Here is a 57,671-nt window from a genome sequence, read left to right as displayed (position 1 = left end):
GCCGGCCTCTGGCTCAATGCGCGCCTGCGCGGCCAGGGGTTTTCCACGGTACTGGTGGAAAGCGCCACCCTGGGCGGCGGGCAAAGCCTGAAGTCCCAGGGCATCATCCACGGCGGTGCGAAATACGCCCTGCATGGCGCCCTCACCGGCGCCTCCGAAGCCATTGCCGATATGCCGCGCCGCTGGCGTGAAGCCCTGGCCGGCAACGGCGAGCTGGACCTGTCCGGTGTGCGCGTGCTGTCCCAGGCACATTACTTGTGGTCGCCCGGGACGATTGCCGGCAACCTCACCAGCTTTTTCGCCAGCAAGGCCGTGCGTGGCCGCGTCGATCAGGTCAAGGGCGACGAACTGCCCCTGGCGCTGCAAGACCGTCGCTTCAAAGGCAAGGTCTACCGCCTGGCCGAGCTGGTGGTGGACGTGCCCAGCCTGATCAATCGCTTGGCGCAACTGGCCGGTGACGGTCTGCTCGCAGGTGTGCACATCGAACCGTTGCTGGAGGGCGACACCCTGGTGGGCTTGAAAGTCGATGGCCGTGAGATCCGCGCCCAGCGCATAGTCCTGAGCGCTGGCGGCGGCACGGCAGACTTGCTCGCCGCCCTGGGCCATAGCCAGCCGGCCATGCAAAAACGCCCGCTGCACATGATCATCGCCAAAGGCCCCGGCCTCAAGCCGCTGTACGCCCACTGCCTGGGCGGCGGCACCAAGCCCCGGATTACCGTGACCACCCACCCGGCCGCGGATGGCAACTGGGTGTGGTACATGGGCGGTGATATCGCCGAGGCTGACGGTGTGGCGCGTACGCCGCAAGAACAGATCGCCACCGCGCAGAAAGAGCTGGCGCAACTGCTGCCCTGGATCGACATGAGCCAGACCCAGTGGGCCACCCTGCGGGTGGATCGCGCCGAGCCGCTGCAATCGGGGCTGAGCCGTCCCGATAACGCGTTCCTTGCCGAAGACGGCCGCCTGCTGGTCGGCTGGCCCACCAAACTGGCCCTGGCGCCGGACTTCGCCGACCGCGTACTCCACGCTCTGGAGCGCGACGGCATCCGCCCAGGCGCCAATACCCCGCTGCCCGAGCTGCCAGCACCGGCAATCGGCCAACCCGTCTGGGAGCACCTGTTGCCATGAGCCTGCCAACCCTGCACGACCTGCATCGCCCCCTGGGCAGCACCGGCCTGCTGGTGTCGCCCCTGGGCCTGGGCACCGTCAAGTTGGGCCGCGACCAAGGGGTGAAATACCCCAACGGCTTTCAGATCCCTGGCGACGACGAGGCCCGCATGCTGTTGCGCCAGGCCCGCGAACTGGGCATCAACCTGATCGACACCGCACCGGCCTATGGCATGAGCGAAGAGCGCCTGGGGCCGCTGCTGCGTGACCAGCGCAAGGACTGGGTCATCGTCAGCAAGGTTGGCGAAGAGTTTGCCAATGGCGTGTCCCATCACGATTTCAGCGCGGCCCATACGCGGATGTCGATCGAACGCAGTCTGAAACGACTTGAAACGGATTTTATCGACCTGGTGCTGGTGCACTCCGACGGCAACGACTTGCATATCCTCAACGATTGCGAGGTTTACCAGACCCTGGCGCAGTTGAAGAAAGACGGCAAGATTCGCGGTTTCGGCTTCTCCGGCAAAACCGTCGAGGGCGGCGTGAAAGCGCTGGAACAGGGCGACTGCGCGATGGTCACCTACAACCTCAACGAACAGGCTGAGAAGGCCGTGATCGACTATGCGGCCGCCCACGGCAAGGGCATCCTGGTGAAAAAGGCGCTGGCCAGCGGCCACGTATGCCTGGAACCGGGAATGGATCCAATTCAGGCCAGTTTCACCTTGTTGTTCGCGCAAACGGGCGTCGCCAGTGCTATTGTCGGGACCATTAATCCGCTGCACCTGGCCCATAACGTAGCAACTGCTGCCCGGGTCATTCGTCAACTCTGATGCCGCCCACGCGGCCGACCCCGTCGCAAGAAGGAGCCGACATGCCGCGTACGCTCATAAGAAAGAACCCCAGCAACTTCAAGACACTGCCGCTGCACGTCGAAGCCACCCCCGAAGGCCTGAGCTACCAGAGCGTCGGCATGCCGCTCAACTTCGCCCAGACCCTGCAACGGCGCAAGCCGGTCGAGGTACCAGATGCCGAACGCTTCGCCCTGGAACTGGCGAACCTCGGCGTCTCGGTACGCCTGACCCTGCACTGGCAAAACAAGGACTACTGGGTGCTGGTGCGCCAACGCCGCCAGGACCGTGGCGACGTGGTGCTCAAGCTGATCTCCGGCTACGTCCCGGCCCATGAACTGAACCTGCCGCTGCACACCGCCATCCAGGAAATTGCCGAAGAGTGCCTGCTCGAAACACCCGAAGGCTGGCTCGGCGGGCGCTTCAACGACACCTGGCTGCCGGCGCCCTACTCCGCCGCCCTGCATTACCGCGAAGCCCTACCGTTTCGGCTCAGCCCCTTGTCCGGCGCCGCACGCCCGGTACGCTGCGCCACCATGCAACTGATCGAGCGCCCACGGGCCTACGTGCACCTGCCGACCGCCTCGCTGCAATTGATTTATGACCTGCGCCTGGAAGTGCCGAAGGAAGCCAAGTCCCTCAGTTTGTTTCATGTGGATGAGCGCTTGGAGGGCGACCAACTGGTGGCACGCCTGGATCGTCAGCGTCCGGACCTGTACTTGATGCCGCTCAAAGACGGCGAGCCGCTTGCAGAGTTGTATACCGTCAAGAAGGATCAGCTGTACCCGGCCAGCACGCGCGGCCTGTATCTGGCGGAAAGTTTTGCCCAGCAAGAAGGCTGGCTGGTGCGCGATGAGCGCATTCGCTGGAAGGACTGGCTCAGGCAGCAGGGCCTGGCAGAGCCGGAAAAAGACTCCAAGCTCAAGCGCTTGACCGGCAAGGCGCGGCAGATGCTGCGCAAGATCGTGCCGAAGAAAAGCTAGGGGCGAGCAGGCTCGCCCCACGGGGTATCACTCGTTGTTGCGGATCTTCTCGACAATCGCGGTGGTGGAGCTGTTTTCAACCAACCCCAGCACTTTGACCGTGCCACCGTAGGCACTGACGATGTCCGCACCGACCACTTGGTCGACGCTGTAGTCACCGCCCTTGACCAGCACGTCGGGCTTGACCTGGGCCAACAGGTTTTCCGGCGTGCCTTCAGAGAAGCTGATCACCCAGTCCACCGCACCCAGGCCCGCGAGTACCGCCATGCGCCGGTCAACGCTGTTGATCGGGCGGCCAGGGCCTTTCAAGCGGCTGACCGATGCGTCATCGTTGACCGCGACGATCAAACGGTCGCCTTGGGCACTCGCCTGTTCCAGGTACGTCACATGCCCGGCGTGCAGGATGTCAAAGCAACCGTTGGTGAACACAATGCTTTCGTTGTGAGCCCGGGCATCGTCAATCGCCAGCAGCAATTGCTCCAGGCCTAGCACACCGCGCTCCGAGCCTTCCGAGCGCTGAATCGCACGGCGCAACTCCGGTGCGCTGATGGCGGCGGTACCCAGCTTGCCCACCACAATGCCCGCCGCCAGGTTGGCCAGGGCCACGGCGTGGGGCAGTTCTTCACCGGCAGCAATGGAGGCTGCCAGGGTAGAAATCACGGTATCACCGGCGCCGGTGACGTCGAACACTTCACGGGCACGCGCTGGCAGGTGCATCGCCGGATGGCCCGGACGCAGCAGGGTCATGCCGTGCTCGCCACGGGTCACCAGCAAGGCGCCCAAGTCGAGATCGGCCATCAGCGCCGCGCCCTTGCTCACCAGTTCGTGCTCATCAGCGCAACCGCCGACGATGGTCTCGAACTCACTGAGGTTGGGCGTGAGCAGGCTGGCGCCTCGGTAAACCGAAAAGTCCTTGCCCTTGGGATCGGCCAGCACCGGAATGTTGCGGGCCTTGGCGGCCTGGATCAACACCTGGTGATTCTGCAAGGCGCCTTTGCCGTAGTCGGACAACACCAGCACCTTGATACCTTCGAGCAGTGCCTCGACCTGGTCGCCAAGGGCCAGGGCGTCGGTGGCGAAGGGTTCTTCAAAATCGATACGCAGCAACTGCTGATGACGGCTCATGACCCGCAGCTTGACGATGGTCGGCTGATGGGCGATGCGCTGAAACAACGCACGCACACCGGCGCCCTGCAGGCTGTTGGCCAGGCTTTCGGCCGCTTCGTCGTCGCCGGTCACCCCCACCAGGGAGGCCGGGGCGCCGAGGGCGGCAATATTGAGCGCGACGTTGGCAGCGCCACCTGGGCGGTCTTCGATTTGCTCGACCTTGACGACCGGTACCGGAGCCTCAGGGGAAATCCGTGAGGTACCACCATGCCAGTAACGGTCGAGCATGACATCGCCGACCACCAAGACAGCGGCTTGATTGAATCGCGGCATGGACAACTTCATGGAGCAACCCACATACAAAATGAACAGGGGCGCGATATTAGCACAGGGTTTGCGATGGCTTGCGACCGCCGCAGGGCAAATGTGGGAGGGGATTTGCTCTCTGTAGGAGCGAGCAAGCTCGCTCCTACATTTCATTTACCCCGTGATGCCGGGTGGATCAGGTGATATCAGCCTGCACCGGTGCATCCAGGCCCATGGCATGCAGGCGGGCGTAATAGCCGTTCTGCGCCAACAACTCGCCGTGGGTACCACGCTCGACAATCCGCCCGTCGTCCATCACCAGAATCAGGTCAGCCTTCTCGATGGTGGACAGGCGGTGTGCGATCACCAGAGTCGTGCGGCCTTGCATGACCTTATCGAGTGCCGCCTGAATATGCCGCTCGGACTCGGTGTCGAGAGCGGAGGTGGCCTCGTCGAGAATCAGCAGCGGCGCATTCTTGAGCAAGGCGCGCGCAATCGCCAGGCGCTGGCGCTGGCCGCCCGACAACAGCACACCGTTCTCACCCACCTGAGTATCGAAGCCCTTGGGCAACTGATCGATGAAGTCCTTGGCATTGGCATCCGCCGCCGCCGCTTCGACGTCGGCGCGAGGCGCACCGGCCAGGTCGCCATAGGCAATGTTGTTGGTCACGGTGTCGCTGAACAGGGTCACATGCTGGGTGACCTGGGCAATATGCTTGCGCAGGTTGAGCAGCTTGTAGTCTTCGATCTCGATGCCATCGAGCAGAATTTCACCGCTTTCATGGTGGTAGAAGCGCGGGATCAGGCTGGCCAGGGTCGACTTGCCACTGCCCGAACGCCCCACCAGCGCAATCATCTGCCCAGGCTCGGCGGTGAAGCTGATGTCCTTGAGCACATGGCGATCGGTGCCAGGGTAGGTGAAGTTCAGGTGACGCACTTCCAGACGACCGCTGACCTTGTCGCGTTCGAGAGTGCCGTGGTCGACCTCAACGTCCTCGTCCAGTTGTTCGAAGATGCTTTCGGCGCCCGCCACGCCTTTCTGGATGGTCGAGCTGACTTCCGAAAGTTGGCGGATCGGCTTGGGCAGCAAGCCCGCCAGGGTGATGTAGGCCACCATGTCACCCGCCGAGGCGTCGCCACGCAGGTACAGCACCAGGAACATCAGCACGGCCATGGCGGAGTAGATCACCAATTGCAGCGCCGGGGTGTAGATCGCCCCGGTGCGGGTCATGCGCAGTTGCTTGTTGGTGTTGCTCTGGCTGGCCTTGAAAAAGCGCTTCTGTTCGTAGACTTCGCCGCCGAAGCTGCGCACCACGCGGTAGCCCTGGATGGTCTCCGAGGCCACGTGGGTCACGTCGCCCATGGCCACCTGGATCTTCTTGCTCTGCTTGCGAAATTTCTTGCTGGCGGTACTGACCATCACGGCAATCAACGGCAGGATCGCGATCATTACCAAGGTGAGGCGCCAGTTCATGTACAGCAAGGAAGCGAACAGGAAGATCACCGTCATGCCTTCGCGAATCACCACCTTGATGGCATCGGTCGCGGCACCCGTGACCATGGTCACGTTGAAGGTAATGCGGGAAATAAGGTGCCCGGAGTTGTGGTTATCGAAGTAACGGTTGGGCAGCGTCAGCAGGTTGTTGAACAGTTGCACCCGCAGGTCGTGGACCAAACCCAGGGAGACCTTGGCCAACAGGTAGTTGCCCAGGAATGAACCCAGGCCCTGCCAGGCCGCGATCAGGATAATCAGCAGCGGCACCGCCTGCAGCAATTGCAGGTCGCGCAAAAAGGGCACGGTCGGGAACAGCACAGCTTCCGGATTGGAAAGACCGTCGACAAAGTACTTGAGGATGTAACCCAGCATCGGTTGGGTCGACGCGAAAATCAGAAATCCAAGGATACTCAACGCGAACAAGCCCATATAGGGCTTAACGTAACTGAGCAGGCGGAAGTATATTTTCAAGCTCGAAGGGCTTGCGCTCGGACTGGAGTCGGTCATATCACGCGGCGTTTTGAAAAAGGAGGCTGACTTTAGCACAGCTTCTCTGTTGTACTTGCACCCGGCGTAAGCCGCGGCCCGGTTGGATCCTACCGGCGACATTACTTAGCCACTAGCTTAAGATGGTCGGCTTTCTCTTTCTGGAATGGCTTTACTGTATGCACTCCAAGCGCCTTACCTATGGCTCAAATCGCGTTTTCGACTTCCTGGTCCTATGGATTTTGCCTGTTGGCTTGTTGCTGCTCCTGAGTGCACTGTTCTTTGTCGGCAATCGCAATGTATTGCACCGAATTGTCTACATCCTGTTCAGCGTACCGACCTTGTTTCTGTTGTGCATGCGTCCTCGGGAGTTCAAGGACCTGCTGCGCGAACCCCTGGCGATCGCGTTCCTGGCGTTCTCCGCCTGGGCGTTGACCAGTCTGCTCTGGAGCCCCGCGCCCAGTTCCGATACCGACCTGTTCAAGCGACCGCTGAATACCTTCATGCTGTTTGGTGGCTGCGGGCTGTTGCTGCATTACCGCAACGAATTGTTCAAACCGATCTTCTTCAGCGCTGCGGTGATTGCGCTGGTGGTGAGCCTGGGTAATCTGGTGGCGTTCGCCAAGGGCTATCAACCTGGCATGCGCATGATCGGTGGTCTGGGCGCCCTCGACAACCCGCTGCTCAGCTCGCACCTGTTTGGCTTTTTCACGGTGTACTGGCTATACGTCTGCATGACCACCCAGCGTCTCAACGTGTTGTGGTTCAGCGTACCGTCCCTGGCGATCATGACCGCTGCGGTGCTGGCGACCGGCTCACGCACGCCGCTGGTGGCGCTGACGCTGGCCATACTTTGGATGAGCTTTGTCAGCCGTAACCGCCGTGCGGCATTGCTACTCAGTGGGATGTTCCTAGGAGCTGTCGCGCTACTACTGTTTTACCCTGAATTGATCACCGAGCGGGGCACCTCATTTCGGCTCGAGCTGTGGAGTATTTCATTGCAGCTTATCGCCGAGCACCCCTGGATCGGACATAGCTACGACTCCGAGCTGTACCTGACCCTGGCAGAAGGCTATCAACTGCGCGAACCCCACAGCTTCGCACTCGGCGTGCTCTATTACGTCGGCATCATCGGTTTCATCCCGTGGGCCTTCATGCTCGGCTGGGGCCTATACAAAGGTTTGAAGGAGCGCGCCCAGCCGCTGTTCATACTGGCATCGTCCCTGCTGGCCTATGGCATCGGCGCAGGCCTGACCGAAGGCGGCGGCATATTGTCGCGCCCCAAGGAACACTGGTTCCTGCTGTGGATTCCCCTGGCAATTATCACTGGCCTGAGCCTCGCCCAACGCCACCGCAGCCTGCTGCGCATGAAGGTGCAGAACCTCAAGCCCGCGGCGTTTGAACAGCTGTGCAGCAACGCCCACGTGATTGAAGCCGATGGCCTTGGGCCCAAAGTCCTGCGCCTGGAGGACGGCAGTTTCCTCAAACTGTTCCGCCCACGCCGCTGGTACACCTCCGGCAGTTTCAACCCGTACTCCGAGCGCTTTGCCAGCAACAGCGAGCAACTGCGCACCCTGGGCATTCCCACGCCGCACATCCTTGGGCTCTATCGCCTCAGCGATGCCAGCAGCGCCGTGGCCTACACACCACTGCCCGGCCTGACGTTGCGCCAAGCGCTGCAAAGCCTGGACAGCAGTCTGCGCGAGTCACTGGTGGAGCGCTTTGGCCGGTTCATGGCGCAACTGCACGAGCGCGGCGTGTACTTCCGCTCGCTGCACCTGGGTAACGTGTTGTTGATGGACGACGGTGAGTTTGCCCTGATCGACGTGGCTGACCTGCGCATCTACCCGTCTTCACTGCGTCACGCCTTGCGCCAACGTAACCTGCGCCACATGCAGCGTTATCCGCAGGACCGCAGCTGGCTGTTCGAAACGCACTTCGAACAACTGCTCAAAGGTTACGCCTCGGTGGCAAGCCCAACCGCCACTGCGAAAATCCGCGAGCAGGTCCAAAGCCTGTAAACACCTGTAGGAGCGAGTTTGCTCGCTCCTACAGGGTGCGGTGCCGATTCAGCTCTTCTTGAGCGGCGCCAGATACAACCGCACCAGCCCACGCAAGGTCTTGCGCCCCCAGAACTTCAACGGGATCTGCTTGAGAATCTCCCGCGCCAACGGGCGGTCGCGGTCAGCGGTCTTGAGGAACATCGAGTTCAGGAAGTTGTAGCGAACCGCGTCATAGGCCGGGTGCTCGCTGAACTTCGCGTAGGTCTTGAGGATGTTCTGGATCATGTAGCGGTGGTTCTTGTACGTGTTGTTAGCGTGCTGGCGATACTTGGCCATCACCACGTCAAGGGCGTCGATGGTATAGCCCGCCGCCGTGATCTTCAGTTGGATCAGCAAGTCTTCCAGGGGAATCTGTGGGTCGAAACCACCGACCTCCTCCAGCACTTCGCGACGTATCAGCATGGTCGGCGCCGGTGGAAACGGTTTGCGGTCCAGGAACAGGTCGTCGAAATCCAGACAGCGAAACGGCACGTCGCGACGCTGTTTCTTCTCCGGGTGCAGGTTGCCATCCCCGTCGATCAGCTCGATATTGCCAGCACACATGCCCACCTTCGGCTTGCCGTCCATATACGCCACCTGGGTGGCAATACGGTCCGGCAACATGATGTCATCCGAGCCGAACGGTGCGATCAGGCTGCCCTTGGCGCGAGCAATCGCACCGTTCAAGGTGGCGCTGAGCCCTTGATTCTGCTGCACCTGGAAATCAAAGCCGTGCTCGGCCTGCAAGCGCTGGATGCGTTCGACGCTGTCATCCTTGGAGCCGTCGTCGACCACCAACAGCTCGATATTGGGGTAGGTCTGCCCCAGCACACTAAGAATACTTTGCTCGATGTACTGGCCATGGTTGTAGGAAGCGATGATCACCGAGACCAGGGGTTGTGGCTGATTCATGCTCTACCTACTTCACGCAAACCGGTTTCAATCAGGGTCAGGTACTTGTGCTTGAACTCGTCGAGGGTGTGGTTGGCCTCCAGATAGCGGAACACCTCCTCCCCCTTGGCGCGCAATTGTTCATCGCTCAAGGCCAGGTAAGTATCCAGGGCCGCAGCCAGTTGTTCGACATTGCCCGGGTCGTGGGACAAGCCGCCCGCGCCCTGCACCAGCGGCAGCATCGCCGGGCCGTTGGAGGCAATCACCGGCAGATGGCCGCTCATGCCTTCCAGCAAGGCCAGGCCCAGACCTTCGAACAGCGACGGCATGGCCCAGATATCGAAGCCACGCACGTACTTCATGCCGTCTTCGCGAAAACCCAGCAAGTGCGCACGGCCGGTCAGGCCCAGGCGCTCGATGTCGGCGCGCAGGTCGGCTTCGGCACGGCCGGAACCAATGATGCCCACCTGCGCCTCAGGGTATTTGTCCTTGAGCGTGGCGAAGGCTTGCAGCAGATGGGTATGACCCTTGATCGGCACGAGGCGGCCCAGGGCACCAATCATCCGTGCATCCATGGGCAGGCCCAAGGCCTTGCGTGCGTCTTCACGGGACAGCTGCAAAGCCTCTGCCTGGGGAATGTCGATCGCGTTGGTGACGTAGGTGGTGTTCTCACGGGTGAAGCCGCAGTTGAGGTCTACCAGGTAGTCCTTGACCGCTTCGGACACACCGACAAAGCGCCACGCCGGGCTGACCCAGCGCTGGGTCTGACGTCGACGGTAACCACGGGCGTACTCGCCAAAGCCGTGGGAGATGCCGATGCACAGCGGGATCTTCAACCAGCGGTTGAGCGACAGCATCATGTTCACCGACTTGAACCGGTTACAGATGACCACGTCGAACTTCTGCTCACGGCAGTATTTGTAGATCTGCCACATGGCGCCAAAGCGAATACCCTTGAGAGACTTCTCCGGCAGCTCGAAATAGTGGGAGTGCTCGGCCACGCTCAGGGGCTGGCCGGGCAGCGGGCGCCCACTGAGAAATCCGGAGGTCACCTCGAAACGCTCAGCCGGCAGGGATTTGACGATTTGCTCACCCAAGTCCGCGAAGTCATGGGTCTTGACGTTGTAGTCCGGCTGTAACTGCAAAACCTTGAAACGAGGCTTCATAACTCTCCATGCAGCGATCTGGCTACGGGCACGCAGCCCGGTAAAAAGGGCGGCAGGCGCATAACGGCCCGCCTTCAATCGGCTCTCAGTCCTGCTTCAGGACCCACAACAGCTCGTGGCGGCGCACGGCCTTGCGAAAGAATTCGTTCTCGCCATAGGGCGATGGACTACGGCCCGCCAGCAGTTGCTGCAACCACCTACGCACTCGACGCTTGAACGGCGCTGGCGGCTGCAGGTCGTGCATCATGCCCAGGGCCATGGCCTTGTCCTGCTGCTGGCTCAAGGCGAGGGCGAAACTGCACGGCACCAGCTCCACAGCGCCATCGAAACGCGGCGGCAATGCTACGCCAGCGCCGGAATCGCCCATGGGCCAACGGTCGTTATCATGCAGGTGATTGGCGTAGCCGAGCAATGTGTCGGGCTGCCACGCCAGGCCCTGCAAGGCTTCCAGCACTGCCGCATGGGCGCAGATATGGTCGGCGTGGGGGTCCAGCAACGGCGTGGGCAACACGATGACCTGGGGCCGCGCCTTGAGCAGCAGCGCCCGCAGATCGGCGATCAGGTTGTGCCAAGTCGGCGCGCCATCAGCATCGCCAGGCAGGGCAAAACCATTGAACTGGCGAAACAGCCGCGTATCGGCCAAATCGGCTTCGCGCGAGGCTTGAGGCTGATCCGGCGCGACCTGCATGGCTTGCAACTGCATGCAAAAGTAGCCCAATTGCACGCACTGCGCCTCGGGCACGCCCGCCCAGCGGGGCACGGCGACGCTGTCCCAGGCGCGCAAACGGCCCTTGAGGCGCGCAGCTTCAGCCTTGGGCAGGCCCATGTGCTGATAATGCTCGGCTTCGATTTCACCGGCGGTCAGCGTGACGATCCAGCTTTCAGTCGCCTGGCTGTAAAGGCTGAACGCAGCCAGCTCGGCATCGTCGGCATGGGGCGCGATCACCATCACACGTTGCTGGCGATAGTCGGGCTGGCGAAAGCGCCACAGCGTCGGCTGCCCCTTGATCCGGCAAAAACGCCCGCGCAAGTGGAGCTTGCCCGCCGCCAAGTCTTCGGCGGCGCCGGTCAGGTTCAGATAACGCCGCCCAGCGACGCCGCGTTCGAAGGTTTGCCGGTCCGGGCTTGCCAGGCCCAACAGGTCTACCGCAGGGTCGAAGAAACGCCCCAGCCAGGTACTTTTCAACTCAATGCCGACGATCAGGGTTTCCTCCGCCGCCAACGGCGCATCCAGCAACAGTCGGCCCGCCTCCAGGCGCAAGCCGGGTTGTTCGCTGCCGGCCGGGAACGCGTACTCATAGCTGTCTTTGGGCGAGTAAAACAGGTGATCGGCAAACCAGGCCTCATGGGCGGCCCACAACAGCACCGCAAGGATCAGCGGCAACCACCAGGCAACCAGTACGCCGGTCGCGACCAACACCAGCACGCCGATCAGCAGCGCAATACGTTTGTTACGCCGATGGCGCTTGAGCAGTTGCTGTTTGCGGCTCATACGCTGAACACCGGCACCGGGTTGCACCAGCGTTCCTTGTATTCACGGTCGGAACGCCCGAAGGAGAAGCGCAGTGACTTGTTCACCGCCCGCGCCTGTTCCCAGGCACTTTGGGTATTGAGGAAACTCAGCACACTGCCAGGGCTGAATGCACGGGTTTCAGGGTCGACGCCGCCGTTGACATACTCGGCGCTGAACCACTCGTTGGACTGCACCTGATACACCAATTGCACTGCAATCGGCGCGTCGTTCAGAAACAGCACCGAGCCGAACAGGAATTCCTTGAGCAACTCCAGCACCTCGGCCAGACGCGCCGCGCCCGCCGCCGGGAAGCCCCAACGACGCTGGAACAGGTCGCAATAAATCGCCGCCAGTTCTACGCTGGAAAACTCACTGACCGCCCGTACCACGCCGCCCGCCTCTTCCAACAGGCGCAGTTCACGCCGCTGGTTATAGCGAAACTTCTTCGACAGGTCTTCGGGCGTGCGCGCCATGGCCAATTGCTCGGCCTGAGGCTTGAGGGTGCTCACGCGCCCCTCGTTCAGCGCCGAGAGGTAGCGCGCACGGTGCCGTAACGGTACCTGCGCATCGGTGGCAATCGGCAGGATGATCTCGGCGTTGCCCAGGTCAAACAGGCCTTTCTTGCCGCTGCGCTTGAGCACGTCCTTGGACAGCGCCAGGTCGCGCCCCCAGGTGGCGATCGCCCCCTTGAACTCACCACCTTGCTCCCAGCCCAGGTAGCGCACGGGTATCTGCGCCAGGCCGGCCAGCCGCTCGATCACCTGGGGATGGGTCGCCACGCTGCCGCCGTAACGCTGCCAGGCCTGGGCGTAAACCTCGGCCTCGACAGGCGCCCAGCCACGTTCACGCCAGCCCTGGAAGCGGTTCAGCATTTAAACCACGGCGTCATAAGGGTCCACGCCGTCCTTGACCACCAGGATGTCTTCCATGATCAGGTACTGCAGGTCCGAGCCGAAGAACATGTTCAGCGCGTCGGTCGGCGAGCAGATCATCGCTTCGCCACGACGGTTGAGCGAGGTGTTCAGGGATACGCCGTTACCGGTCAGCACTTCCAGCTCTTTCATCATGTCGTAGTAGCGCGGGTTGTATTCGCGCTTGAGCACCTGGGCACGGGAAGTACCATCTTCGTGCACCACTTCCGGTACACGGGTCTTCCACTCTTCGGCGACTTCAAAGGTGAAGGTCATGAACGGCGCCGGGTGATCGACCTTGATCATCTGTGGGGCCACGGTGTCGAGCATCGACGGGCAGAAAGGCCTCCAGCGCTCGCGGAACTTGATCTGGTGGTTGATGCGATCCGCCACGCCGGTTGCACTTGGGCAACCGATGATCGAACGACCGCCCAACGCACGCGGGCCAAACTCCATGCGGCCCTGGAACCAGGCTACCGGATTGCCGTCGACCATGATCTTGGCAATGCGCTTAGGCATGTTCTCGATCTTGCGCCAGTTCGGCTTGCTCTCGTGCTTGGCGCACGCGGCAATCACGTCTTCGTTGCTGTAGGACGGGCCGAGGTAGACGTGTTCCATCTTCTCGACCGGTACACCACGAGCATGGGACACGTAGGCCGCCGCACCGACGGCGGTGCCGGCATCACCGGAAGCCGGCTGTACGAACAGCTCTTTGACGTCGTCACGGGCAATGATTTTCTGGTTCAGCTTGACGTTCAGCGCACAGCCGCCGGCGAAGGCGAGCTTGCCGGTGTCCTTGAGGATGTCGCCCAGGTAGTGGTCGATCATCTGCAAAGCCAGTTTCTCGAACAGCGCCTGCATGCTGGCCGCGTAGTGGATGTACGGCTCGTCGGCGATGTCGCCTTCGCGTTTCGGCCCCAGCCACTCGATCAGTTTTGGCGAGAAGTAGAACCCCTTGCCCTTCTCTTTGTAGCGGCGCAGGCCGATGACGTTGGCGTAGTCGGTGTTGATCACCAGTTCGCCGTTTTCAAAAGAGGCCAGGCGCGAGAAGTCGTATTTGCTGGCATCGCCGTACGGCGCCATGCCCATGACCTTGAACTCACCATCGAGCATCTCGAAACCGAGGAACTCGGTGATTGCGCCGTACAGGCCGCCGAGGGAGTCCGGATCGTAGAATTCCTTGATCTTGTGGATCTTGCCGTTTTCGCCGTAGCCAAAGAAGGTAGTGGCGTACTCGCCCTTGCCATCGATGCCCAGGATCGCGGTTTTTTCCTGGAAGCCCGAGCAGTGGTAGGCGCTGGCTGCGTGAGCCAGGTGGTGTTCAACCGGTTCGATCTTGATTTTCTTAGGATCGAAGCCCAGTTGCTCCAGGCACCAGACGATCTTGTTGCGATAGCGTTTGTAACGACGGTTGCCCATCAAGATCGCGTCGAGGGCGCGGTCCGGGGCGTACCAGTAACGCTTGGCGTAGTGCCAGCGCGCCTCGCCGAACAGGCTGATCGGGGCGAACGGGATCGCCACCACGTCAACGTCCGAAGGCTTGATGCCAGCCTGCTCCAGGCAGAACTTCGCCGACTCGTAGGGCATGCGGTTCTTTGCATGTTTGTCGCGTACGAAGCGCTCTTCTTCGGCGGCCGCAATCAGCTTGCCGTCGATATACAGGGCTGCGGAAGGATCATGGCTAAGGGCGCCGGACAGGCCAAGAATCGTCAATGCCACTGGGGTCTAGCCTCTTTTAGTCTGCATGCAGGCGCATCGCGCCTGAAAAAAGTGTGCCTCTCGCCTGGGCGAGAAACAGCTAAAGTGCGGGATTATAGCTTAAAAGCAGAGGGAAGCTGTTAGCGGCAAGCGCCGAGAGGGGCTAGCGGAAGATCTCGATGCTGCCGTCCTTGTTCTGGCGGTAGATCGTGTAAGGCAGCATCAGGGTGTCCATGACACCAGAGGCGACAAATTCAATCGCGATGATCGGGAAAGCATTGCCTTGGCGATCCAGCAGGCTTTGGTCCTTCAGGCTTTTGTCCGGTGCGGGCTCGCCATTGAGGGTACAAAAGCCGTAGATCACCCCACTGTAGATACGCGGCACGTTTTCGCAGTGACTGCGCGACTCCTTGAGATTCTGGCTGGCCACGGCATCCGGACGCAAGACGGTATTGATCGTTCCGCAACCGGAGGCCATTAACAAGGTTGAAACCAGCAGTACTTTGAAACCACGACTCACGGACTACTCCTTTCGCCCAGTAAATGGGCTGGGCAGGTGCTTTTATACCCATAGGCTTATGAACGGCCTGGACGCCAATAGATGCTGATATTACCGTCGGCCGATTGTCGATAAATCGTATAGGGCAAAACCACCGTATCGGCAACCGCGGACACCGCAATATCTACGAGCACGAAGGGTATGAGGAACCCGGTGGGGTCCGGGGCCGCGTGCAGCATGCAGAAATCAAACGCCACGCCGCTGTAAGCGCGGGGAATGGATTGGCAATAGGTTTTTACGAGCCTGAGCTCACGCGCCGTGTCGCCCTCTTTGCGCATGACGCTATTAACGGTTCCACAACCGCTTAATAACAGCGCAACGACACTTATACCCAGCGCAGCCATTCTTTTTCTTTTCATATCCGAGCCTCGCAAACGGTCAGCCACGCTAGCACCGAGAGATTGGCTCATTCATCCGAGAAGCACCGCCACATTGCGTGGGAAAAATCCGAAATGGTAAAACTTACCTGACTGTTTAAACTTGCGCACTTTTTGCGCGCCTTCACTATGCGTGCCCGAGACTCTGGCTGCCTCATGAAAAAAACGCACGCTCGCATTTCCCTCTTGCTGCCTGGCCTGCTGGCCTTGAGCACCACAGCGCAAGGCGAGGACTCGCCACTGATACTTGACCCCAGCGTGGTCACCGGTTCGCGCAGCGCCAGCCCAACGTTTGATTTGCCCTACTCCGTGGACGGCATCAGCCGCGAACAGATCAGTGACGGCCAACTCGGCATCAACGCCTCCGAAGCCCTGTCCCGCGTGCCCGGCCTGGTGGTGCAGAACCGCCAGAACTATGCGCAGGACCTGCAAATTTCTTCCCGAGGCTTCGGCGCCCGTTCAGCATTCGGCGTGCGCGGCATCAAGCTGATCGCCGACGGCATTCCCGCCAGTACCCCGGACGGTCAGGGCCAGGCCGCCACCTTCAACCTCGACACCGCCGAGCGCATCGAAGTGTTGCGCGGCCCGGCGGCGACGCTGTATGGCAGTAACGCCGGCGGTGTTATCCAGATGTTCTCCCGCGACGGCGAAGGCCCGCCGCGCATCGGCGCCGAAACCCTGGTGGGCAGCGACGGGCTGAACAAGAACCACCTGAGCGCCGAGGGCGCGGCGAATGGCGCCGGGTTTGTGCTCGACGCCTCGCGCATGGACACCAACGGCTACCGCGATCACAGCAGCGCGCGCCGCGACCAGACCTTCGCCAAGCTCAATTTCCAGCCCGATGACGACAGCAAGCTGGCGCTGATCTACAGCAGCCTGGAGCAGAACGGTACGCAGGATCCGCTGGGACAAACCTGGGCAGCGTACAAGGCCGACCCGCGTTCGGTGAGCGCCAATGCGCTGAACTACAACACGCGCAAAAGTATCGATCATCAGCAATTGGGGATGAATTACGAGCGGTATTTCGGTGGCGCCACCTTGCAGGTCAATGCCTACACTGGGCGCCGTAGTGTGATTCAGTACCTGTCGATCCCCAAGGGCACGCCCGCCAACGAACGCGGCGGAGGCGTGGTGCAATTTGATCGAAAGTTCTACGGCGGCAGCGTGCGCTGGATGCAGCCCATCGAAAGCGCGCCTGGCGAGCTGATGATCATTACCGGCCTGGACTTCGACCAAAGCGAGGACAGCCGCCATGGCTATCAGAACTACAGCGGCAATGCCCTGGGCGTGAAAGGCCAACTACGCCGCGACGAAATCGACACGGCTCGCAGCCTCGACCCGTATATCCAAGCCAACTGGGCCCTCGACCGCTGGACCCTGCAAGCCGGCGTACGCCACAGCACGATGCAGATGGACGTTGACGACCAGTTCCTCAGCAATGGCGACGCCAGCGGCAACAAGACCTACCAGAAAAACACACCGTCGATGAGCGTGATGTATGCGTTCACCCCCGACCTGCATGGCTACATCAGCGCAGGCAAAGGCTTTGAAACCCCGACCCAGGCCGAGCAGGCCTATGCACCGGGCAACGCCGAGGGCTTCAACTTCGGCTTGAAGCCGTCTGAAAGTACGCAATATGAAATGGGTGTGAAAGCGCAACTGAACAACACGCGGATCAACGCCGCCGTTTTCCAGATCACCACCGAGGACGAACTGGTGGTGCAGCAATCCATCGGCGGCCGTACCAGCTACCAGAACGCCGGTCGCACATTGCGCCGCGGCTTCGAACTGGGCGTTGAAAGCCAACTGAGCGAGCACTGGAGCACCAGCCTCGCCTACACCCGCCTGCAAGCTCAATACGACAGCGACTTCGTCAATAATGGGAAAACCATCGACAAGGGCAACTACCTCCCCGGCGTGCCACAAACTACCCTGTTCGCCGAACTGAACTGGAAACCACGGGACTGGGTCAGCACCGCCATCGAGGGCCTGTACCGCAGCAAAGTCTACGTAGAAGACACCAACCAGCAAAACGCCGCACCGGCCTACAGCGTCTTCAACTGGCGCGCACGGTTTGAGCAGAAGGTAGAGCACTGGACCTTTCACCAGACCTTGCGCCTGGATAACCTGCTGGATCGCCAGTATGTGGGGTCGGTAATTGTGGGCGACGGCAATGGTCGCTATTACGAAGCCGCGCCGGGGCGGTCGTGGTATGCGGGGGCTGGGGCGCAGTACCAGTTCTGAATGCAGCGCCTGGACGGGCGCCATCGCGGGCAAGCCCGCTCCCACATTTTGACCGCGTTCACAGATCAAGTGTGGGAGCGGGCTTGCCCGCGATAGATTTAACTGCCGACACCCGCCTCTTTGGGCAAGCGCTGGTCAATCACCTGGTACAGCGCACTGCCCTGCGGCCAGTTACGCATAAATCGCGCACGGTCTTTGGCATACGCAGGGGCGAAGCTGGACAGCGAACCGTGCTGGCACATCGCATCCAGGTCAATCATCGCCCAGCGCCCGTCGCTCCAGAACAGGTTATGGCCCTTGAAATCCCCATGGCTGATGCGCTCGCGGATCAGCTCGGCAAACAACTGGTCCAGCGCCTGCAATTCGCTCTCGGGCGCATCGCCGCTTTCAACATACGGCGCAAAGCGCTCGATGATGTCTGGCCCAGGCAGGTATTCGGTGACCAGGTAGGCACGGCTGCGCAACCACAGGAACCGTTTCTCCAGCACCGCCAGCGGCTTGGGCGTGGCGAAGCCCAGGAAGGCCAGGCGGTTGCCTTCGCGCCAGGAGTGCCAGGCGCGGCTCGGGCGCCAGAAGCGCTTGAGCCAATGGGCAAAGCCCTTGATGTTGTAGCGTTTGATAACCAGCGGCCGGCCAGCCACGTCGACCTTGGCCACGCTCGCCGCGCCACCGGTCTTGTACAGGTGACCCTGGTCGAGCAACGCATCGGCCTGCTCCAGCACCGGCACCATGGCGGCTTCTTCTTCGCGGCGGATCGCACGCAAGCCAAAAGCGCCGCGCACCACGCTGAACAGCGTGCATTCGCGGCCGGTCTTGTCCAGGTAGTCTCTCAAACGCCAGGCGCTGACTTTACGCACCTGCTTTTCCAAGGCTTGCATTGGCAAGGCGTGTTCGCCGTTGGCCAGCAAGTAATACACCAGCAACTCTTCGGTAAAGGGCTCGAGGTTCTTGGGCAGTTGGGCGAAGAACACACCGAGGTTCTCCAGCACTCGATTGCGCGACAACGGCTTGCCCGCCTCTTCGACACGAATACCGGCGCCATCGATCAAATACAGCTTGCCATCCTTGCGCAGCAGGTTGTCCAGGTGCAGGTCTTCTTGCCACAGGCCCTTGGCATGCATCTGGGCAATCGCGCCCAGCGCTTCGGCGAGCACAGCGGTTTGTTCGTCCGCCAACGGCGGCAGGTTTTCGACGGCGAGCCAAGCGTCGGACAGGCTTTGGGCCCCCTCGATAAATTCAAACAGCAGCCAACCGCCCTCGCCGTCCTGCAAGCCATCGGCCAGCAGCAACGGCGTGGTCAGGCCCTGCTCAGCCAACAGGCGCACCCCCGTAAGCTCACGCTGAAAATGCCGCGCCGCCTTGTTGCCCACCAACAACTTGGCCAACACCGGGCGACCCCGCCACACGGCGGCGCCCACATAGCGCTGCCCCGGCAACACCCGCAAAAGGCTCAGCAATTGCAATTGCCCAGGGCCGGCGGCATCCGCCAGGTCGAGGGTCAGTGGCAGGCCGGGGGTACGCCCAGCCGTTTTCAGCTCGGATAAACGCATCAGCGGTTCTCCTTATGGCTGCGGCGCGCGGTCAGGCGCTGGTGCCAAGTGGACACCAGGGCACTGTCCTCGGACTGCTCAAGGTACGCCGCCAGCAATTGGCGCACCTGCGCGTCCGACCATTGCGGCGCGCGGCGCAGCAGCGGTTCCAGGTCCTTGACCCGGTCACGCCAGCCAAACAGCAGCGGGCGGGTTTTCTCCAGGTCGATCAACTGCGCGGCATAACCCTCACCGGCAGGCTGCAGGAAAATATGCTTGGGGTAAAAACAGCCATGCACTTGCCCGACGCTGTGCAGATGACGCGCCAGCTTGCCGCACGCCAACAGGATCGCACTGTGCTGGGCTGCGCTCAATTGCGACCACTGCTCCAGCAACGAGTCCAGGTCATTCCAGCCATCCAGCGCACGGGTGAGCAGCATCGCCCGGCGCTCGCCCTTGACCTTGCGTTCACCGAAGAACGCCGCTTGCAGGGCCGGTATACCGAGCTTTCGATACAGGCTGATGTTGCGAAACTCGCGGGCAAAACTCGGCTCGCCGAACGGGCGGTGCAAGGTGCGCGTGAGGTAGTTGCTCTGGCGCTTGAGGTAGTAACCCTGCCCCTCAAGCTCCAGGCGATACACACTGCTCCAACCGTCGCCGCTGGTGTTCGGCTCGTCCACTGCATCCAGTTGCTTGGCCCACAGCGCGTCGAAGGTCGCCAGGCCGTTGCGCTCAAGCAGAGCGCGGTCTTCGGCCGCCAGGAAGTCACTCATTCGCGTCCCTCGAAAAACTTCACCACATGGCGAATTCGCTGTTTGTCCGACGCGGTCAGGTGCGCGCGCTGACGATATTGCAGGTAGAAGCGCAGGCGCTGGGTGGCCGACAAGTGATACTTGGCGACTTTGTCCAGGCAGGCCAGGTCTTTGGTGATGCGGTACTTGAGCCAGAAACCGCGCCAGAAATCACCGTTGGGGCAGTCGATCAGGTACAGGGTGCGTTGGTCGTCCACCAGCAGATTGCGCCACTTCAAGTCGTTATGGGTGAAGCGGTGATCGTGCATGGTGCGCGTGTATTCGGCGAGCTGGCGGCTGATGCCATCGACCCACCGGGGGTCTTTGAGGCGCTCATCGTGACGCTCGGCCAGCACCGACAGATCTTCGGTCTTGGGCAGTTCGCGGGTGATCATGGCGCCACGGTTATAGGCCAGGCCCTTACGGTCCAGGCCCCAGGCCACCACGTCGGCGGTAGGGATGCCCCACTTGGCGAAGCGCTTGAGGTTCTGCCATTCGGACTTCACCCGCGGCCTGCCCAAGTAACGACGCAGGCCCTTGCCGGCACCTACGTAGCGCTTGACGTAATAATTGACCCCGCCACGCTCCACCCGGATCACTTCCGACAACGGGTCGCGGGTCAGCCGCTCGCCTTGCAGGGCGAACACCGCGTCCAGGCTTCCAAAGTCATCCGCCAGGGCGGCGTAGGCAGGTTCCAGATTCCAACCCGCCATCAGATCGCATCCCCATATCGCTGTTTACGCGCATACAGCTTTGCTGCCATGCGTTCCAGCGCAGACAACAGCGCGGTTTGCTCTGCCAGGATCTGGCGCAGCGGCTGCTGGAAGTAGGCCTTGAGAAAACGCAGCTTGTCGCGCTGGGTCAAGCCGATCTCCAACGCGGAGTAATACAGGCCGGCCAGGTCTTTGTTGCGCCAACGCACGGGGATCGTCGCACGTACCTGGGCACGGTGCAGGTCGATCACCGACAGCTTGAGGTTGTCGACGCTGATAGGCCGGTCGGTGTGCAGCAGGAAATGGCACAGGTAGCAGTCACGGTGGTTGACGCCGCCGCGGTGCATCGCGCCCACGGTACGCGCCAGCTCAAGGGTCAAGGCATGCTTGATGGCCGGCACGGGCGGTTGCTTGACCCAGTCCAGGGTCAGGTCTTCCAGGCTGATGATGGGGGTCAGTTCCTGGGTGATGATGAACGAATGCTGGTCGGCCGGGTTGCTGCCTTTTTCACCGAACGCCACGGCGGTCATGGTCGGTACGCCAAGCGCCTGCAAGCGCTGGATCGCCACCCACTCCTGGCCCGCGCCCAACACCGGTAATTTGGCGGTGACCAGGTTCTTGAGGATTTCGCCCCAGCCGATCCCACGGTGGATCTTCACAAAATAAGGCTGGCCCTCGACCACCGTACGCAACGTACGGCGAGCGGCCAGCTCGCGGAACACCTGGCCTTCCAGCTTCTCGACCTCGGCGAACGCATCGCGTCCGGCCCAGAGGGTCCTGAAGGGTTCGGCTAGAATCAACTTCATCGGTTTGGCTCCGCCAGAATCAGGTCCGCAGCGTACTGCGGCATGCTAAAGAGGTCGGCCGTCTCGGCGAAGGCCAGACCATTGCGACTCCAGGTCGCACGCGCTTGTGGGTCGTCGAGCATATCGACCAAATACTGGTTGAGCTGGGTTTGCTCGAACGGCTCGTCCAACACCCGGCCGCTCTGGGCCTTGTCGATGTAGAACGCATAGCCGCACACCTGGCTCACCAGTACAGGGAGGCCGGCGACCACCGCTTCGACCAGCACCATGCCGGCCGCCTCGTTGTACGCAGGGTGAATCAACAGGTCCGCCCCCAGCAGGAAACGCGGAATATCATTGCGGCCCTTGAAGAACTGCACCTGGTCGCCCAGGCCCAGCGCCGCGCTCTGCAATTGGAATACTTTGGGGTCGTCCTGGCCGATTACAAATAGCCGGGTGCGTTTCTTCAGCCGCGAAGGCAGAGCGGCCAGCGCCTTGAGGCTGCGGTCGACGCCCTTGGTCTTGAACCCCGAACCGATCTGCACCAACAGCAGATCATCCTCGGCCAAGCCAAATTCAGCGCGGAACTCGGCGCGGATTTCGGCGGCGTTCGGCGGGGCGCGGCGGTCGCGGGCAATACCCGGTGGCAACAGGTGAAAACGCTCGGCCTGGGTGCCGTAATACTGGGTAAACAGCTGCTGCTGATGCTCAGACAACACCATGATCTGCGTCTTGGCGTTTTTATCGAACACGGCGCGCTCGTATTCGGCAAAGTGCTTGTAGCGCCCGAACCAGCGATACATCGGGTTTCGCAGGGTCTGGGCCTTGTCCTCGAACACACCGTCGGCGGCAAAGTACAGGTCCAGCCCCGGCATTTTGTTGAAGCCCACCACGCGGTCCACTGGGCGCTTGGCCAGGTCGGCCTGGATCCAGGCGTAGAGCTTTTCGTTGCGACGGTGGTTGACCAAGGCCTTGACCGGCGCCACCAGCACCTCAAAGCCTGGCGGGATATCACCTTCCCAGATCAGGGTGTACACCCGAATGCTGTGGCCGCGCTGCTGGCATTCCAGGGCGATGCGCATGAAGTCGCGCTGCAGGCCACCGAAAGGGAAGTACTTGTACAGAACAAAAGCCAGTTGCATCAGTGCTGCTCCTCGGCCAGTAACAACGTGCTCAGCCGGCTTGCAACACGCTCAGGGTTCAAGCGCGTGAAGCACAGGGGCGACTCGCGGGCGATGTCGAACCGCCGCAGGTCGTCGGCAGTGGGTTGATAAGTGCACTGTTTTTGCAGGCAAGGCGCGCACGGCCAGTCGCTGGCCAAGTGAATCTGGCCTTTGCCGTAGGCACCGGTAAGGCCTGGGTTGGTGGGGCCAAACAGGGAAATGGTCGGCACGTCCAATGCCGCCGCCAAGTGGCCAAGGCCGGTGTCGACGGCCACGCAGGCACGGGCGCTCGCCAAGACACGGGCAACGCCCGCCAGGTTGAGCTTGGGCAACACTTCGGTGTTGGGCAGGCCGAGGGCCAGGCGTTCGGCCCGCGCCTTTTCGGCGGCGTTGCCCCACGGCAGCTTTACGTCCACGCCCAGGCGGCCCATGCGTTCGGCCAGCTCGCGCCAATAGGCTTCGGGCCAGTGCTTGGTGTCCCAAGTGGTGCCATGCAACAGCAATACGAACGGTTTTTTCGGCGGCAGGCCGAGCAGCTTTTCAACGCTCAGGCCGTAGTCGCCCAGGCGTTGGGGCAGGTCGTAGCCCAGGGCCACGGCAAACAGCTGGCGCAAGCGCTCCACCGCATGCTGCCCACGGGCCACGGCCAGGCGCCGGGAATAAAAGCGCGCAGCCAGGGGTTCACGCGCAGAGTCTTTGTCGAAGCCAGCGATGGGCGCCCGCACATAGCGCGTCAGCCAGGCGCTTTTGAGCAAGCCCTGGGCGTCGATCACCAGGTCATATTTGGTCGACTGCACCGCCTGCTTGAAGCGCCGCCATTCACCGCTCTTGACGGTTTGCCAGAGGTTCTTGCGCCAGCGGCGAATCGCCACCGGAATCACCTTGTCGACCGCCGGGTGCCAGGTGGGGATTTCGGCAAAGCCTTCTTCCACCACCCAGTCGAACCGAATGCCGGGAATCGCCCGCGCTGCGTCGGTGAGGGCCGGCAAGGCATGGATCACGTCGCCCAGGGATGAGGTCTTGATTACCAGAACCCGCAACTCAATGAACCTCGACCACGTCGCCCTGCAAACGCTGCAGGGCATCGGTTACCGGCTGGGGCAGCAACTGGCGCAGGCAGTTGTAGTGGCCGAAGCGGCAAGTACGGTCAAAGCACGGGCTGCAATCCAGGCCCAGGCGCACCACTTCGACCTTGTCGGCTAACGGCGGAGTGAAGCCTGGGGATGTGGAGCCGTACACGGCCACCAGCGGACGGTTCAGCGCCGCCGCCACATGCATCAGGCCGGAGTCGTTGGACACCACCGAATCGGCGCACGACAACAGGTCGATGGCCTCGGCCAGGGACGTGTCGCCACTGAGGTTCACCGCCTCTTCACGCAGGCCGGGGATCAAGCGCTGACGAATGTCTTCACCCACCGAATGATCGTTCTTGGAGCCGAACAACCACACCTGCCAGCCTTCGCGGATCTTGGTTTCGGCGACTTTGGCGTAATGCTCCGACGGCCAACGCTTGGACTCGCCAAATTCGGCGCCCGGGCACAAGGCCAATACGGGCCGATCCAGGGTCAGGCCGAACTTGGCCAGCGCCGCGTCGCGGGTCACCGGGTCGATCTGCAAGCTGGGGCGCGGGTACGGCTTGGGCAGTTCAGTGCCCGGCTCGTAGGCCAAAGCCATAAAGCGTTCGATCATCAACGGGTAACGGGCTTTATCCAGGGTGCGCACGTCGTTGAGCAGCACATAGCGAAACTCGCCGCGCCAGCCGGTGCGCTTGGGGATACCGGCAAAGTACGGCACCAGCGCCGACTTCAGCGAGTTAGGCAGCAGGATCGCCTGGTCGTACTGGCCCGCCATGGACTTGCCGATACGTCGGCGGGTCGCCAACTCAAGGGCGCCGTGGCCGAGCGGGAAGCTCAAGGCCTTACGCACCTCTGGCATGCGCTCGAGGATCGGCCGGCTCCACTCAGGGGCGAGCACGTCGATCTGGCAGTCTGGATAGCGCAGGCGCAGGCACCGAAACAGTGTCTGTGCCATCACCATGTCACCGACCCAACTGGGCCCAACGATCAGAATATTCATGTAGTTTCCACAAACGATGCGGGGAGGCCTATGCCTCCCCGCCTCGATAATAACTGTAGATCGCGGTGCGCCAGGGAGCATCTTTATGTGGGAGCTGGCTTGCCTGCGATCGCATCACCTCGGTATCCCTGATAAACCGAGGCGCCTGCATCGCGGGCAAGCCCGGCTCCCACCTTAATCCGCATCCCATATAAAAATTGGCGTCGCCAATCAGTCGAGTTTCAATTTAAGCCCAGCGCCTGCCAGATTCGCATCACCTGTCGCCGCTCGTCGGCGAACTGGTCCCCGGCTACCGTACCGGCCTCGTTCTGCAAAGCCTGGCGGTGCGCGGCTGAGCGATAAGCCTTGTACACTTCACGCAGCAAATGGGCATCGGCGGCGGGCATCAGCCCGACCTGCTCCAGGCCCTCCAGAATGCGGATATTGTCGGTGTAGCGCAGCAACGATGGATGTTGCGCAGACCACGCCAAAGCCGCGTATTGCACCATAAATTCAATATCGACGATACCTCCGGCGTCCTGCTTGAGGTCGAACAGCGCCGTGGCCTCGAAGGCATTGGCGCCCCTGCCGGCAGTCGTGGCCTTGGTGCCCAGGTTGTCACGCATCTTGGCACGCATCTCGCTGACCTCCTGGCGCAGCTTCTCCAAGTCCCGCTCACGCCCCAACACGTTAGCCCGTACCTGCTCGAACGCCTGGCCCACATCCTGGCTGCCCACCAGTACCCGCGCACGGATCAGGGCCTGATGTTCCCAGGTCCAGGCTTCATTTTGTTGATAGCGATCAAACGCCCCCAGGGAACTCACCAACAAGCCCGATGCGCCGGAAGGTCGCAGGCGCATGTCCACTTCATACAGCTGGCCGGAGTTGGTCTGGGTGGTCAGCAGGTGAATGATGCGCTGGCCCAGGCGTGTAAAGAATTGTGCGCCATCGATCGGCTTGGCACCGTCCGTCTCGGCCTGGGGGTCGCCGTCATGGATAAACACCAGGTCCAGGTCCGAACCATGCCCCAGTTCGATGCCGCCGACTTTCCCATAACCGACAATGATGAACCCAGGATCGCACAGGGTGCCGTCCAGGCGCTGCGGCGAGCCGTGGCGGGCGACGGTCTGGCGCCAGGCCAGGGCCAGCACTTGTTCAAGAATGGCTTCGGCCAGCCAGGTGAGGTAGTCGCTGACCTTCATCAACGGCAGGCTGCCAGCGATTTCGGAAGCGGCCACCCGCAGGCGGTGCGCCAGTTTGAAATGGCGCAAGGCTTCCATCTGCTGCTCAAGGTCATCTTCGGGAATGCGCGTGAGGCGCTCGCGCAACTCAGCGGCCAGTTCCGGCGCCAGCGGCGGCTTGAACAAGCGGCCTTCGTTGAGCAATTCATCGAGCAACAGCGGGAAACGGGTGATCTGTTCGGCGATCCACGGGCTGGCTGCGCACAATGTCAGCAGGCGACGCAGGGCGTCGGGGTTCTCGGTCAGCAACACCAGGTAGGCCGAACGCCGGGCCACGGCTTCCACCAGCGGCAACACGCGCTCCAGCACCAGGTCTGGGTTGGCATGTTCAACGGCCTGGGCCAGCAGGCGTGGGATGAACGCATCCAGGCGCTCACGCCCCAGGCGCTGCATGGCGCGCAACTGCGGGCTGGCGCGCAGGTTGGCCAAGGCCTTGAGGGCCTTGGGGGCATCGGCGAAACCGCCTTCACTCAGTTGGCGGCACGCGGCATCGTCATCCTGGGATTCCTCCCACAGTGGCAACCATTCACCGCCGACCACCAATTCGCTTTCTTCGCCCTCTTCTTCATCAGGGTCGGCAATCACTTGGCGAAAGTGCCAGTCCACACGGCCACGCCAGTACATCAGGCGCTCATGGAACGCGGCCCAGTCACTAAAGCCCAGCATAAAGGCAATGCGTGCCTGGTCTTCGGGGCTGTCCGGCAGCATTTGCGTCTGGCGGTCGGCAATCGCCTGGATCGCATGTTCGGTGTAGCGCAGGAACTCGTAACCGCTGCGCAGCTCGCTGATCACCGCCGCGGGCAAATAACCCTGGCCTTCCAGCGTGCCCAGCACGTTCAACAGCGGGCGTTGCTGCAGGCTGAGGTCGCGGCCGCCATGGATCAGCTGGAATGCCTGGGCGATAAATTCCACCTCACGAATGCCGCCCGCGCCCAGCTTGATATTGTCGGCCATGCCCTTGCGCCGCACTTCCTGCTGGATCAGTTGCTTCATGGTGCGCAGCGCTTCGATGGCCGAGAAGTCCAGATAACGGCGATAGACAAACGGGCGCAGCATGTCGAGCAGTTGCGCGCCAGCCGCCTGGTCGCCGGCCACCACCCGCGCCTTGATCATGGCGTAGCGCTCCCAGTCCCGGCCCTGGTCCTGGTAGTACTGCTCCAGCGCGTTGAAGCTGAGCACCAGGGCGCCGGCCGAACCGTAGGGACGCAGGCGCATGTCGACGCGGAAGACAAAACCGTCGACGGTCATCGGGTCCAGGGCCTTGATCAGTTTTTGACCCAGGCGAATAAAGAACTCCTGATTATCCAGGGCGCGCTTCACGCCCACCGTCTCGCCGCCTTCGGGGTAGGCGAAGATCAGGTCGATATCCGACGACAGGTTCAGCTCCACCGCACCGAGCTTGCCCATGCCGAGGATGACCATGTGCTGCGCCTCGCCACTGCGTGCGCCGGTCGGCGTGCCGAACTGGGCGCAGTGGCGCTGGTACAGCCATTGATAGGCCTGGTCGATGCAGGCGTCGGCCATGTCGGACAGATCGCGACAGGTTTGCACCAGGTCGGCCTGGCGTGTGAGGTCGCGCCAGATGATGCGCACCTGCTGGCGCGTGCGTTGGCGGCGTAGCGCACGGCCCAGTTCATCTTCTGTTTCGGCCTGTTGCACGGCACCGGCTATCTGGCTGCACAGCTCGCCGGGCGCAAAGCCGCGGTCCAGCTCGCCCCAGGCCACCAGCTCCAGCAACATCAAAGGGTCACGAACACTCTGTTCAATGACGAAATCACTGGCGGCGCACACGCGGGCGAAGTCGGCCCACCGTTGCGGCGTCCACGCAGAAAGGCCATGATCGTCATCCAGCGCGGCCACCGCGTCACGAAATGACTGTTCGGCCCGGTTGGCGTAAGGCAACAGAATGGCCGGCAGTTCGGCCAGCGTTGGAAGGCTCATGGTCTATCCTTGATCGGCGTGTAAATGGCGTGTAGTTGTGAAGGCAAGAGCCATGCTCGGTGAAGGACTGTCGAACAAAGGTTAGAAATAGCTGAAATTAAATTAATCTTGGCAGGCAACATCAAAGTTTTACCTTTTCTTGTTCGCAATAGACCAACAATAACGATTATGCTCACCAGCAAGACCGAGCCATACGCTCAGTCTTGTGTAGTTTTACTACTCGTATATACATTCGAAAGGCTGAAATGGCCGACGATTTGTAGTAAAACTACAGGACGCCGAAGCAACCTTCGGCCATCCAAGAATTTATGTCGTCTGCCCACAAGGCCAGTCGCAAACTTCAGGCAACCGATTCTGGTAGCCTTTCCGCCCTGGAGCAAGCCATGCAAGACCTCGATCCCGTCGAAACCCAGGAATGGCTGGACGCCCTGGAATCGGTTCTCGACAAAGAAGGCGAAGACCGTGCTCACTACCTGATGACCCGTATGGGCGAACTCGCGACCCGCAGCGGCTCGCAACTGCCTTACGCCATCACTACGCCATACCGCAACACCATCCCCGTTACCCACGAAGCACGCATGCCTGGCGACCTGTTCATGGAACGCCGCATTCGCTCGCTGGTACGTTGGAACGCCATGGCGATGGTAATGCGCACGAACTTGAAAGATTCGGACCTGGGCGGTCACATCTCCAGCTTCGCTTCCAGCGCAACCCTGTATGACATCGGCTTCAACTACTTCTTCCAGGCCCCGACCGACGAACACGGCGGCGACCTGATCTACTTCCAGGGCCACACCTCGCCAGGCGTCTACGCCCGTGCGTTCATGGAAGGTCGCATCAGCGAAGAACAAATGAACAACTTCCGCCAGGAAGTCGACGGTCAGGGCCTGTCGTCCTACCCGCACCCTTGGCTGATGCCTGATTTCTGGCAATTCCCGACCGTTTCCATGGGTCTGGGCCCGATCCAGGCAATCTACCAGGCACGCTTCATGAAGTACCTGGAAGCCCGTGGCTTCATCCCTGAAGGCAAGCAGAAAGTCTGGTGCTTCCTCGGCGATGGCGAGTGCGACGAGCCGGAATCCCTGGGTGCCATTTCCCTGGCCGGCCGCGAGAAGCTCGACAACCTGATCTTCGTCATCAACTGCAACCTGCAGCGCCTCGACGGCCCGGTTCGCGGCAATGGCAAGATCATCCAGGAACTCGAAGGCGTGTTCCGCGGTGCTCAGTGGAACGTGACCAAAGTCATCTGGGGCCGCTTCTGGGACCCACTGCTGGCCAAGGACGTCGACGGTATCCTGCAGCGTCGCATGGACGAAGTCATCGACGGCGAGTACCAGAACTACAAAGCCAAAGACGGCGCGTTCGTTCGCGAGCATTTCTTCAACACGCCTGAACTCAAGGCGATGGTTGCCGACCTGTCCGACGACGAGATCTGGAAGCTCAACCGTGGCGGCCACGACCCGTACAAGGTCTACGCGGCGTACCACGAAGCGGTCAACCACAAAGAACAACCCACCGTCATCCTGGCCAAGACCATCAAGGGTTATGGCACCGGTGCCGGAGAAGCGAAGAACACCGCGCACAACACCAAGAAAGTCGATGTCGACAGCCTGAAGTTGTTCCGCGACCGCTTCGACATCCCGGTCAAGGACGAAGAGCTGGAGAACCTGCCGTTCTTCAAGCCAGAGCCAAACAGCGCCGAAGCCCGCTACCTGAGCGAGCGCCGCACTGCACTGGGCGGTTTCGTGCCACAGCGCCGCGCCAACAGCTTCAGCGTACCGACGCCAGACCTGAGCACCCTCAAGGCTATCCTTGACGGCTCGGGTGACCGTGAAATCTCCACCACCATGGCCTTCGTGCGTATTCTGGCGCAGTTGGTCAAGGACAAGGACATCGGCCCGCGCATCGTCCCGATCATCCCGGACGAAGCCCGTACCTTCGGTATGGAAGGCATGTTCCGTCAGTTGGGCATCTACTCCTCCGTCGGCCAGCTCTACGAGCCAGTCGATAAAGACCAGGTGATGTTCTACAAGGAAGACAAGAAGGGTCAGATCCTCGAAGAAGGCATCAACGAAGCAGGCGCCATGAGCTCCTTCATCGCTGCCGGTACTTCGTACTCCAGCCACAACCAGCCAATGCTGCCGTTCTACATCTTCTACTCGATGTTCGGCTTCCAGCGTATCGGCGACCTGGCCTGGGCCGCTGGCGACAGCCGCACCCGTGGCTTCCTGATCGGCGGTACCGCCGGCCGCACCACGCTGAACGGCGAAGGCCTGCAACACGAAGACGGTCACAGCCACATCCTGGCTGCCACCATCCCGAACTGCCGCACCTTTGATCCAACCTACGGCTATGAGCTGGCGGTGATCATCCAGGATGGCATGAAGAAGATGACCGAAGAGCAGCAGGACGTTTTCTACTACATCACCGTGATGAACGAGTCCTACCAGCAGCCAGCCATGCCGGCCGGTGTGGAAGAAGGCATCATCAAGGGCATGTACCTGCTCGAAGAAGACACCAAGGAAGCGGCGCACCACGTACAGCTGATGGGCTCCGGCACCATCCTGCGTGAAGTGCGTGAAGCGGCGAAGATCCTGCGCGACGAGTTCAACGTCGGTGCCGACGTATGGAGCGTCACCAGCTTCAACGAACTGCGCCGCGACGGCCTGGCCGTGGAGCGCAGCAACCGTCTGCACCCTGGCCAGAAGCCAGCCAAGAGCTACGTCGAAGAGTGCCTGGCCGGCCGTAAGGGTCCAGTCATTGCCTCTACCGACTACATGAAACTGTTTGCTGAACAAATTCGCCAGTGGGTCCCGTCCAAGGAATTCAAAGTCCTGGGCACCGATGGTTTCGGCCGCAGTGACAGCCGCAAGAAGCTGCGTCACTTCTTCGAAGTCGACCGTCACTTCGTGGTGTTGGCAGCCCTGGAAGCCTTGGCTGACCGTGGTGAGATCGAACCTAAGGTGGTGGCTGACGCTATCGTCAAGTTCGGGATCAACCCGGAAAAACGCAACCCACTGGACTGCTGAGGAGATTTTTTGTGAGCGAACTCATTCGCGTACCTGACATCGGCAGCGGTGAAGGTGAAGTTATCGAGCTGTTTGTGAAGGTCGGCGACACCGTCGAAGCCGACCAGAGCATCCTGACCCTGGAGTCGGACAAAGCGAGCATGGAAATCCCTGCTCCCAAGGCCGGCGTGGTCAAGAGCCTGAAAGTGAAGCTGGGCGACCGCCTGAAAGAAGGCGACGAACTGCTGGAACTGGAAATCGAAGGCGCTGCTGATGCAGCCCCTGCGGCCGCGGCTCCGGCCGCCGCTGCACCTACACCTGCTGCTGAAAAGCCTGCCGCTGCCGAGGCTGCTCCAGCCCCGGCCGCCGCACCTGCCGCCGCGACCGTCCAGGACATTCACGTCCCGGACATCGGCTCGTCGGGCAAGGCCAAGATCATCGAGCTGCTGGTCAAGGTCGGCGACACCGTCGAAGCCGACCAGTCGCTGATCACCCTGGAGTCCGACAAGGCCTCCATGGAGATCCCATCGCCGGCTGCCGGCGTAGTGGAAAGCATCGCGGTCAAGCTGGAAGACGAAGTCGGCACCGGTGACTTCATCCTCAAGCTCAAAGTACAAGGTGCTGCGCCAGCCGCCGCACCAGCACCGGCTGCTGCTCCGGCGGCCAAGGCTGAAGCGGCACCTGCCGCTGCTGCCCCTGCGCCGGCCGCAAAAGCCGAAGCTGCGCCAGCCCCTGCGGCGGCTGCACCTGCGCCAAGCGGTGCCAAGGTTCACGCCGGCCCAGCCGTGCGTCAGTTGGCCCGTGAATTCGGCGTCGAGCTGAGCGCTGTTGCAGCCAGCGGCCCGCACGGCCGTGTGCTGAAGGAAGACGTGCAGGTTTACGTCAAAACCATGATGCAAAAAGCCAAGGAAGCTCCGGCTGCCGGCGGCGCTACCGGTGGTTCGGGCATTCCGCCGATCCGCACCGTGGACTTCAGCCGCTTCGGCGAAACCGAAGAAGTGCCGATGACCCGCCTGATGCAAATCGGCGCGGCAGGCCTGCATGCCAGCTGGTTGAACATCCCGCACGTGACCCAATTCGACCAGGCCGATATCACCGACCTGGAAGCGTTCCGCGTTGCGCAGAAAGCCGTGGCCGAGAAGGCCGGCGTGAAGCTGACCGTACTGCCACTGCTGCTCAAGGCCTGTGCACACCTGCTCAAGGAACTGCCGGACTTCAACAGCTCGCTGGCGCCAAGCGGCAAGGCGATCATTCGCAAGAAGTACGTGCACATCGGCTTTGCGGTCGACACCCCGGATGGCCTGCTGGTACCGGTCATCAAGAACGTCGACCAGAAGAGCCTGCTGCAGCTCGCTGGCGAAGCGGCTGCGCTGGCTGCCAAGGCCCGCGACAAGAAGCTCACCCCGGACGACATGCAGGGCGCCTGCTTCACCATCTCCAGCCTCGGCCACATTGGCGGTACTGGCTTCACGCCAATCGTCAACGCGCCGGAAGTGGCGATCCTGGGTGTGTCCAAGGCCACCATCCAGCCTGTGTGGGACGGTAAAGCGTTCCAACCCAAGCTGATGCTGCCACTGTCGCTGTCCTACGATCACCGCGTGATCAACGGCGCCGCGGCTGCGCGCTTCACCCAGCGCCTGAGCCAGTTGCTGAACGACATCCGCACCATCCTGCTGTAAGTCGCAGGGCCTTCCTGTTACCGGGAAGGTCCTTGCCACACCGATTTCCGAGCGCCACGCTCGTACCTCAACCCCGCCACTTGGCGGGGCTTTTTTTGCCTGTGTTTTTGTAGACGCGAGCTTGCTCGCGAAGATCGTCAACGATGACGCGGGTCTTCTGGATAAACGCGGTGCCCTGGCGTTTTTCGCGAGCAAGAACTAGGCGTCCCCCTCGCTCCTACAGAGAACAGGCGTGAACCATCGATCACCCCAATTACAGAAATCCCTCGCGCGGCCGATAACAGGCTTATAGCACTTAGCCTTCATCCTCTCTTGTCACTGCGTCCTGCATGATGCAACCTTGCCGCAGTCGACAGTCAAGAGGGCGTGAGCCCAGCGCAGTGCGCATTTTCCCAAGCGAGTTTCCCCATGAAAAGCCAACCCGATGTCGCCCGTATGGCGGCCGAGGTAGTGACGCAATTACCGGTGCCTTCGCGCCTCGGTATGCTGCGTTTCGAGCGGCTTAATGAGGCAAGCTGGGCCCTGCTCTACCTCGATCCCAATTGCGAACGCCAGTTCGGCCTGCCGGCGGTTGAACTCTGCGCCTTGATCGGCACGCCCTACGCCAGCCTGATGGAACCCCAGGCGCGCTACCAGTTGCACGATGCGATCCAGCAACAACTGGCCCGCAGCCCCCATTATCTGGTGCGCTATACCCTGCACACCCATGACGGCCCGCTGAGCGTGCTGGAAATGGGCGAGGCCTACAAACAACACAACCGCCACCTGGTGCGCGGCTACCTGATGGTGGTCGAGGGGCTGTTCAGCGAGAACAGCGCACCCGCCCCGACGGTCGACCTGGAAAACCAGAACAGCCGCCTGCAAATTGCCCTGGAGCTCAATCAGCGAGCACAGCAGGAACAGTTGCAGCATCTGGAGCGAGTGCGCGCCCAGCAAGAACTGATCCTGCTGCTGGCGCGCCAACGCTACACCACGCCAAACTCCCTGCAAGAAGCCGCTGAACTGATCACGCGCAGCGCCTGCGACATTTACCAGATCGACTGCGCCAGCATCTGGAACCTCGAAGGCCATCACTTGGTACCGATCTCCGCCTATCACCGCGCCGATCAACAACACCACCTGCCTGAAGCCATCGATGCCAGCGGCTTCCCGGATTACCTGGAAGCCCTGCACTCCAGCCGCGCCATCGACGCCACCCACGCCATGCGCGACCCACGCACCCGGGAAATGGCTGAAAGCCTGCGCGCCAAGGACATCCACGCGATGCTCGACGCCAGCATCCGTGTCGACGGCCAGGTGGTCGGCGTGCTGTGCCTGGAACAAGGTGGCAGCCCGCGCGCCTGGCAGTCCGATGAAATCGCGTTCGCCGGCGAGTTGGCAGACCAGTTCGCCCAGGTCATCAACAACCACAACCGCCGCACTGCCACCAGCGCCTTGCACCTGTTCCAGCGCGCGGTAGAGCAAAGCGCCAACGCGTTCTTGCTGGTCAATTGCGACGGCGTGGTGGAGTACGTCAACCCCAGCTTCACCGCGATCACCCAGTACAGCGCCGAAGAAGTCCACGGCCATCGCCTGGCCCAACTGCCAGCCCTGGAGAACCTCAGCGAATTGCTGTTCGACGCGCCCTCGGCCCTGGCCAAAAGCAACAGCTGGCAAGGCGAGTTCAAGAGCCGCCGCAAGAACCTGGAACCCTACTGGGGCCAGCTGTCGATTTCCAAAGTGTATGGCGACAACCGCGAGTTGACCCACTACATCGGCATCTACGAAGACATCACCCAGACCAAGCTGGCGCAGCAGCGCATCGAACGCCTGGCCTACACCGACAACCTGACCAACCTGGGCAATCGCCCCGCGTTCATTCGCAACCTCGACGAGCGCTTTGCCCGCGACAGCGACAGCCCGATCAGCCTGCTGTTGGTGGACATCGACAACTTCAAGCGCATCAACGACAGCCTCGGCCACCAGACCGGCGACAAGTTGCTGATCAGCCTGGCGCGCCGCCTGCGCAACAGCTTGAGCAGCGGCGGCAGCCTGGCGCGTTTTGCCAGCAACGAATTCGCGGTGCTGTTGGACGACGCCGACCTTGAGACCGGCCAGCAGGTGGCCAGCCAGTTGCTGACCACCCTCGACAAGCCGATGTTCGTCGACAACCAATTGATCAGCGTCACCGGCTCCGTGGGCCTGGCCTGTGCGCCGCTGCATGGTCGCGACCCACAGACCTTGATGCGCAACGCCGGCCTGGCCCTGCACAAGGCCAAGGCCAACGGTAAACACCAGGTGCAGGTGTTCACCGAAGCCCTGAATGCCGAGGCCAGCTACAAGCTGTTCGTGGAAAACAATCTGCGCCGTGCCCTGACCCAGAACGAGCTGGACGTGTTCTACCAGCCCAAGCTATGCCTGCGCAGCGGTCGCCTGCTGGGCATGGAAGCACTGTTGCGCTGGAACCACCCGGAAAAAGGCATGATCCGCCCCGACCAGTTCATCAGCGTGGCTGAAGAAACCGGGCTGATCATCCCCATCGGTAAATGGATCGCGCGCCAGGCCTGCCGCATGAGCCGCCAATTGACGGCCGCAGGCCTGGGCAACTTGCAGGTGGCCATCAACCTGTCGCCCAAGCAATTCTCCGACCCGGACCTGGTGGCCTCGATTGCCACCATCCTCAAGGAGGAACAGCTGCCGGCCAACCTGCTGGAACTGGAACTGACCGAAGGCTTGCTGCTGGAAGCCACCGAAGATACGCGCCTGCAACTGGACCAGCTCAAGAGCTTTGGCCTGACCCTCGCGATGGACGACTTCGGTACCGGTTACTCGTCGCTGAGCTACTTGAAAAAATTCCCCATCGACATCATTAAGATTGATCGCAGCTTTATCCATGAAATCCCGGACAACCAGGACGACATGGAAATCACCTCGGCGGTGATCGCCATGGCCCACAACCTCAAACTCAAGGTCGTGGCCGAAGGCATCGAAACCGCTGAGCAGTTGGCGTTCCTGCGCCGGCACCGTTGCGACGTGGGCCAGGGCTACCTGTTCGACCGCCCGATCCCGGGTGCCGAGCTGATGCAGAGGCTTAAACGCTACCCGCGCGGGCCAATCGCCTGACAGCGCTGTAACACTCGGGCACACTGGCTGTCTGACAATTTACTGTTACTCAACCTGACGAGAGGACTGATCATGGTCTTGCGCTCGGAAATTCTGGTGAACAAAAACGTGCTGCCTACTCAAGAACAAGCGTTGCCTGGTCGTGAAACCCCGATGAAGTTACCGGAAACGCACTTCGTCAACGGCAACCCACTGCTGGGCCCGTTCCTGGATGACGTCGGCTTTGCGATCTTCGGCCTGGGCTGCTTCTGGGGCGCAGAACGCAAGTTCTGGCAGCGCGACGGCGTGGTCAGCACCGTGGTCGGCTACGCCGGCGGCTTCACGCCTAACCCGACTTACGAAGAAGTCTGCTCGGGCCTGACCGGCCATAGCGAAGTGGTGCTGGTGGTGTATGACCAGGCCAAGGTGAAATACGAAGACCTGTTGAAGATGTTCTGGGAACTGCACAACCCGACCCAGGGCATGCGCCAGGGCAACGACATCGGCAGCCAGTACCGCTCGGTGATCTACGCCACCACGCCGGAGCAATTGGCGGCGGCCAAAGCCAGTGCCGAGGCTTATCAGCAAGAGCTGAGCAAGGCCGGCCTGGGTGAGATCACCACGGAAATCGAAGAGGCCCCGACGGTGTACTTCGCCGAGGCGTATCACCAGCAGTACCTGGCGAAGAATCCCCAGGGTTACTGTGGGATCGGCGGCACTGGCGTGACCTGCCCGATCTAGGAAGCTACACAAACCAAAATGTGGGAGCGGGCTTGCTCGCGAAAGCGGTATATCAGTCAGCAAATTCAGTGACTGACACTCCGCTTTCGCGAGCAAGCCCGCTCCCACATTGGGTCCTGCGTTTGGATTGAGATCGGTTATTCGGCGATCAGCCAATCCATCTGCCAGCCACCCTGGGTCTGGCCCAGTTGCTTGGACAACCATGGCAGCAACTCACGCAATTCCTCTTCCAGGCCCCACGGCGGGTTGGCAATCGCCAGGCCCGAGCCGGTGAGGGTGTTGGGCGTGTCCAGCGGATGCACCAGCAACTCCACACGCAGCAGCTTCGGCGCACCGGTACCGGCCAGGTCCTGGTAGAAACGGCGCAACATGCGCTGGTCTTTCACCGGGTACCAGATCGCCGCGACCGTCTGGCGCATACGGCTGACGGCTTCCTTGAGGGACGCCGCGCAACGCTGCATTTCGTCGAGTTTTTCAAACGGCGGGTCGATCAGCATCAGCCCGCGCTTTTCCGGCACCGGCAGCAAGGCCCGTGGCACATGCCAGCCCTCGCCCAGATGCACTTTGACGCGGCGATCCCCCTTCATGTTGTCCTTGAGCAGCACGCCGTCTTCCGGGTGCTTCTCATTGAGCAGCACACGGTCCTGGGGCCGTGTGAGGCGGCGCGCCAGTTCCGGCGAGCCCGGGTAGTAGCGCAACTGGCCATCCGGGTTCATCTCGTGCAGCACGCGCATGTAGTCGGCGGTGAGCGGAGGCAGGTCGCTTGCGCCCCACAGGCGGGCGATGCCTTCCAGGTACTCACCGGTGCGGTTGGCCTGGTCGCCCTGCAAGTCGTACAAGCCAATGCCTGCGTGAGTGTCGAGGTAGGCGAACGGCTGTTCCTTGCGCGACATCAGGGCAATGAGGCGGGTCAAGGTCAGGTGTTTGAAGACATCGGCGTGGTTGCCGGCGTGAAAGGCGTGACGATAATTCATGGTTGCTCCTGCGCAGGGGGCGAAGTTTACCTCCTACCGACGCAAAGGTGCAGGGCCGCACGGCAGGCGGCACGGATGTCACGCTATTGCCAGGGGCTCAACTGAGTTGCGAGGCAAGGTAATCAGCCAATGCGCCATGGCTGACTTGCGGCCTGCGTACGAAGTAGGCGACCTTGTGCTGCAAGGTCGCTGGCGTAAACGCGGTGTAGAGGTCAGGGCGCTGTTCCTGGAGCCATTGCAACAGGTTGTCGACCAGCACCTGCGGTGACTGCTGGGCCATATGCATCAGCAACGATGCCGGTACCTGCCACCACGGACTGGTTGGGGCCGCAGTGACTGATTTGGGCGCCACCGACAGCGGTTGGCCGTTGACCAGGTAGCGCTGGAACACCGGCAACACGCGCGCCGCCTCGTCGCCTAATGACTGCAACATCGGCAAAAGGTGCGCGCCGTCCCAGAAGCGCAAAAACACCGGCTGGCTTTCCGGCAGGTACACCTGGGTCAACCCCTTCAAATGCGCGATCACCACCTCCAGCGGGCTGGATGAGACCGCCAGCCAGCCCCAATCCGCCGCTTGGGTGGTGGCTATCCACTCGAGAAAAGCACTGCTCGGCTCAACGACGCCAACGTAGGGCATGACCTCCTCCCAGTCAGCGTAGGCCGTGCCCACCCAGATCGGTCGCGGCATCTTCCCCGCAGCCGTGCCTTGCCAGGTGGCGAGCGGCTTGGCGTCGCTGGCATTGCCCAGCACGGCGTACAGCTGTTCATCTGGCTGCAACGGGTAGTGCGCCAGCCAGGCATTGGGCGTCAAGGGCGCGGGCATCAGGACGCACTCCGTGCATGGGCGCCGATGTCACACTGGCCGTTCTTGCAGCGCTCGCATTCTTCGCAGAACGGCGCGCTGCGTTTGAGGCTGAACACTTGTGCACGGCTTAACGGCGCGGGAACCACGGTCAATAAAGTCTCGTTCAATCCAGGCATCAACGGTGCAGGTGTCGGAGCAGGCGCGCTGCCGAGCTGGATCGGCACACTGCTGAATATCCCGCCCGCTGACAACGTGATCGACTGCCCACCCGCCTGGATCGTCACGCTGGCACCCGCATCAATAATGATGTTTTGTCCGGCCCCCAACGCAATGGTCTGCCCGGCACGCATGTGCTGCGAACCGCCAACCACCAGATGGTCATCCTGCTCGAGCTGCGTCAAACGGTTGCCGTGGGTGATGCGCTGCTCTTCGCCCCGCAGCTCATGGCGCGACTCGCCGCCCACCTGCACGCGACGCTGGTTATCGACCTGTACCTGCTGGTCGTGCAACACATGCTGGGTCCAGTCCCGCTGGGCGCGCAGGTAGATTTCCTCAGCGCCCTTGCGGTCCTCGATACGCAGTTCGTTGTAGCCACCACCGCCAGGGCTGCTCTGGCTACGCCAGAGACTGCGGGTCTTGTCTGCGGGCAGGTCGAGGGGCACTGGCGTGGCGGCGTTGGGCAGGCACCCCACCACCAGCGGCATGTCCATGTCGCCATTGACGAACCCCACCAGCACCTCCATACCGACCCGGGGGATCAGCACCACGCCATAACGGTCATGGGCCCAGCCGCTGGCTACCCGCAGCCAGCAACTGGAATGGTCGTTGTGCTCACCGACACGATCCCAGGCCAGTTGTACCTTGACCCGGCCGTACTCGTCACAGTGGACCTCACTGTCAACCGGGCCGGTAACCACCGCGCTTTGATACCCCGATACCGTCGGGCGCGGCGGCTCCGGCAAAGGCGGACGAAACACCGCATCCCATGGCGCGGCGACAAATGTGTTGCGATACCCCTGGCGCAGCTCCCCACCCTCTTCCTCGGTAACCGCCTCCTCCAGCACCTGGGGTTGTTTGCCTTCATGGCGCACCTGCGTCACCAGCCACAAATCATTCCAGTCCTCGCGGGGGTGCTCGCGCAACTGCAAAAACCGGCCACTGGCCAATGCCGGCTCATCGCCCTGGCCATGGGCACTGCGGTAGTCGCTGCGGTGCCGTTCCAAGCCACGCTGGGCGAGGTATCGGCCATGGGCTCGGTCGGAAAAATTGCCGGGGTAGTGCTGCGCTTCAAGCTTGGGCAAAGACTCATCGACGGCTGCGCTTTCCAGCTCGACATGGGGTTTGCGAAAGTCGTAATCGCGCAGGTTCAACGCCGTGGTCCGGGTCGCCAATTGCAAGGTGAAGCGCTTGATCCCAGGGGTATCGGCCACCATTCCCGAACCTGGCCGGTAAGGCGTGGGCTGATCCATCTGGGCAAACACCGTCTGGTCATCGCCAAACACCAGCAGATGCCCTTCGGGGGAATGCTGGAAGTGATAGTGAATCCCCAGCTCGGCACACAGGCGCTGAATGAACGCCAGGTCGCTCTCGCCGAACTGCACGCAATATTCACGCTCCGGGTAATCACCGCTCAACCGGAACTCAAAGCGATCACTGTGAATCCCCTGCCCGGCCAGCACCTGAGTAACAATCTGCGGCACCGTCTTATGCTGAAAAATACGCTGATGGCTACTGTGCGCCAGGTACGCCAGATGCGGCGCAAGACTGAGTTGGTAACGCGTCAAGCGCCGGCCCGAGTCGCCCTGGGCTACCCGATACACCAGGCCATGAACGCCATGCCCCTGATCATCGAAGCCCAAGTACACCTGGCGATGCAGCAAACCCTCCAGATCGATATCCGGTTGCTCGCAGACCAGCTCAAGTTCAAACCGGTAAGGCTGGCTGATGGCCTCGGTGCCGTTGAACGCGAACACCTTGAAGTCACTGGGCGACCCATCCAGGGCCAGGGTAAATGCGGGTTGGTTGGCAGGAGCGAACATCCGGTGTTTCTCTGCGAAGGGTGGGCGGCCGATTCTGCACCAGCCGCTCGCCTGGCCGAGCGCTGCCTCGGCAAATAAGTAAGGTCCTACGTGAGCACCGCTGGAATCCACGGGCATCGGCGGCTATTGCACCAATCAGCCCAGCAAAAAAAGGCCCAGCGTCCTTCGGACGTGGGCCTTTCTTGTTCGCTCAGCAGGCGTTAAACGCCCAGCGAATTACTTGTTCAAGTTGTAATCTTTTTCCGCCGCGTCAAAACGCTCGACCATACCCACCGTCGGTGCGCCCATCTTGCTCACGAAGTAGATCGCCAGGCTGGCGAAGATGAAGCCTGGGATGATTTCGTACAGGCCCAGCAATTCGAAGTGCTTCCACACGATCACGGTGATTGCGCCGACCAGGATGCCGGCCAGCGCGCCGTTGCGGGTCATGTGTTTCCAGATTACCGAGATCAGTACCACAGGGCCGAAGGCTGCACCGAAACCGGCCCAGGCGTAGCTGACCAGGCCCAGTACGCGGTTTTCCGGGTTGGCGGCCATGGCGATGGCGATCAAGGCCACGACCAGCACCATCAGGCGACCGACCCATACCAGTTCACGCTGGGACGCGCCCTTGCGCAGGAACGCCTTGTAGAAGTCTTCGGTCAGGGCGCTGGAGCACACCAGCAATTGGCAGCTCAGGGTGCTCATCACAGCCGCCAGAATGGCCGACAGCAACACACCGGCAACCCATGGGTTGAACAGGATTTTGGCCAGTTCGATAAACACACGCTCTGGGTTTTCAGTCACCGGGCCTGCTACTTCCGGGTGCGCCGAGAAGTAAGCGATACCGAAGAAGCCCACTGCCACGGTGCCGCCCAGGCACAGGATCATCCAGGTCATGGAAATACGACGCGCCTTGGCGATCGACTTAACCGAGTCCGCCGCCATGAAACGCGCAAGGATGTGCGGTTGGCCGAAGTAGCCCAGGCCCCAGCCCATCAGCGAAATAACGCCGATGAAGGTGGTGTTTTTCAGCATGTCGAAGCTGGTCGGGTCCTTGGCTTCAATGGCCAGGAAGGTGGTGTCTACGCCGCCGGTGGCCAGCAGCACGATGATCGGCGTAAGGATCAGCGCGAAGATCATCAGCGTGGCTTGTACGGTGTCGGTCCAACTGACTGCCAGGAAACCACCGATGAAGGTGTAGGCAATGGTCGCTGCAGCACCGGCCCACAGCGCGGTCTCGTAGGACATGCCGAAGGTGCTTTCGAACAGGCGGGCGCCGGCGACGATGCCGGAGGCGCAGTAGATGGTGAAGAACACCAGGATCACCACGGCGGAGATGATCCGCAGCAGGCCGCTCTTATCTTCGAAGCGGCTGGAGAAGTAATCCGGCAGGGTCAGGGCGTCGCCGTTGTGTTCGGTCTGCACCCGCAGGCGGCCGGCCACGAACAACCAGTTGAGGTAAGCACCGACGATCAGGCCGATGGCAATCCAGCTTTCCGACAGACCGGACATGTAGATCGCGCCCGGCAAGCCCATCAACAGCCAGCCACTCATGTCGGAAGCACCGGCGGACAAGGCTGTCACCACGCTACCGAGGCTGCGACCGCCCAGGATGTAATCGGAAAGGTTGTTGGTGGAGCGATAGGCCATCAGGCCGATCAGCACCATTGCTGCGATGTAGATCACGAACGTGATCAGGGTTGGATTGCTAACGCTCATAGGAGTGACGCCCTGGCTTTGTTTTTATGTAGCGACGGTCATGGGGACGGCCACCCGTGGATAACCGGATAGACGAACCTGCATGCCGCGCATTTATGACTGGCGTTTCCCCAGGAAAGCCGCCAGCCGATGAACCCACCCTGAGGGTTGGTTGCACCTTGGTGCGCGAATGCTATTCAACAAAGCAAATAAGGTGCAACCAGTTTCTGCCGATTAAGTTGCACCCAAGTATGTTTTAGGACAAACGCGCTTTTTTTGCTCCTTTTCGGAGCAAGAACAGCCGATCTCAGAAGCAAATGCACCAGCGCGGAGCGGATTCGGTCGCCTGTTTATTTTTTTCCGATCAAGCGTCGAACATTTAACCAACAAAAGGGTTGCACCCGGTTGCACCTCGGGATGGGCAAAGCTAATCTTGCCGCCAGCAGATGCCACTCGGTAGTGGCACCCATGAGGATAAAAAAATGGCAACGACCACCCTTGGGGTCAAACTCGACGACCCGACCCGCGAACGCCTGAAGGCCGCCGCGACCTCCATTGATCGTACGCCGCACTGGCTGATCAAGCAGGCGATTTTCAATTACCTGGAGAAACTCGAGGGTGGTGCAACCCTGTCCGAGCTCAATGGCTTGAGCAGCAAGGAGGCCGATGATGCCGGCGAGGTCCAGGCCGACCACGCCCACCAATGCTTCCTTGAGTTCGCCGAGAGCATCCTGCCGCAATCGGTATTGCGTGCCGCAATCACCGCCGCTTACCGCCGCCCCGAGCCGGAAGTGGTGCCGATGCTGATCGAACAGGCGCGCCTGCCGGCACCGATGGCCGAAGCCACCAACAAGCTGGCCGCGAGCATTGCCGAAAAACTGCGCAATCAGAAGAGTGCCGGCGGCCGTGCCGGTATTGTTCAGGGCCTGCTGCAAGAATTCTCCCTGTCGTCCCAGGAAGGCGTGGCGCTGATGTGCCTGGCCGAAGCGCTGCTGCGTATCCCGGACAAAGGCACCCGCGATGCGCTGATCCGCGACAAGATCAGCACCGGCAACTGGCAGCCGCACCTGGGCAACAGCCCATCGCTGTTCGTCAACGCCGCCACCTGGGGCCTGCTGCTGACTGGCAAGCTGGTGTCGACCCACAACGAAGCGGGCCTGACCTCGTCCCTGAGCCGCATCATCGGCAAGAGCGGCGAGCCGATGATCCGCAAGGGCGTCGACATGGCCATGCGCCTGATGGGCGAGCAGTTCGTCACCGGCGAAACCATCGCCGAAGCCCTGGCCAATGCGAGCAAGTTCGAAGCCAAGGGCTTCCGCTATTCCTACGACATGCTCGGTGAAGCCGCCCTCACCGAACACGACGCCCAGAAGTACCTGGCCTCGTACGAACAAGCCATTCATTCCATCGGCAAAGCCTCCCATGGCCGTGGGATCTATGAAGGCCCGGGCATCTCCATCAAGCTCTCCGCCCTGCACCCGCGCTACAGCCGTGCGCAGTACGAGCGTGTGATGGACGAGTTGTACCCGCGCCTGCTGTCGCTGACCTTGCTGGCCAAGCAGTATGACATCGGCCTGAACATCGACGCCGAAGAAGCCGACCGCCTGGAGCTGTCCCTGGACCTGCTCGAACGCCTGTGCTTCGAGCCGCAATTGACTGGCTGGAACGGCATCGGCTTTGTGATCCAGGCGTACCAGAAGCGTTGCCCGTATGTGATCGACTACGTCATCGATCTGGCCCGCCGCAGCCGCCATCGCCTGATGATCCGCCTGGTAAAAGGCGCGTACTGGGACAGCGAAATCAAGCGCGCCCAGGTCGAAGGCCTGGAAGGCTACCCGGTGTACACCCGTAAGGTGTACACCGACGTTTCCTACATTGCCTGCGCGCGCAAACTGCTGTCGGTGCCGGAAGTCATCTACCCGCAGTTCGCCACGCACAACGCCCACACCCTGTCGGCTATCTACCACATCGCCGGTCAGAACTATTACCCCGGCCAGTACGAGTTCCAGTGCCTGCACGGCATGGGTGAACCGCTGTACGAACAGGTTGTAGGCAAGGTTTCCGAAGGTAAGTTGAACCGTCCGTGCCGTGTGTACGCGCCGGTCGGTACCCACGAAACGCTGCTGGCCTACCTGGTACGCCGCCTGCTGGAAAACGGCGCCAACACCTCGTTCGTCAACCGCATCGCTGACCAGTCCATCTCGATCCAGGAACTGGTAGCCGACCCGGTGGCCAGCATCGAGCAAATGGCAACCCAGGAAGGCGGTTTCGGCCTGCCACACCCGCGCATCCCTTTGCCGCGTGACCTGTACGGCAGCGACCGCGCCAACTCGGCCGGTATCGACCTGGCCAACGAACATCGCCTGGCCTCGTTGTCCTGCGCCCTGCTGGCCACTGCTCACAACAACTGGAAAGCCGCACCGATGCTCGGTTGCGCTGCCAGCAATGAAGCGGCACAACCGGTTCTGAACCCATCCGACCTGCGTGATGTGGTCGGCCAGGTACAGGAAGCCACCGTCGAAGATGTCGACAACGCCATCCAGTGCGCCATCAGCGCCGCGCCGATCTGGCAGGCCACCCCGCCCGCCGAACGCGCTGCCATCCTGGAACGCGCCGCCGACCTGATGGAAGGCGAGATCCAGCCGCTGATGGGCTTGCTGGCCCGTGAAGCCGGCAAGACCTTCGCCAACGCCATCGCCGAAGTGCGTGAAGCCGTGGACTTCCTGCGTTACTACGCGGTGCAGGCGCGCAACGACTTTACCAATGACGCCCACCGCCCATTGGGCCCGGTGGTGTGCATCAGCCCGTGGAACTTCCCGCTCGCCATCTTCAGCGGCCAGGTAGCTGCAGCGCTGGCTGCTGGTAACCCGGTGCTGGCCAAGCCTGCCGAGCAGACGCCGCTGGTGGCTGCCCAGGCCGTACGTATTCTGCTTGAAGCCGGTATTCCGGAAGGCGTGCTGCAATTGCTGCCAGGCCAGGGCGAAAGCGTCGGTGCCCGTCTGGTGGGTGATGATCGCGTCAAAGGCGTGATGTTCACCGGCTCCACCGAAGTGGCGCGCCTGCTGCAACGCAATGTCGCCGGTCGCCTGGATGCCCAGGGTCGCCCGATTCCACTGATCGCCGAAACCGGTGGCCAGAACGCGATGATCGTCGATTCCTCGGCGCTGACCGAACAAGTGGTGATCGACGTCGTGTCGTCGGCCTTCGACAGCGCCGGTCAACGTTGCTCGGCACTGCGCGTACTGTGCCTGCAGGAAGATTCGGCAGACCGTGTGGTCGAAATGCTCAAGGGCGCCATGGCTGAATGCCGCCTGGGCAACCCGGAACGCCTGTCGGTGGACATTGGCCCGGTGATTGACGCCGAAGCCAAGGCCGGTATCGAGAAACACATCCAGGCCATGCGCGACAAAGGCCGCAACGTTTACCAGGTGGCGATTGCCGACGGTGAAGAGATCAAGCGCGGCACCTTCGTGATGCCGACCCTGATCGAGCTGGAAAGCTTCGACGAACTGCAACGCGAGATCTTCGGCCCGGTGCTGCACGTAGTGCGCTACAAGCGCAAAGAGATCGACCAGCTCATCGGCCAGATCAACGCTTCCGGCTACGGCCTGACCCTGGGCGTGCACACGCGCATCGACGAGACCATCGCCAAGGTGATCGACAACGTCAATGCCGGTAACGTCTACGTCAACCGCAACATTGTTGGCGCCGTGGTCGGCGTGCAGCCGTTCGGCGGCGAAGGCCTGTCGGGCACTGGCCCGAAAGCCGGTGGCCCGCTGTACCTGTACCGCTTGTTGTCGACTCGTCCTACCGATGCAATCGAGCAATCCTTCGTACGGGGCGACAAGTTGGCCGCGCCGGATGTGCGCCTGCGTGATGCCATGAGCCAATCGCTGACCGCCCTGAAAACCTGGGCCGACGGCAATAAGTTCAGTGAACTGAGCGCCCTGTGCACGCAGTTCGCCGCCCAGTCGCAAAGCGGTATCACCCGCCAACTGGCCGGCCCGACCGGCGAGCGCAACAGCTACGCCATCCTGCCGCGCGAGCACGTACTGTGCCTGGCCGAAGTGGAAGGCGACCTGCTGACCCAACTGGCGGCGGTATTGGCCGTCGGTGGTTCGGCGGTATGGCCGGAAACCGAGCTGACCAAGGCCTTGTTCCCACGCCTGCCTAAAGAGATTCAGGCGAAGATCAAGCGCGTGGCTGACTGGACCAAGGACGACGTGGTGTTTGACGCCGTGCTGCATCACGGTGATTCCGACCAACTGCGTGCGGTGTGCCAGCAAGTGGCGCAGCGCGGTGGGGCGATTGTCGGGGTGCATGGCCTGTCGCAAGGCGAAACGGCGATTGCGCTGGAGCGTCTGGTGATCGAGCGTGCGTTGAGCGTAAACACCGCCGCGGCGGGTGGTAACGCCAGCCTGATGACCATCGGCTAACTGACACACCGCGGCTGATCGCGGCTGATCGTTCCCACGCTCCGCGTGGGAATGCAGCTTAAGGACGCTCTGCGTCCAGAAGCGTGACGCGGAGCGTCAAAAGAGGCGTTCCCACGCAGAGCGTGGGAACGATCTCGATGCCTCGCCAGCGTTCTGCCCCTCTATCACTTAGATCAATCTTGCTACCCACCCTCCATTCCCGCACTTAGACTCAGGCCAATTCCTTCAAAGGTAATCCGCCATGTCCGAGACGCTGCTCAGTTCCCGCAATCTGGCTTTCGAGCTGTACGAAGTCCTCGATGCCGAGGGCCTGACCCAGCGTGAGCGGTTTGCCGAGCACAACCGCGAAACTTTCGACGCTGCAATCAGCACGGCGCGCAGCATCGCCGAAAAGTACTTCGCGCCCCACAACCGCAAGAACGACGAAAACGAACCGCGTTATGAGAACGGCCAAGCGATCCTGATCCCGGAAGTCAAACCCGCCGTAGACGCCTTCCTGGAGGCCGGCTTCCTCAACGCAGCACGTAGCTTTGAAGCAGGTGGCATGCAACTGCCGACCCTGTTGTCCCAGGCCTGTTTCGCGCACTTCCAATCGGCCAACGCCGCCTCGACGTCCTACCCGTTCCTGACCATGGGCGCCGCCAACCTGATCGAAAGCTTCGGCACCGAGGAGCAGAAACAACGCTTCCTGCAGCCAATGATCGACGGGCGCTTCTTCGGCACCATGGCCCTGACCGAGCCCCATGCCGGTTCTTCCCTGTCGGACATTCGTACCCGTGCAGAACCCGCGGCTGACGGCAGTTATCGGCTCAAGGGCAACAAGATCTTTATCTCCGGTGGCGACCATTCGCTGTCGGAAAACATCGTGCATATGGTGCTGGCAAAATTGCCGGACGCTCCCGCAGGCGTGAAGGGCATTTCGCTGTTTATCGTGCCCAAGTTCCTGGTCAACGAGGACGGCAGCCTGGGCGCTCGCAACGATGTGCTGCTGGCAGGGCTGTTCCACAAGATGGGCTGGCGCGGCACCACGTCCACGGCGCTTAACTTTGGCGATAACGGCAACTGTGTCGGCTATCTGGTGGGCAAGCCGCACCAGGGGCTGAGCTGCATGTTCCAGATGATGAACGAGGCACGCATCGGCGTGGGCATGGGCGCGGTGATGCTCGGTTACGCCGGCTACCTCTACTCCCTGGACTACGCCCGCGAACGGCCCCAGGGGCGCCTGCCTGATAGTAAAGACCCGAGCACCGCACCGGTGGCGATCATCCAGCACGCCGACATCAAGCGCATGCTACTGACCCAGAAAGCCTATGTGGAAGGCGCCTTTGACCTCGGCCTCTACGCGGCGCGGCTATTCGACGACACCACCACCCTGCAAACCGACACCGAGCGCAAGCAAGCCCACGAACTGCTCGACCTGCTCACGCCCATCGTCAAATCCTGGCCGTCGGAGTTCTGCCTCAAGGCCAACGAGCTGGCGATCCAGATTCTCGGCGGCCACGGCTACACCCGCGAATACCCGGTGGAGCAGTACTACCGCGACAACCGCCTGAACCCCATCCATGAAGGCACCCACGGCATCCAGTCCCTGGACCTGCTCGGGCGCAAATTGGCGCAGAACGGCGGCGCCGGTTTAAAGCAGTTGATTCGCCTGATCGCCGAAACCGGAGCCCGGGCGCAAAAGCACCCTTCACTCACGGCACTGCGAGAGCCTCTGGAGCAACTGGTAAACCGGCTGCAAAGCGTCACGATTGGCCTGCTGACCGATCTCGCCCAAGGCAAGGTCAACAGCAGCCTGGCGAACTCGGCGCTGTACTTGAAAGTGTTCGGGCACACGGTGATTGGCTGGCGCTGGCTGGAACAGGCGATCCGCGCCGAAGAAGGGCTGGCCAAAGGGGAAGCGGCTGACGCGGCCTTTTATAAGGGCAAGCTCCAGGCCGCCCGGTACTTCCTGACCTGGGAAGTACCGAGCTGCCATCATGAACTGGCGATTCTGGAAGCACGCGACGATACGTGCCTGGGCATGCAAGACGAGTGGTTCTAGCCCTCAGGGCTGACCGATCACCTTGGAAATCACATCGACCGTGGCGCTGACTTGCTCTTGGTAACGGTCGAGTTCCTGCTGGTGCGCCTGTTGCATTTCAATCTGCTCGGCGCACAGGTTCAGCGCGGCCAGTACCAATAGCTTGTCACCGATCAGGGTCGGGTACTTTTTCTTGGTAACCGCCAGGGAGGCCTTGAGCATGGTCACGGCATGCATCAGGGTCTGATCTTCGCCGGCCGGTGCCTTGATCGAGTAATCCTCTCCGAGAATCGAAACGACCTTTATGCCCTCACTCATGCGCTGACAGGCCCTGCACTTACACGCTCAACCAGCGCCTGGATGCGGGCGGCGGTGGCGCCGTGCTTTTCTTCCTGTTCCATCAGGTTCAGTTGCAGGCTGTCGTTTTCGTCCTTGGCGCGGGCCAGCTCGGCCTTGAGGGATTCGTTGCTGCCCAGCAGTTCTTGATTCTGCTGTACGAGGTCGCTGACCAGTTGTTCCAATTGGCTGAGGGATGCTTCTAACATTTTGATTTCTCGGGCGTTTAAAAAGGGCGGTGACGATAAAGAAAATTCACCTTGGATGCCAGGGTTATCCCCGGCCGCGCAGCCCGATGTTGCAAGGCCGGGCCGCACTTTCGAGCCTTAGTGACTGCATTTACCCGATCTGGTTCCTGAACTCACCCAACCCCTGGTCCGATGCGACAAAAGCGCGCGCCCCCTTAAGACTTTAGTCGCAGGGCCGATAAGGCGGGCACACCTCGTCTCATGGCCGCATGGATAGCGCCTCCCCCAGGACTCCAGCATGTCTCTTCGTAATATGAATATCGCCCCGAGGGCCTTCCTTGGCTTCGCGTTTATTGGCGCCTTGATGTTGTTGCTCGGTGTGTTCGCCCTGAACCAGATGAGCAAAATTCGTGCAGCCACCGAAGACATCACCTCGGCCAGCGTGCCCAGCATTCGCGCCCTGGATGAATTCACCCAACTGACCCTGCGCCTGCGCGTGCTGTCGTACCGCTTGCTGACCAACCGCGAGCCAGATGTACAGCAAAAGACCCTGGAAGCCTTCGAACTGCGCAATCAGCAGATTCGCACAGCCCAGGACATCTACGAAAAACTGATCACCAGCACCGAAGAGCGCAGCGCTTACAACGAGTACGTGCGCTTGCTGGGTCAGTACCGCCAGATTGAAGAGCGCATGAAGAGCCTGTCTCGCGCCAATCAGGTCAACGAGCTGCGCAGCCTGCTCAACACCGAGTTGCTGGACAACTCCGAGCAGGTCAATGCGGTCTTGACCCGCTTGCTGGATATCAATAACGACGACGCCAACGCCACCAACCAGCGCGCCAAAGACCAATACGACATGGCCTTTGACCTGGTAGTAGGCCTGCTGGTGGTTGCCACGGCGCTGACCTTGCTGTTCGCCTGGCTGCTGACACGCAGCATCACCCTGCCCATCGCCCAGGCGCTAGAAGCCGCCGAAGAAGTGGCCGAAGGCAACCTGACGCGCCCGATCACCGTGGACGGCAACGACGAAGCCGGACGCCTGCTCGCGGCCATGGCCAAGATGCAACACAAACTGCGCGACACCCTGCAACGTATCGCCGGCTCCGCTACCCAGCTGGCGTCTGCCGCTGAAGAGCTGAATGCGGTCACCGACGAAAGCGCCCGTGGCCTGACCCAGCAGAATAACGAAATCGAACAGGCCGCCACTGCCGTCAACGAGATGACCAGCGCGGTGGAAGAAGTCGCACGCAACGCGGTGAGCACCTCCGAAGCCTCGCGCAACGCCACCACCTCTGCCGGCGACGGCCGCGACCTGGTGCAGGAAACCGTTAGCGCCATCGAACGCATGAGTACCGATGTGCAGGCCACCGCCTCCCTGATTGGCGACCTGGCCAATGAATCGCGGGATATCGGCAAAGTGCTGGACGTGATCCGTGGCCTGGCCGACCAGACCAACCTGCTGGCCCTGAACGCCGCGATCGAAGCAGCGCGAGCCGGGGAAGCCGGGCGTGGTTTCGCCGTGGTGGCTGATGAAGTGCGGGCGCTGGCCCATCGCACCCAGCAGTCCACCAGCGAAATCGAGCGCATGATCGGCAGCATCCAGACAGGCACTGAGCACGCGGTGGATTCGATGCGCAACAGCACTGAGCGGGCCGAATCGACACTCAACATTGCCCGAGGCGCGGGCCTGTCGCTGGACACCATCAACACGGCGATTGTGGAGATCAACGAGCGCAACCTGGTGATCGCCAGCGCGGCGGAAGAACAGGCCCAGGTGGCGCGGGAAGTGGACCGCAACCTGGTGAATATCCGTGACCTGTCGGTGCAATCGGCCACCGGCGCCAGCCAGACCAGTGCGGCGAGCGGCGAATTGTCGCGGTTGGCGGTGGACCTGAACGGGATGGTCGGAAGGTTCCGCCTCTGAAATAAGCCTTTGCTCACACCGCATACCTTGTGGGAGCTGGCTTGCCTGCGATAGCAATCTATCAGCTAACGCCCCTGGCGCCTGGCACACCGCAATCGCAGGCAAGCCAGCTCCCACATTTGATCGGTGCGCAGCCACAAAAGCTTTTTGACAGCGCAGCAATTCAACAGGTTAGAATCCCTGGCACGCAGACTGCATGGTCAGTTTGCGTCCTGTCTTCCCCTGCCTTGGAGTACTGCCTTTGAATGCGACGACCATCAACAGCCTGTTCTTGATCGGCGCGTTGCTGGTGACTGCGAGCATTCTGGTGAGTTCGCTTTCGTCACGCCTGGGGATCCCCATCCTGGTGATTATCCTGGCCGTGGGCATGACCGCCGGGGTCGATGGCGGTGGCATCATTTTCGACAACTACCCGACCGCCTACCTGGTGGGCAACCTCGCCCTCGCCGTGATCCTGCTCGACGGCGGTTTGCGCACCCGGGTGGCGAGTTTCCGCGTGGCGCTGTGGCCGGCATTGTCCCTGGCCACGGTGGGGGTGTTGATTACCACCGGCCTCACGGGCATGGCCGCGGCCTGGCTGTTCGACCTCAATATCATCCAGGGCCTGCTGATTGGTGCCATTGTCGGCTCCACGGACGCCGCGGCGGTGTTCTCACTGCTGGGCGGCAAGGGCCTCAACGAGCGGGTCAGCGCCAGCCTGGAAATCGAATCGGGCAGTAACGATCCGATGGCGGTGTTCCTCACCGTCACCCTGATCGACATGCTCGCCAGCGGCCAGACCGGCCTGCACTGGAGCCTGCTCACGCACCTGATCCGCGAATTCGGCATCGGTGGCCTGGTAGGCCTGGGTGGCGGCTGGCTGATGTTGCAGCTGGTCAACCGCATCAACCTGGCCAACGGCCTGTACCCGATCCTGGTGATCGCCGGCGGCCTGTTCGTGTTTGCCCTGACCAACGCCCTGCACGGCAGCGGCTTCCTCGCCGTGTACCTGTGCGGGCTGGTGATCGGCAACCGCCCGGTGCGCAGCCGCCATGGCATTTTGCACATGCTCGACGGCATGGCCTGGCTGGCGCAGATCGGGATGTTCTTGGTGCTGGGCCTGCTGGTCACGCCTCACGACTTGCTGCCCATCGCCCTGCCCGCCCTGGGCCTGGCGCTGTGGATGATCCTGTTTGCCCGGCCGCTGTCGGTGATGGTTGGCCTGCTGCCATTCAAAGCGTTCCACGGGCGCGAAAAGGCCTTTATCGCCTGGGTCGGCCTGCGCGGCGCGGTACCGATCATCCTCGCGGTGTTCCCGCTGATGGCCGGTCTGCCCCATGCACAGCTGTACTTCAACCTGGCGTTCTTTATCGTGCTGGTCTCGCTGTTGGTGCAGGGCACCAGCCTGCCGTGGGTGGCCAAGTTGCTCAAAGTCACCGTACCGCCAGACCCGGCACCGATCTCCCGCGCAGCCCTGGAAGTGCACGTCACCAGCGAGTGGGAGCTGTTCGTCTACCGCCTCGGCGCCGAGAAATGGTGCATCGGCGCGGCCCTGCGCGAGCTGAAAATGCCCGAAGGCACGCGCATCGCCGCGCTGTTTCGTGGCCAGCAACTGCTCCATCCGTCGGGTAGTACGGTGCTGGAAGTCGACGATTTGCTCTGTGTGATCGGCCACGAACACAACCTGCCGGCTCTGGGCAAACTGTTCAGCCAGGCACCGCAACGGGGCCTCGATTTGCGCTTCTTCGGCGACTTCGTCCTCGAAGGCGACGCCCAGCTGGGCGCGGTTTCCGCCTTGTACGGGCTCAAGCTTGAGGGTATCGACCCGGACATGCCGCTGAGCCGTTTCATCACCCAGAAGGTGGGCGGTGCACCGGTAGTCGGCGACCAGGTGGAGTGGAACAACACCATCTGGACCGTCGCGGTCATGGACGGGAACAAGATTGGCAAAGTCGGCGTCAGATTCCCCGAAGGAAGTCGCCCGGGCCCCGGACTCTTCCTCTAAACTGCGGGACAACGACGCCCCGATTCTTCACTTTGCAAGACCGGTCTCTATGCCAACCCTGCGTACTTTTCTCGCCACTGCCCTGCTGGGCCTGACCCTTTGTGTTGGCAGCGTATATGCCGCCGACCCGCCCAGCGCCGAAGCCGTCCAGCAAAGCCTGGATAAACTGCCCGACCGCAAGCTGCCTGACGCCGACATGAAGGCGCTGCAGGCGACCCTGCAACAGACCCTGACCTACTTGGGCAATCAGCAGGACTACGAGCAGCGCCTGGCCGACCTCAAGCGCCAGCTGGAAGAGGCCCCGCGCCAGACCAATGAGAACCAGCGTGAGCTGGCGCGCCTCAAGGCCACCAAAATCATTCCGGTGGCCCAACGCTACGCCAGCCTGCCGGTGCCGCAGCTTGAGCAGTTATTGGTGCAACGCAGCACCCAGCAAGGCGACCTGCAAAAAGAACTGGCCGACGCCAACAGCCTGACCATCGCCGCCCAGACCCGCCCCGAGCGCGCTCAGACCGAAATCAGCAGCAGCCAGACGCGCATCCAGCAAATCAACGCGACGCTCAAGCTTGGCAAAGACAACGGCAAGCCCCTCAGCAGCGACCAGCGCAACCAGCTCAACGCCGAACTGGCGGCCCTGAATGCCTTGATTCCCCTGCGCCGCCAGGAATTGGCCGGCAACAGCCAGCTGCAAGATTTGGGCAACAGCCAGCATGACCTGATCCAGGAAAAAACCGCACGCCTGGAGCAGGAAATCCAGGACCTGCAAACCCTGATCAACCAGAAACGCCTGGCCCAGTCCCAGCAGACGGTGACCCAACAGTCCATCGAAGCGCAGAAAGCCGGGGGCAGCAGCATCCTGGCCAAGGAAAGCGCAGACAACCTGAAGCTGTCCGACTACCTGCTCAAAAGCACCGACCGCCTCAACGACCTGACCCAGAAAAACCTGCAGACCAAGCAGCAACTGGACACCGTGACCCAAAGCGATTCGGCCCTGGACGAGCAGATCAACGTGCTCAAGGGCAGCCTGCTGCTGTCCAAGATTCTCTATAAACAAAAGCAGGCCCTGCCGCGTCTGACCGTGGACAAAGACCTGGCCGACGACATCGCCAACATTCGCCTGTACCAGTTCGAGGTCAACCAACAGCGAGAGCTGATCACCTCCCCCAGCGCCTATGTGGACAACCTGCTGGCCAACCAGCCGCCAGATGAAGTCACCCCGCAACTGCGCCGCACCCTGCTGGAAGTGGCGATCACCCGCAGCGACCTGCTGGAACGCCTGAGCCGCGAACTGAGCGCACTGCTCAACGAATCCATCACCCTGCAACTGAACCAGAAACAACTGCTCAGCACCGCCAGCACCCTCCGCGCCACGCTCGATGAGCAAATGTTCTGGATCCCCAGCAACAAGCCGCTGGACACTGAATGGCTGGAAACCGTACCGGCGCATCTGAGCAAACAGGTCACCACCCTGCCCTGGGCGTCCAGCGTCAGTGAGCTGTATGACGGCCTGACCCAACGCCCGCTGCTGTTCCTGCCGTTGCTGTTGCTGATCGGCGCGCTGCTGTGGCGGCGCAATGCGCTGTATGTGCGCCTGAAAAAGGTTCACCAAGACATCGGCCACTTCAAGCGCGACAGCCAGTGGCATACGCCGCAGGCCATCCTGATCAACATCCTGCTGGCGATGCCCGTGGCCCTGGGCCTGGCGCTGTGCGGCTACGCGTTGCAGATCGACGCCCGCGGGCAAAACGCCAACCTGGGCGCGGCCTTGCTGCAGATCGCCCAAGCCTGGCTGGTGTTCTACACCGCCTACCGCATCCTCGCGCCGGGCGGCGTGGCGGAGCTGCACTTTCGCTGGGAGAGGCCGCAGGTCGAATTCCTGCAAGGCTGGATACGCAAGCTCGGGCTGGTGGTACTGGCGTTGGTGGCCGTGGTCGCAATTGCCGAACATCAACCGGCCGCGCTGGCTGACGACGTGTTGGGTATCGCCGTGGTACTGACCTGTTACGGGCTGATGGCCTGGCTGCTGGGCCGCCTGCTGCTGAACAGCCCAACCCACGAAAAGGCCTCATTGTTTCGCAAAGCGATCGGGGTGGTGTTCACCGCCCTGCCCATCGCGCTGTTTATTGCCGTGTGCTTTGGCTATTACTACACCGCGCTGAAACTCAGTGACCGGCTGATCAACACCCTGTACCTGCTGATGTTCTGGCTGGTGATCGAAGCCACCTTCGTGCGCGGCCTGGGTGTTGCCGCACGGCGCCTGGCCTACGCCCGCGCCCTGGCCAAACGCCAGGCAGCCAAGGAGGCCGGTGACGGCGAAGCGGTGATCGAAGAGCCGACCCTGGACATCGAGCAGGTCAACGAACAGTCCATGCGCCTGATCCGCCTGGCCCTGCTCGGCGGCTTTATCGCGGCGTTGTATTGGGTGTGGTCGGACCTGATCTCGGTATTTTCCTACCTGGACAACGTCACGCTGTACGAATACACCAGCGGTACCGGTGCGAATATCAGCATGGTGCCCATCAGCATCGGCGACCTGCTGGGCGCGTCGATTATCATCGGTATCACCTTCGCCCTGGCGCGCAACCTGCCCGGCCTGCTGGAAGTGCTGGTGCTGTCCAAGCTCGACCTGGCCCAAGGCAGCGCCTACGCCACCACCACCTTGCTGTCCTACATCATTGCCGGCGTGGGCTTTGTCACCACCCTTTCCACCCTCGGTGTGAGTTGGGACAAGCTGCAATGGCTGGTGGCCGCGCTGTCGGTGGGCCTGGGTTTCGGCATGCAGGAGATCTTCGCCAACTTCATCTCCGGCATCATGATTTTGTTCGAACGCCCGGTGCGCATCGGCGACACCATTACCATCGGCAACCTGTCGGGTACGGTGAGCAAGATCCGTATTCGTGCCACCACCATTACCGACTTCGACAATAAAGACATCATTGTCCCCAACAAGACCTTCATTACCGGGCAGTTGATCAACTGGTCGCTGACCGACACCATCACTCGGGTGACCCTCAAACTCGGCGTGGACTACGGCTCCGACCTCGACCTGGTGAAGGAACTGTTACTGAAAGCCGCTCGGGAAAACCCTCGGGTCCTGAAAGAACCGGAACCCCATGTGTACTTCCTCAACTTCGGCGAAAGCACACTGGACCACGAGCTGCGCATGCACGTGCGCGACCTGGGCGACCGCAACCCGGTGCTCGACGAGGTCAACCGCTTTATCAACCGTGAGTTCAAGAAACAGCACATCAACATCTCGTTCCGGCAGATGGAGATCTACCTGAAAAACCTCCACGGCCAGGAATACAAACTGGTGCCGGCCGAGGATGAGCGCAAGACCATCGTGCAGCCCGTCGACCAGCCCGACGCCCCAGAGCCACCTGCGGGCAAAGTGGTGGATGCGCCGGAGCCGCCACCCAGCAAACTCGACTAAATGCCCTATCCCCAGCAGAATGCTCGGACATTCTGCTGGAGATGGCCGGTGAAAGCCCTCGACGAACTGACCTTCGACAATCGCTTCGCACGCCTGGGCGATGCGTTCTCAACCCACGTTCTGCCCGAACCCCTGGACGAACCGCGCCTGGTGGTAGCGAGCAAGGCCGCCATGGCGCTGCTCGACCTCGACCCGGCCGTGGCCGAAACCTCCGTGTTTGCCGAACTGTTTGGCGGCCACAAACTGTGGGCCGAAGCCGAGCCACGGGCGATGGTGTATTCCGGGCATCAATTCGGCGGCTACACGCCGCAACTGGGCGATGGCCGCGGGTTGCTGCTGGGCGAGGTCTATAACGAGGCCGGCAAGCATTGGGATTTGCACCTCAAGGGCGCCGGGATGACGCCTTACTCGCGCATGGGCGACGGGCGGGCGGTGTTGCGCTCTTCGATTCGTGAATTCCTCGCCTCCGAAGCCCTGCATGCGCTGGGCATCCCCACCAGCCGCGCCCTGTGCGTGATCGGCTCCAGCACGCCGGTATGGCGGGAGAAACAGGAACGCGGGGCGATGGTTTTACGCCTGGCCCACAGCCATATTCGCTTCGGGCACTTCGAATATTTCTATTACACCAAGAAGCCTGAGCAACAGGCCGAACTGGCCGAGCACGTGCTGAACCTGCACTACCCCGAATGCCGCGAGCAACCCGAGCCTTACCTGGCGATGTTCCGCGAGATCGTCGAGCGCAACGCCGAAATGATCGCCAAGTGGCAGGCTTATGGTTTTTGCCACGGCGTGATGAACACCGACAACATGTCGATCCTGGGCATTACCTTCGACTTCGGGCCCTTCGCGTTTCTCGATGATTTTGACGCGCACTTCATCTGCAACCATTCCGATCATGAAGGCCGCTACTCCTTCAGCAACCAGGTGCCGATCGGGCAGTGGAACCTCAGCGCCTTGGCCCAGGCGCTCACGCCGTTTATCAGCGTTGACGCACTCAAAGAAGCCCTCGGCCTGTACCTGCCGCTGTACCAAGCGCACTACCTGGACTTGATGCGCCGCCGCCTGGGCCTGACCACCGCCGAAGACGCCGACCAGCAGTTGGTGGAGCGCTTGCTCAAGCTGATGCAGAACAGCGGCGTGGACTACACGCTGTTCTTGCGCCACCTGGGCGATGAACCCGCTGCTCTGGCCGTGGCGCGGCTACGTGATGACTTTGTCGACCTGGCCGGGTTCGACGCCTGGGCCGAGCAGTACAAGGCCCGCGTGGCGCGGGACGGGGATTACACCCAGGAACAGCGCCGTGAGCGCATGCACGCGGTCAACCCGCTATATATCCTGCGCAACTACCTGGCCCAAAACGCCATCGCCGCCGCCGAATCAGGCGACTAC

38 protein-coding genes and 1 pseudogene (2 of these 39 running past the window's edge) are annotated in these 57,671 nt (G+C 61.7%); 16 read left to right on the top strand and 23 right to left on the bottom strand.

What is annotated here, in order from left to right:
* The 3 genes in view from JMV15_RS13270 to JMV15_RS13260 are tightly spaced (at most 41 nt apart) and all read left to right on the top strand, a layout consistent with a single transcriptional unit that may run on beyond the window.
* Nucleotides 1–1,128 carry the 3' portion of an NAD(P)/FAD-dependent oxidoreductase gene (locus JMV15_RS13270; RefSeq protein ID WP_038448619.1) on the top strand. The gene continues 48 nt to the left of window position 1, outside the view, so the window shows 1,128 of its 1,176 coding nt (coding positions 49–1,176); its start codon lies beyond the left edge, outside the window; it ends in the stop codon at nucleotides 1,126–1,128.
* Entirely contained in the window at nucleotides 1,125–1,937 is an 813-nt protein-coding gene (locus JMV15_RS13265; RefSeq protein WP_014716642.1) for an aldo/keto reductase, read from the top strand. Before JMV15_RS13270 ends, JMV15_RS13265 begins: the two co-directional genes overlap by 4 nt.
* Nucleotides 1,938–1,978: 41 nt before the next feature.
* Nucleotides 1,979–2,938 (top strand): hypothetical protein, encoded by a 960-nt coding sequence (locus JMV15_RS13260; RefSeq protein ID WP_003188010.1) that lies wholly within the window; start codon nucleotides 1,979–1,981, stop codon nucleotides 2,936–2,938.
* Between the two features lie 27 nt (nucleotides 2,939–2,965).
* Here the strand turns inward: JMV15_RS13260 and hldE are convergent, their stop codons facing one another.
* Nucleotides 2,966–4,390 (bottom strand): bifunctional D-glycero-beta-D-manno-heptose-7-phosphate kinase/D-glycero-beta-D-manno-heptose 1-phosphate adenylyltransferase HldE, encoded by a 1,425-nt coding sequence (gene hldE / locus JMV15_RS13255; protein WP_038448616.1) that lies wholly within the window; start codon nucleotides 4,388–4,390, stop codon nucleotides 2,966–2,968.
* Between the two features lie 157 nt (nucleotides 4,391–4,547).
* On the bottom strand, nucleotides 4,548–6,353 hold the full coding sequence (gene msbA, locus JMV15_RS13250; RefSeq protein ID WP_014716640.1) for a lipid A export permease/ATP-binding protein MsbA: 1,806 nt from the start codon (nucleotides 6,351–6,353) through the stop codon (nucleotides 4,548–4,550).
* A gap of 158 nt (nucleotides 6,354–6,511) precedes the next feature.
* Between msbA and JMV15_RS13245 the strand changes: the two genes are divergently transcribed.
* Complete coding sequence (locus tag JMV15_RS13245; RefSeq protein WP_038448614.1) at nucleotides 6,512–8,353, top strand: bifunctional O-antigen ligase/aminoglycoside phosphotransferase family protein; 1,842 nt, start codon at nucleotides 6,512–6,514, stop codon at nucleotides 8,351–8,353.
* A gap of 48 nt (nucleotides 8,354–8,401) precedes the next feature.
* Here JMV15_RS13245 and JMV15_RS13240 read toward each other — a convergent pair whose 3' ends face one another.
* The 7 genes from JMV15_RS13240 to JMV15_RS13210 all read right to left on the bottom strand — a co-directional run bounded on the left by JMV15_RS13240 (nucleotide 8,402) and on the right by JMV15_RS13210 (nucleotide 15,456).
* Complete coding sequence (locus JMV15_RS13240; protein ID WP_032904058.1) at nucleotides 8,402–9,286, bottom strand: glycosyltransferase; 885 nt, start codon at nucleotides 9,284–9,286, stop codon at nucleotides 8,402–8,404.
* Nucleotides 9,283–10,431, bottom strand: a complete 1,149-nt coding sequence (locus tag JMV15_RS13235; protein ID WP_038448612.1) for a glycosyltransferase family 4 protein — start codon at nucleotides 10,429–10,431, stop codon at nucleotides 9,283–9,285. The genes JMV15_RS13240 and JMV15_RS13235 overlap by 4 nt, the downstream gene beginning before the upstream one ends.
* 85 nt (nucleotides 10,432–10,516) lie before the next feature.
* Nucleotides 10,517–11,923 carry a PIG-L family deacetylase gene (locus tag JMV15_RS13230; RefSeq protein WP_020301645.1) on the bottom strand — a complete coding sequence of 469 codons (1,407 nt, stop codon included), beginning with the start codon at nucleotides 11,921–11,923 and terminating at the stop codon, nucleotides 10,517–10,519.
* Nucleotides 11,920–12,816: a GNAT family N-acetyltransferase gene (locus JMV15_RS13225; protein WP_038448610.1), complete on the bottom strand. Its 897-nt coding sequence runs from the start codon at nucleotides 12,814–12,816 to the stop codon at nucleotides 11,920–11,922. Before JMV15_RS13225 ends, JMV15_RS13230 begins: the two co-directional genes overlap by 4 nt.
* A complete protein-coding gene (locus JMV15_RS13220; protein ID WP_201491586.1) occupies nucleotides 12,817–14,574 on the bottom strand; it encodes a carbamoyltransferase family protein in 1,758 nt (585 codons plus the stop codon).
* Nucleotides 14,575–14,716: 142 nt separating this feature from the next.
* Nucleotides 14,717–15,073: a YceK/YidQ family lipoprotein gene (locus tag JMV15_RS13215; protein WP_014716633.1), complete on the bottom strand. Its 357-nt coding sequence runs from the start codon at nucleotides 15,071–15,073 to the stop codon at nucleotides 14,717–14,719.
* A gap of 56 nt (nucleotides 15,074–15,129) precedes the next feature.
* The gene (locus JMV15_RS13210) at nucleotides 15,130–15,456 is read right to left on the bottom strand and encodes a YceK/YidQ family lipoprotein (RefSeq protein WP_019818311.1); all 327 of its coding nucleotides are present in this window, start codon (nucleotides 15,454–15,456) and stop codon (nucleotides 15,130–15,132) included.
* A gap of 189 nt (nucleotides 15,457–15,645) precedes the next feature.
* On the opposite strand from JMV15_RS13210, the gene JMV15_RS13205 reads away from it, so the two are divergent.
* Entirely contained in the window at nucleotides 15,646–17,733 is a 2,088-nt protein-coding gene (locus JMV15_RS13205) for a TonB-dependent receptor family protein (protein WP_201491584.1), read from the top strand.
* A 98-nt stretch (nucleotides 17,734–17,831) separates the two neighbouring features.
* Here the strand turns inward: JMV15_RS13205 and JMV15_RS13200 are convergent, their stop codons facing one another.
* The 8 genes from JMV15_RS13200 to glnE form a co-directional block, all read right to left on the bottom strand.
* Complete coding sequence (locus JMV15_RS13200; RefSeq protein WP_014716630.1) at nucleotides 17,832–19,283, bottom strand: lipopolysaccharide kinase InaA family protein; 1,452 nt, start codon at nucleotides 19,281–19,283, stop codon at nucleotides 17,832–17,834.
* Nucleotides 19,283–20,035: a lipopolysaccharide kinase InaA family protein gene (locus JMV15_RS13195; protein WP_014716629.1), complete on the bottom strand. Its 753-nt coding sequence runs from the start codon at nucleotides 20,033–20,035 to the stop codon at nucleotides 19,283–19,285. The genes JMV15_RS13200 and JMV15_RS13195 overlap by 1 nt, the downstream gene beginning before the upstream one ends.
* The gene (locus JMV15_RS13190) at nucleotides 20,032–20,766 is read right to left on the bottom strand and encodes a lipopolysaccharide kinase InaA family protein (RefSeq protein ID WP_003187993.1); all 735 of its coding nucleotides are present in this window, start codon (nucleotides 20,764–20,766) and stop codon (nucleotides 20,032–20,034) included. The genes JMV15_RS13195 and JMV15_RS13190 overlap by 4 nt, the downstream gene beginning before the upstream one ends.
* Nucleotides 20,766–21,572: a lipopolysaccharide core heptose(I) kinase RfaP gene (gene rfaP, locus JMV15_RS13185; RefSeq protein WP_201491582.1), complete on the bottom strand. Its 807-nt coding sequence runs from the start codon at nucleotides 21,570–21,572 to the stop codon at nucleotides 20,766–20,768. Before rfaP ends, JMV15_RS13190 begins: the two co-directional genes overlap by 1 nt.
* A complete protein-coding gene (locus tag JMV15_RS13180) occupies nucleotides 21,569–22,693 on the bottom strand; it encodes a glycosyltransferase family 4 protein (RefSeq protein WP_014716627.1) in 1,125 nt (374 codons plus the stop codon). The genes rfaP and JMV15_RS13180 overlap by 4 nt, the downstream gene beginning before the upstream one ends.
* Nucleotides 22,693–23,754, bottom strand: coding sequence for a lipopolysaccharide heptosyltransferase I (gene waaC / locus JMV15_RS13175; RefSeq protein ID WP_014716626.1), 1,062 nt, complete (start codon nucleotides 23,752–23,754; stop codon nucleotides 22,693–22,695). Before waaC ends, JMV15_RS13180 begins: the two co-directional genes overlap by 1 nt.
* A 1-nt stretch (nucleotide 23,755) precedes the next feature.
* Complete coding sequence (waaF, locus tag JMV15_RS13170; RefSeq protein ID WP_201491580.1) at nucleotides 23,756–24,790, bottom strand: lipopolysaccharide heptosyltransferase II; 1,035 nt, start codon at nucleotides 24,788–24,790, stop codon at nucleotides 23,756–23,758.
* A gap of 221 nt (nucleotides 24,791–25,011) precedes the next feature.
* On the bottom strand, nucleotides 25,012–27,951 hold the full coding sequence (gene glnE, locus JMV15_RS13165; RefSeq protein ID WP_038448603.1) for a bifunctional [glutamate--ammonia ligase]-adenylyl-L-tyrosine phosphorylase/[glutamate--ammonia-ligase] adenylyltransferase: 2,940 nt from the start codon (nucleotides 27,949–27,951) through the stop codon (nucleotides 25,012–25,014).
* 383 nt (nucleotides 27,952–28,334) lie between these two features.
* On the opposite strand from glnE, the gene aceE reads away from it, so the two are divergent.
* The 4 genes from aceE to msrA all read left to right on the top strand — a co-directional run bounded on the left by aceE (nucleotide 28,335) and on the right by msrA (nucleotide 36,460).
* Nucleotides 28,335–30,980, top strand: coding sequence for a pyruvate dehydrogenase (acetyl-transferring), homodimeric type (aceE, locus tag JMV15_RS13160; protein WP_014716623.1), 2,646 nt, complete (start codon nucleotides 28,335–28,337; stop codon nucleotides 30,978–30,980).
* A gap of 11 nt (nucleotides 30,981–30,991) precedes the next feature.
* Nucleotides 30,992–32,638 (top strand): dihydrolipoyllysine-residue acetyltransferase, encoded by a 1,647-nt coding sequence (gene aceF / locus JMV15_RS13155; RefSeq protein ID WP_038448601.1) that lies wholly within the window; start codon nucleotides 30,992–30,994, stop codon nucleotides 32,636–32,638.
* Nucleotides 32,639–33,046: 408 nt separating this feature from the next.
* Nucleotides 33,047–35,740, top strand: a complete 2,694-nt coding sequence (locus JMV15_RS13150; RefSeq protein ID WP_032904067.1) for a putative bifunctional diguanylate cyclase/phosphodiesterase — start codon at nucleotides 33,047–33,049, stop codon at nucleotides 35,738–35,740.
* 72 nt (nucleotides 35,741–35,812) lie between these two features.
* Entirely contained in the window at nucleotides 35,813–36,460 is a 648-nt protein-coding gene (gene msrA / locus JMV15_RS13145) for a peptide-methionine (S)-S-oxide reductase MsrA (RefSeq protein WP_014716620.1), read from the top strand.
* A gap of 137 nt (nucleotides 36,461–36,597) precedes the next feature.
* On the opposite strand, the gene JMV15_RS13140 is transcribed toward msrA, so the two are convergent.
* The 4 genes from JMV15_RS13140 to putP form a co-directional block, all read right to left on the bottom strand.
* Nucleotides 36,598–37,434, bottom strand: a complete 837-nt coding sequence (locus tag JMV15_RS13140; protein WP_014716619.1) for a 23S rRNA (adenine(2030)-N(6))-methyltransferase RlmJ — start codon at nucleotides 37,432–37,434, stop codon at nucleotides 36,598–36,600.
* Nucleotides 37,435–37,531: 97 nt separating this feature from the next.
* Nucleotides 37,532–38,257, bottom strand: coding sequence for a DUF4123 domain-containing protein (locus tag JMV15_RS13135; protein ID WP_038448598.1), 726 nt, complete (start codon nucleotides 38,255–38,257; stop codon nucleotides 37,532–37,534).
* Nucleotides 38,257–40,278, bottom strand: a complete 2,022-nt coding sequence (gene tssI / locus JMV15_RS13130) for a type VI secretion system tip protein TssI/VgrG (protein ID WP_038448596.1) — start codon at nucleotides 40,276–40,278, stop codon at nucleotides 38,257–38,259. Before tssI ends, JMV15_RS13135 begins: the two co-directional genes overlap by 1 nt.
* Nucleotides 40,279–40,494: 216 nt before the next feature.
* The gene (putP, locus tag JMV15_RS13125) at nucleotides 40,495–41,979 is read right to left on the bottom strand and encodes a sodium/proline symporter PutP (protein WP_014716616.1); all 1,485 of its coding nucleotides are present in this window, start codon (nucleotides 41,977–41,979) and stop codon (nucleotides 40,495–40,497) included.
* A 461-nt stretch (nucleotides 41,980–42,440) separates the two neighbouring features.
* Here putP and putA point away from each other — a divergent pair, with 461 nt between their 5' ends.
* Nucleotides 42,441–46,394: a trifunctional transcriptional regulator/proline dehydrogenase/L-glutamate gamma-semialdehyde dehydrogenase gene (putA, locus tag JMV15_RS13120; RefSeq protein ID WP_019818318.1), complete on the top strand. Its 3,954-nt coding sequence runs from the start codon at nucleotides 42,441–42,443 to the stop codon at nucleotides 46,392–46,394.
* Between the two features lie 241 nt (nucleotides 46,395–46,635).
* Nucleotides 46,636–48,438: an acyl-CoA dehydrogenase gene (locus JMV15_RS13115; RefSeq protein WP_038448593.1), complete on the top strand. Its 1,803-nt coding sequence runs from the start codon at nucleotides 46,636–46,638 to the stop codon at nucleotides 48,436–48,438.
* 3 nt (nucleotides 48,439–48,441) lie between these two features.
* On the opposite strand, the gene JMV15_RS13110 is transcribed toward JMV15_RS13115, so the two are convergent.
* Together JMV15_RS13110 and JMV15_RS13105 are read right to left on the bottom strand one after the other, a co-directional pair.
* The gene (locus JMV15_RS13110; RefSeq protein ID WP_003187971.1) at nucleotides 48,442–48,735 is read right to left on the bottom strand and encodes a cell division protein ZapA; all 294 of its coding nucleotides are present in this window, start codon (nucleotides 48,733–48,735) and stop codon (nucleotides 48,442–48,444) included.
* Nucleotides 48,732–48,962 (bottom strand): hypothetical protein, encoded by a 231-nt coding sequence (locus JMV15_RS13105; RefSeq protein WP_003187970.1) that lies wholly within the window; start codon nucleotides 48,960–48,962, stop codon nucleotides 48,732–48,734. The genes JMV15_RS13110 and JMV15_RS13105 overlap by 4 nt, the downstream gene beginning before the upstream one ends.
* Before the next feature lie 277 nt (nucleotides 48,963–49,239).
* Between JMV15_RS13105 and JMV15_RS28695 the strand changes: the two are divergent.
* The 5 genes and pseudogenes from JMV15_RS28695 to selO form a co-directional block, all read left to right on the top strand.
* Nucleotides 49,240–50,010, top strand: a pseudogene (locus JMV15_RS28695) (MCP four helix bundle domain-containing protein); the annotation flags it as partial.
* Nucleotides 49,993–50,865 carry a methyl-accepting chemotaxis protein gene (locus tag JMV15_RS28690; protein WP_370694794.1) on the top strand — a complete coding sequence of 291 codons (873 nt, stop codon included), beginning with the start codon at nucleotides 49,993–49,995 and terminating at the stop codon, nucleotides 50,863–50,865. The pseudogene JMV15_RS28695 and the gene JMV15_RS28690, both read left to right, overlap by 18 nt.
* 241 nt (nucleotides 50,866–51,106) lie before the next feature.
* On the top strand, nucleotides 51,107–52,849 hold the full coding sequence (locus JMV15_RS13095) for a potassium/proton antiporter (protein WP_014716612.1): 1,743 nt from the start codon (nucleotides 51,107–51,109) through the stop codon (nucleotides 52,847–52,849).
* A gap of 49 nt (nucleotides 52,850–52,898) precedes the next feature.
* Nucleotides 52,899–56,282 carry a mechanosensitive channel MscK gene (gene mscK, locus JMV15_RS13090; protein ID WP_014716611.1) on the top strand — a complete coding sequence of 1,128 codons (3,384 nt, stop codon included), beginning with the start codon at nucleotides 52,899–52,901 and terminating at the stop codon, nucleotides 56,280–56,282.
* A gap of 48 nt (nucleotides 56,283–56,330) precedes the next feature.
* Nucleotides 56,331–57,671 carry the 5' portion of a protein adenylyltransferase SelO gene (selO, locus tag JMV15_RS13085; protein WP_038448589.1) on the top strand. Its footprint extends 123 nt past the window's final position, so the window shows 1,341 of its 1,464 coding nt (coding positions 1–1,341); it begins with the start codon at nucleotides 56,331–56,333; its stop codon lies beyond the right edge, outside the window.

Origin of the sequence: Pseudomonas paracarnis, from assembly GCF_904063055.1 — a bacterium.
Classification (GTDB): domain Bacteria; phylum Pseudomonadota; class Gammaproteobacteria; order Pseudomonadales; family Pseudomonadaceae; genus Aquipseudomonas; species Aquipseudomonas paracarnis.
This window is presented reverse-complemented; position numbering and strand designations above follow the sequence as displayed.

Excerpts from the sequence above, each read along its gene's own strand:
- JMV15_RS13265 (WP_014716642.1), top strand. The coding sequence starts at position 1,125 with ATGAGCCTGCCAACCCTGCACGACCTGCATCGCCCCCTGGGCAGCACC.
- JMV15_RS13260 (WP_003188010.1), top strand. The coding sequence starts at position 1,979 with ATGCCGCGTACGCTCATAAGAAAGAACCCCAGCAACTTCAAGACACTG.
- hldE (WP_038448616.1), bottom strand. The coding sequence starts at position 4,390 with ATGAAGTTGTCCATGCCGCGATTCAATCAAGCCGCTGTCTTGGTGGTC.
- msbA (WP_014716640.1), bottom strand. The coding sequence starts at position 6,353 with ATGACCGACTCCAGTCCGAGCGCAAGCCCTTCGAGCTTGAAAATATAC.
- JMV15_RS13245 (WP_038448614.1), top strand. The coding sequence starts at position 6,512 with ATGCACTCCAAGCGCCTTACCTATGGCTCAAATCGCGTTTTCGACTTC.
- JMV15_RS13240 (WP_032904058.1), bottom strand. The coding sequence starts at position 9,286 with ATGAATCAGCCACAACCCCTGGTCTCGGTGATCATCGCTTCCTACAAC.
- JMV15_RS13235 (WP_038448612.1), bottom strand. The coding sequence starts at position 10,431 with ATGAAGCCTCGTTTCAAGGTTTTGCAGTTACAGCCGGACTACAACGTC.
- JMV15_RS13230 (WP_020301645.1), bottom strand. The coding sequence starts at position 11,923 with ATGAGCCGCAAACAGCAACTGCTCAAGCGCCATCGGCGTAACAAACGT.
- JMV15_RS13225 (WP_038448610.1), bottom strand. The coding sequence starts at position 12,816 with ATGCTGAACCGCTTCCAGGGCTGGCGTGAACGTGGCTGGGCGCCTGTC.
- JMV15_RS13210 (WP_019818311.1), bottom strand. The coding sequence starts at position 15,456 with ATGGCTGCGCTGGGTATAAGTGTCGTTGCGCTGTTATTAAGCGGTTGT.
- JMV15_RS13205 (WP_201491584.1), top strand. The coding sequence starts at position 15,646 with ATGAAAAAAACGCACGCTCGCATTTCCCTCTTGCTGCCTGGCCTGCTG.
- JMV15_RS13200 (WP_014716630.1), bottom strand. The coding sequence starts at position 19,283 with ATGCGTTTATCCGAGCTGAAAACGGCTGGGCGTACCCCCGGCCTGCCA.
- JMV15_RS13195 (WP_014716629.1), bottom strand. The coding sequence starts at position 20,035 with ATGAGTGACTTCCTGGCGGCCGAAGACCGCGCTCTGCTTGAGCGCAAC.
- JMV15_RS13190 (WP_003187993.1), bottom strand. The coding sequence starts at position 20,766 with ATGGCGGGTTGGAATCTGGAACCTGCCTACGCCGCCCTGGCGGATGAC.
- rfaP (WP_201491582.1), bottom strand. The coding sequence starts at position 21,572 with ATGAAGTTGATTCTAGCCGAACCCTTCAGGACCCTCTGGGCCGGACGC.
- JMV15_RS13180 (WP_014716627.1), bottom strand. The coding sequence starts at position 22,693 with ATGCAACTGGCTTTTGTTCTGTACAAGTACTTCCCTTTCGGTGGCCTG.
- waaF (WP_201491580.1), bottom strand. The coding sequence starts at position 24,790 with ATGAATATTCTGATCGTTGGGCCCAGTTGGGTCGGTGACATGGTGATG.
- glnE (WP_038448603.1), bottom strand. The coding sequence starts at position 27,951 with ATGAGCCTTCCAACGCTGGCCGAACTGCCGGCCATTCTGTTGCCTTAC.
- aceE (WP_014716623.1), top strand. The coding sequence starts at position 28,335 with ATGCAAGACCTCGATCCCGTCGAAACCCAGGAATGGCTGGACGCCCTG.
- JMV15_RS13150 (WP_032904067.1), top strand. The coding sequence starts at position 33,047 with ATGAAAAGCCAACCCGATGTCGCCCGTATGGCGGCCGAGGTAGTGACG.
- msrA (WP_014716620.1), top strand. The coding sequence starts at position 35,813 with ATGGTCTTGCGCTCGGAAATTCTGGTGAACAAAAACGTGCTGCCTACT.
- JMV15_RS13140 (WP_014716619.1), bottom strand. The coding sequence starts at position 37,434 with ATGAATTATCGTCACGCCTTTCACGCCGGCAACCACGCCGATGTCTTC.
- JMV15_RS13135 (WP_038448598.1), bottom strand. The coding sequence starts at position 38,257 with ATGCCCGCGCCCTTGACGCCCAATGCCTGGCTGGCGCACTACCCGTTG.
- tssI (WP_038448596.1), bottom strand. The coding sequence starts at position 40,278 with ATGTTCGCTCCTGCCAACCAACCCGCATTTACCCTGGCCCTGGATGGG.
- putP (WP_014716616.1), bottom strand. The coding sequence starts at position 41,979 with ATGAGCGTTAGCAATCCAACCCTGATCACGTTCGTGATCTACATCGCA.
- putA (WP_019818318.1), top strand. The coding sequence starts at position 42,441 with ATGGCAACGACCACCCTTGGGGTCAAACTCGACGACCCGACCCGCGAA.
- JMV15_RS13115 (WP_038448593.1), top strand. The coding sequence starts at position 46,636 with ATGTCCGAGACGCTGCTCAGTTCCCGCAATCTGGCTTTCGAGCTGTAC.
- JMV15_RS13110 (WP_003187971.1), bottom strand. The coding sequence starts at position 48,735 with ATGAGTGAGGGCATAAAGGTCGTTTCGATTCTCGGAGAGGATTACTCG.
- JMV15_RS13105 (WP_003187970.1), bottom strand. The coding sequence starts at position 48,962 with ATGTTAGAAGCATCCCTCAGCCAATTGGAACAACTGGTCAGCGACCTC.
- JMV15_RS28690 (WP_370694794.1), top strand. The coding sequence starts at position 49,993 with ATGGCCAAGATGCAACACAAACTGCGCGACACCCTGCAACGTATCGCC.
- mscK (WP_014716611.1), top strand. The coding sequence starts at position 52,899 with ATGCCAACCCTGCGTACTTTTCTCGCCACTGCCCTGCTGGGCCTGACC.